We start from the raw sequence: 57,513 nt of genomic DNA, 5'->3' as shown, positions 1-57,513 counted from the left end.
GAAATAGAATCGCTTAGGGATTCTAAAGAAGAAATGGGCGCAGATTGGGTGAGTGCAGAATCATAATTCAAATATTCCAATGCTTCTTTAATACCAATGCTTTTTGCCCATTGGTATTGTGTGCCATAGCGCGCAATGAGTGTTTGCACTTCTTCTAAAAGCCCATTTTTTAACATTTCTTGCGTGCGCTCCTTGATTCTTTCTCTTAGTAAGGCGCGCTCAAGGGTAATTTCAAAGATTTCGCAGGATTCCAAAATGGGTTTTGGTGGATAGGCTGCGAAATATACGCTAGGGGTAAGATGTGTGGAGAAGTAAATTTCTAATGCACGCATAATGCGATAAGAATCTTGTGGTTTGATTTTGCTCGCATAAAGGGAATCAATCTGGGATAAAAACGCATATTGCGCTTTCAAATCCCCTAGATTGTGAATTAAGGATTCTATTTCTGATTTTTCAGATAGTGAGAGTTTAGGTGAGGGTGAAAGCCCCATAAGCAAAGATTTGAGATAGAATCCCGTGCCCCCAACGATTAAGAGATGTTTATGATTCTCTTCGCAAAACGCTTTTGCGCGGTAGTATTCTTGAATGAAATTATAAACATTTTGGGGTTCGTTTGGGCGCAAAATGTCTATACCAAAATGCGTAATGCCTTGACGCATTTCCAAACTAGGTTTTGCGCTTGCAATGTCAATTTCTTGATAAATGCTCAAAGAATCTAACGAGAGAATCACGCAATCATATATGGAAGCAATTTCTAAGGATAATGCACTCTTACCAGAGCCGCTACCGCCCAAAATCGCAAAAGTTTGCAAGACTTAAGCGAAGTTTTTAGAAGCTAAAATAGCCTCTAAAAAGGCGTTTTTGAGTGCGTGTTTCTCTAGGATTGCTACTCCTTGTGCCGTAGAACCTCCCGGACTCATCACGCTTTCTTTAAGCAGTGTGGGGTGGTTTTGTTCTAAGAGACTTGCAAAGCCGCTAAATAATGTGCGCACAATTTGCGTAGAATCTTCACGCGTTAAACCATAAGTTACGCCGCTATCAATAAGGGATTCGGCAACAAGAGCCAAAAATGCCGGCGCACAACCACCCAAAGCTGTGGCTAAAGGAAAATGCTTTTCCTCAAGCCATAGACTTTTACCAATGGAATCAAAGATTGCAAAGGCTTCTTCTTGGGCCTCTAAGTCGCCACAAAGAGTTGTGATAGACTGACCAATGCTTGCGCAGATATTAGGCATTGCACGGACATAGTGTTGGGATTCTATCGCATCTCTTAAGGCAGTAATCTTTGTGGCATTAAGGATAGAATAAACGCATTTCGCTTTGCCGTGGAAGTAAAATTCCTTGAGTGCGTAGGGTTTAATGCAGAGGAGAATCTCATCGTCTTCTTTGAATGAGATTGTAGAGTTTTCTAAAAACAAAGGGGTTAAGTTTAACTCATCGCAAAATGATTGGACTTTAGCAGGATTCCGACCGCAGACGCGTAATTGGTATTTACTTCTTAAGCCTTGTGCTAAGGCTTTTGCCATTTTACCATAGCCTAAAAGGATTAAAGATTTCATTGTGAGATTCTATTGTTTGCTGAAGTCAAAAAACTTTGAAATTGGTTCAGATAAGCCAAAATTTTCGTATTTGAAATTTTCTAAGACAACTTGTGCCATTGTAAGATTTTCAAAGTTAAAGAGCAAAGGGGCTAGGAAATTGACGCTAGATTCTTCAATGGGTTCTTTGACGCAAACGATATTAAGTGTAACGAGTTTGGAATTTTGTGGGTCTGTGTTGGTTTTGCCTTGCAAATCCAAAAGAACTTTAATAGAAGAAGGAATCTCAAATTCATAATCTGTGCGCATTGCGTAAGGATTAACCAATGTGAAAGAAATACCATCACTCTCGCCACTTTTTAATTGCATAAAGGTTTCATCGTCTTTTGCGATTCTTTCTAGTTTCATCTTTTGGATATGTTCAAAGCCTAAAATCGGGGATTTAACTACAAATTCCATTGCTTTTCCTTGCACTCTAGCATTAAAAATCATTCAAAAATAATTTCTATAAAAATAGAATTTTATCGTAAATAAAAGCGAAAAATCAATTTATTTTAAAGAAAATTTATAAAATCTACTACAAATCCGCTATAATTACGACTATTTTTATATTTTTTGGCTTTTGATTCAGAGATATTTTGCTAGATTTTGCAGACGCAAGCGTCAAGGATTATAAGGCTTAAAAACCTAAGATTTAGGGTGATAATACGAAATTTATCTTAAGGAATTTATCAATGTTAAGAATAATCCAATTCTCTCTTTCTATCCTCTGCGTATTCATATTTTTGGGTGCTTGTTCGTCTAAGACTAATAGCGGCTTGGCTTTGGACGAGGTTAATAAATCCGCAGACTATTGGTATCAAAATATGTTAAAGGAAATCCGCTTTGATGATTTAGAAAAGGCAGATAGTTATTTCGTTTCTTTACAAAGTGAGCATTTGCATTCACCACTTGTAGGCGAGGCAATGTTGATTTTGGGGCGAGCCCATATGCAAAAAGAGGAATATTTGCTAGCGGGATTCTATTTTGATGAGTTTGCTAAACGTTTTGGAAATGCAGAGAATATTGACTTTATGCAATACTTGAAATTGCAGGCGAATTACTTTGCTTTCGGCAAGCGATTCCGCGACCAGCAGTTATTGCTCCAATCCATTAACGAAGCCAAAGCCTTTGGCGAAAAATATCCCTATTCACGTTACCGTCCAATGGTAGATACAATGCTCTTAAAACTTGAATTGGCAAATTTGAGTTTGAATAAAGAAATCATCAAGCTTTATGAGCGCAGAGGCAAGGAAAATGCCGCCGAGATTTATCAACAAAAAATTGACGAAAATGCTTGGATTAAAGACGTTTATTATAAAGAGGCACATTCTCCTTGGTATCAAAGAATCTTTGAATGGTAGGAGGCAATATGCAATTAGAACGTTATGGAGAGTTTCCAAAAATCTTGCCCGTGATTGTGGAAGAGGAGATGTTTCTTTATCCCTTTATGATTGCTCCTTTGTTTGTCAGTGATGAGGAAAACCTCAAAGCCATTGAAGTGGCAATGGAATCTCAAGAGAAACTCATCTTTATCACCGCTTCTAAATCCAGTGAAATCGGAGAAAGCGATATAGGATTCTATGATGTGGGCGTGATTGGTATCATTATGCGCCGCGTAGCATTGCCCGAGGGACGCGTTAAGATTCTGTTTCAGGGTTTAAGTCGTGGGAGAATACTCAATATAGATTCCAAAATGCTACCACTCACAGGCAAAATAGAGCCTATCCTGTCTCTGCCTTTTGATTCTGCGCGTATAGAGGCGATTTTGTCTGTTCTAAAAGAGAGATTGCGCAATCTCTATAATATTTCGCAAAACTTTCCACAAGATTTATTGAAAAGCATTAATGAGACAATGGACCCCAATCGTGCGGCAGATTTGATTGCAAGTGCGATTCGTCTTAAAAAAGACCAAGCCTATAAGATATTCAAAGAAAATAATCCTGAAGAGCGCTTATTGAACCTGATTGAAATCGTAATGGAGGAAATTCGCGCCCAACAAATCCAAAAAGAGATTAAAACCAAAGTTAATTCTCAAATGGAGAAAATCAACAAGGAATATTTTTTAAAAGAACAATTAAAGCAGATTCAAAAAGAATTGGGCGGAGATGTCAGCAAAGATGCCGAAATAGAAGAATATCGCCAAAAATTAGAAAAACTAAAAAACAAGATGAGCAAGGACGCTTACAAGGAGATTTCTAAGCAAATTACGAAACTTTCCCGTATGCACCAAGATAGTGCTGATGCGAATTTGCTACAAAACTATATTGAACTTGTCTTAGAGATTCCTTTCGGTTTCTTTGCGCAAAAGTCGCTTAAGATTGATGAGGTAGAAAAGCAGCTCAATAAAGACCATTTCGCGCTAGAAAAACCAAAAGAGCGCATTGTGGAATATTTTGCGGTGCGCGAATTGCTTGCATTGCGCGGCAAGGGAGACAATAGCGAGAATAAAGGCACAATTCTGTGTTTTTATGGACCTCCGGGAGTGGGCAAAACAAGCCTTGCAAACTCTATCGCCACTGCGCTCAAGCGCAAATTAGTCAGAATCGCACTCGGTGGCTTGGAAGATGTGAATGAATTGCGCGGACACCGTAGGACTTATATCGGCGCAATGCCCGGTAGAATCGTGCAAGGCTTGATTGATGCAAAAGAAATGAATCCGGTTGTTGTGCTAGATGAAATTGATAAAATCCACAATTCTTTTCGCGGAGACCCTTCGTCTGTGCTTTTGGAAATCTTAGACCCAGAGCAGAATAAGGAATTTAGAGATTATTATACAAATTTTGATATAGATTTGTCGCAAGTCATTTTTATTGCAACTGCAAATGACATTAGCGCGATTCCAGCACCTTTGCGTGATAGAATGGAGTTTATCAATATCAATAGCTACACGCCAAGTCAAAAGGAACAAATTGCCAAAAAATATTTAATCCCACAAGAGCTTAAAAAGCACGGCTTGCAAAATAGCGAAATTAGCTTTTCGGCTAGTGCAATTAAAATGCTGATTGAAAAATACACCAGAGAAGCGGGAGTGCGGAATCTCCGCCGCAGAATTGCACAAATTTTGCGCAAAGTGGCAAAGAACATTTTGCAATCTCCCCAAGAAAAAATCCAAATTACCTCTAAAAATCTACACGAATTTTTGGACAAAATTGTTTTTGAGTTTGAAAATGCGGGCAAGAGCGCAGAGGTTGGGTTAGTCAATGGGCTTGCTTGGACGAGTGTAGGCGGCGATGTACTCAAGATTGAAGCACTCAAAATCAAAGGCAAAGGGGGGTTGCATTTGACCGGAAACTTGGGTGATGTGATGAAAGAAAGCGCGAAAATCGCCTATTCCTATGTCAAATCCCTGATTGATAGTGGAGTGCTCAAGATTGATAAGAAGCTAATTCCCCAAACGCAGAAAGAAAAAGAAGAGGGCGCGAAGCCAAATGCTAGCGAGATTTATAATCGTTTTGATGTGCATTTGCATGTGCCTGAAGGAGCGACACCAAAGGACGGACCAAGTGCTGGAATCGCAATTGCTAGCGCACTCGCTTCCTTGCTGACAAATAAAAAAGCGCGGGGCAATGTAGCAATGACAGGAGAGCTTACTCTAAGGGGTAAAGTTTTGCCCATTGGAGGCTTGCAAGAAAAGTTGATTGCGGCTTATAAATCGGGTATGAAAGAGGTATTGATTCCAAAGAAAAATTTTGAACGCGATATGGACGAAATTCCACAAGAGGTTAGAGAGGGTCTGCGGATTCACCCTGTGAGCGAGTTTAAAGAAGTTTTGCAGATAATTTTAGAAAAATGACAGAATCGCAAAAAACTCTTTCTCTTTGGGAGTCTGCTCCCGATATGAAGCGCGATGATTCTATGCCATTGGATTCTTTAGAGCAGATTTTAGAATCTCTCGCGATTCCCTTTTGTCAATATCCTAAAATCTGCGGAATTGATGAGGCAGGGAGGGGTTGTGTGGCGGGGTCGCTTTTTGTTTGTGGCGTGGTGCTACAATCCCCAAGCCAAAGCCTTTTAAATAGAATCAAGGATTCCAAAAAGCTTTCCCAAAGCGTCCGAGATTCTTTGAGTGGCGAAATAAAATCCTGTGCGCAATTCCACCTTGTCAAAAAAACTTCCCAACAGATTGACGCAAAAGGCTTGAGTGCGTGCATTAAGGAATCTCTGCTTGAGATTCTAGCCCATTTAAATGCGCCCTTTTATGTGTTTGATGGGAATTGTGCCTTTGGGATTCCGCATTTAAAGACACTTGTCAAAGGAGATTCCAAGCTCCATAGCATTAGTGCGGCGAGTATTTTAGCCAAAAGCGCAAAAGACGCAGAGATGAAATCTTTGCACGCAGAGTTTCCTCAATATGACTTTGCGCACAATAAAGGCTATTGCACCAAAGCACATTTAAATGCCATCGCCCAAAATGGATTTTGTGTAGCACACCGCAAGACTTATCATCTCAAGTCCCTTGCAACCCCAAATTTTTTTGAAAATTTTTATATTTAATCCATATTAAATGCTTCAAAAGATATAATCTTTCGCTTTTAATTTTGAAATGAAGGTGTTATTTTGAGTGGATGTGTGATGACAATTACTTCGGGTAAAGGTGGTGTGGGTAAATCCACTACAACTGCGAATCTTGCAGTTGGCTTGGCGAATGCAGGCAAAAAGGTCGTAGCAGTGGATTTTGATATTGGCTTGCGCAACTTAGATATGATTCTAGGCTTAGAGAATCGCATTGTCTATGATATTGTGAATGTAATGGAAGGGGAATGCAATCTCTCCCAAGCCCTCATTAATGACAAAAAAACAAAAAACCTTTATTTCTTGCCTGCAAGCCAAAGTAAAGATAAAAATATTTTGGACAAAGAAAAAGTCTCCGCATTGATTCATAAACTCAAAGAAGAATTTGACTTTATTTTGCTTGATTCTCCTGCAGGGATTGAGGGGGGGTTTGAACACGCGATTTTTCTTGCTGACCGCGCTTTGATTATCTCTACACCGGAGGTTTCAAGCGTGCGCGATGCGGATAGAGTCATAGGAATCATTGACGCGAAGAGCAAAAAGGCGCAAGAGGGAGAAGAAGTGCTAAAACATGTGATTATCAATCGCCTCAAACCCGAAATGGTAGAAAAGGGTGAAATGTTAAGTGTGGAAGATGTTTTAAACATTCTTGCACTGCCTTTGATTGGAATCGTGCCAGAAGATGAAAAGATTATCTCCTCTACTAATACAGGCGAACCCGTGATTTATGGCAATTCTCTCTCGGCTCTTGCTTATCAAAATATCGCAAAACGAATTTTAGGTGAAGAAGTGCCTTATTTGGAATTAAAGGCTAAAAAGGGATTCTTTGGAAGGCTGTTTTCATGAGTTTAATAGATAAATTCTTTGGTAGCGAAAAATCTGCCCAAAAGGCAAGAGACCGCTTAACATTAATTTTGGCACACGAACGCGCCATTAATGTGCCTTATATGGAGAGAATGAAACAAGAAATATTAGAGGTGATTAAGAAATACACCAAAGCCCAAAAGATTGATATTAAGACGGATTCTAATCAAAATTTCAATACGCTTGAAGTTGAGATTCTATTAGAAAAATAACTCTTCAATGGAGAAAGTTAAACCTATAACGATTGGCATTATAGCTTTATTGCTTGTATTGCTTAGTTTTAACTTTATCCCCCAAAAGAGCCCAAAAACTCCCAAGTCCCCTGAAACCACGCGAGAGCCTTTGCAAGTGGAATCGGATAGATTCCATAGGGAATCTAATGTAACGATTGCGCAGAATAATGTAGAATTGATTCAAAAAAATATTGATTTTCTAAAAGAAAATTTGGAGGCACTCAAGACAGATTCTACCATAGAATCCTTAAAGGAAGAACCCACAAATCTGATTCCACAGACCGAGTCAAATGCGACAATAGAATCGCAAGAAGCGTCTATTGCAAAACAAACCATACAATGCCAACGCACCAAGCCACAACTTGCTATCATCATAGACGATATTGGCACTTTTGCGCAATACCAAGCCCTAACCAAAATCAAATATAAAATCACCCCCTCACTTTTTCCTAAAAGCAAAACCAATCCACAAACGCCAAACATCGCAAAAATTGCTCCGTTTTTTATGGTGCATTTGCCCTTAGAAGCATTGCGTTTTTATCAAGCGGAACACGAATGGTTGTTTGTCGGAGACTCACAAGCCAAAATAGAACAAAGAATCCAAGCCATCAAGCAAGATTTCCCCACATTAACTTATCTTAATAATCACACAGGGAGCAAATTCACACAAAATTTAGATTCTATGAAGTTACTTTTAGAAACACTTGCCAAATATAAAATTAGTTTTTTGGATTCTAAAACTGCTCCAAATACCAAGACAAAAGCCTTTTATGCTACGCATTTTCAAGAAAAACTGAATCCTTGTCAAGGAGATTTTTTGGAACGTGATGTGTTTTTGGATAATGAATTGAATATTCCTAAGATTACGCAAAATCTAATCCAAGCCGTTAAAATCGCAAAAACCAAAGGCTATGCTATTGCGATTGGACACCCTCATAAAGAGACTTTGTTGGCTCTTAAAAATGCAGAGGATTATTTGGCAAAAAGTGGAGTAGAGCTTGTGTATATTAATGAAATTATCACACCATAAACATTTTTATAAAGTAAATTATGCTAAAATATTTTGGAAAGGAAATCTCAAATGACAGCTCCAAAAGAAACTCGCCAATTACAAGGAAGCATTTTAAGTATTGCGTGCGTGCAAGATTCAACATTCTGCATAGACAATGTTTTTTATATTTCTGAAATCAACCAAAACTTACATATTGCTGCAAGCGTTCGTGTGATTAAAGACATAGAATCTCCCCACCGCTACTCCCACGCCTTTGGAATCTCCCCACATTCTTATTTTTGTTTTCCAATAATGGGAGAAAAAAAAACATTTATTTTGGAGCTCAAAGGCTCTAATCTGAAGCATATTGCTACATTAGAAGACCACGATGGCGATATAGAATCTTGCGCATTTTCTCACGATGGAAGGTTTTTTGCCACAGGCGGACAAGATGGCAGAGTTTTTTTATACGAGGGGAGAAGCTTCTTATCTATTTCTTCATTATTAGCGCGTTCGGATTATATTTCTACGATTCGTTTTTCCAAAAGCGGAGACTTTATCGCAATTAGCGGATTTGATAAATTTACGATGATTTTTGATGTGTTGCGTCATCAGATTGCCTTTAATTTCGCGACTAATGATGTCGTAGAGGATTCTTGTTTCTTTGAAAACGATGAAAAGATTTTGCTTGTTTGTCGCAATAATGCGAGCGTGATTTTTAGTTTAAAAGAGGGCAAAATCATTTCTAATGAATATCCCTTTGCCTTTTGGCCCACAAGTATTGCGATTACAGAGGAAGAAAACTATGCACTTGTAGGCACACGCTCGGATACGCTTTATGTGCTCTCTTTAAAAGACAATAGCAAGGCTATGGAGATTAAAAATGAGCACGCGGGCATTGCTTCGCTTGCTTTTTCTTGTGGGCATTTATACATTGGGGCGATTGATGGGACATTGTTAATCGTTGATTACAATGAGGGCAAAGAAGAATTAGAATCTAGTCTTCAAAAGAAAGATTACAAAAGTGCGCGTGAAGCGATTAATAAGAATGTATTCTTAAGTATTCACCCCTTGACAAAAATGTTTGATGAGGCGTGGCCCGAGATTCTACACGAGGCAATTGCGTTGTTGAATCAAAACGAAATAGAACGTGCAGTCGAACTCACTGCCCCCTTTGTCGTCAATGAACGTAAAAAGAGTGAATTTGATTTCTATTTATCCCAAAAAGACGGAGTAAAAACCTTTTTAGAACTCATCAACAAAAAAGACTTTACCAAAGCCTATGAAATGCTTAAAACCACGAAGTTTTTGGTTAAAACACAAGCCTATGAGAAATTAGAAAATATTTGGAATAAGGCATTCTTTAACGCAAAAAAACTTCTAATGGAAAATGCCAGCACAAACCAACGTCTAGCGGAGCAAACCCTAGCCCCTTTTAACAATACGCCCAAAAAAGAACTCATTGTGCAACTCTTGCGCAATTGTGATGTGTTTGAAAAAGCCGATATGCTCATCAAAAAACAGAATTTCAAAGAATATTTTAGCCTCACCTTTCAGTTTTCTTTTTTGCGTGAAACAGATTTATATAAAAAAGTGCTTTTAGTGGGCGAGCGAATGCTTACAAATTTGATTGAATTGGAGAAAGATTTCAAATATAACGAGGCAAAGAAAATCGCAGAGATTCTACTTGTATTCCCTCCTTTAAAACGTGCGGCTAATGAACGCATTGTGCTTATGCAGCAAAAAGAAAATCTGCTTGCCGCCATTGAGGCAAAGGATATTAAAAAGGTTTATTCGCTAGTAGATGAAATTGAAAGCTTGCGTTCTATGCAGCAATTTAAGGAATTTACAAAAGATTTTTTAAGACGTTATGAAGAAGCGAAAACCTATGCACAAACAGGCGATGCAAAGCACGCAATGGTAATCTTTGGCGAATATATGGAAATCCATTATTGGGTAGATAAAATCGCCGCACTTCTAAAGACGGCTTATCTGGTTCAGATTCAACTCGCATTAAAAATCCCCGATGTGAATTGGACAATTACAATTAAACGTTATTTTGAACGTTATGGCAAAAGCATAGAGCTTGTGCGAATGTTGCAAGACCACCCTGCTAAAGAGATTTTAGAAGAATTTGAGGGAGATGGCGAGGGAGATGGTTATCGCCGTTATGGCTTTGTAGATTCTATCGTGATTCATCTCGTCCAAAAAGAATCCTAAAGAAGCATTTTGGAGGATTTTTTAAAGGATTCTGCGATTTTGCCTCTGCCTGCGATTCCGCCCGAATTATCGCATTTGGGTTTGAAACAGGTTTTTTATTGCGGCAAGTTAGAATTATTAAATAGGCGCAAAATCACAATCGTTGGCACGCGCAATCCCAATCCTTATGCCCAAAGTTTCACCCAAACGATTGCGCGCAAACTTGCTCAAAAGGGCGTAATTGTCGTTAGTGGGGGCGCACTTGGCACAGATATTATTGCGCACCAATATTCTTTGCCGCACACGATTATGGTTTCGCCTGCCTCATTGGATATTATTTATCCCAAAACCAATGCCAAGATGATTCAGAAAATCTATCGTGAAGCGTTGGTGTTAAGCCCGTTTGATTCTCCTTATCAGCCGCATACCTTTTCGTTTTTGGAACGCAACAAATTAGTTGTTAGTCTTGGGGAATGTGTGATTATTGCTCAAGCGGATTTACAAAGCGGGTCTATGCAGAGCGCAAATTATGCGTTAAGTTTAGGCAAGCAAGTCTTTGTGCCTCCGCACCATATAGGACAGAGTCAAGGCACACAGAGTCTAGCCCAAAGTGGCAAAGCCCAAGTGATTTGGGATATAGATGTGTTTGTAGAATCGCTAGGGTTACAAGAGGATTCCAAGCAGGATTCTAAATCTCAAGCGGTGAGGGCAAAAGATGAGGTGTTGGAGTTTTGTAAGGGAAATCCGCTTTTTGAAGAGGCGTTTTTGAAATTTGGCGCAATTTTGTTTGAATATGAATTAGAGGGGAAAATTAGCCGAAAAAATGGCAGAATTGAAGTATTATAAATATTGCTTGTAATAATTGGGCATTATTTGAAATCCCCAATAATTTTTGTGATTCTGTTAATTTAATCTAGTAGTTAAAAGCCTTAAATGAAACTATGCTTGCCACCAAGAGAATGCACCTAAAAGTACCAAATATCGCAAACCCTTGCCAAGAGAGATGAAAAAGATAGCCTTTTTGAAAGGATATTGATAGACTCCAAGTGCCAAAGCAAATAAATCTCCAACAAAAGGCAAGAAGCTAAAGAAAGCGAAGATAAATCCGTATTTTTGGATTCCATTTTTGTAACGGTAGATTTTGGTATGGGCATTTTTAAAATAGTGTTGCATTAGTCGGGTATCTCCGAAGTAGCCAATAGCATAAGTAGTGAGTGCGCCAAGCGTGTTGCCAAGTGTTGCAATGCACCATACGGCAATCTCCGAGTATCCTAACGCCACGAATCCTACGACAAAGACTTCAGAGCCCAAGGGATATAAGCTGCTTGCCAAAAAACAAATCAGTAAGAGCCCGACAAGTCCTAAAGATTCTAAAATCTCCATTGATTCCCTTAAGGGTTTTTCGCAAATTTATCCTAAAAATTCCGCAATGTTTTGGACGATACCCTTTACCAAGATGCGTTTGCTCTCCTCATATCCCCACGCATTGTGTGGCGTTAAAAGTAGTTGGTTGGCAAGAGCGGAATCCAAAAATGGGTGGTCTTTTGGCATTGGTTCTTGGGTAAAAACATCAAATCCCGCATAGATTTCACGGCTCTTTAGCTCTTTAGCTAAATCTGCTTCATTGACGATTCCGCCGCGTCCAACATTGATGAGAATCGCATTTTCTTGCAGCAGCTTTAGATTTTTTGCGTTGAGGAGATTTTGTGTTTGAGCGTTTAGAGGCGCGTGGATTGAGACGACATAACATTCTTTAAGCAAGGATTCTAAACTCTTGTGTGGATAGGAGGCATTAAGATTTTTTCCACTTGTGGAGTAATAACAAACTTCTGCTCCAAACGCGCTTGCAAGCTTTGCCACTTCTTTTCCAATTGTGCCTAAGCCAATGATTCCCCATTTTTTGCCACAAAGCAGTTCTAAAGGCTTGGAAAGATTGGTAAAAAGAGGATTTTTAGCATAATCTCCGCTTTTACAAAATTTATCATACAAGGGGAGTTTAGCACTCAAGGCTAGTGCCATCATTAGTGTATGTTGTGCCACGCTTTGTGTAGAATAGCCTGCGACATTTTTGACAGCGATTCCGCATTCTTTGGCAGTTTCTAAATCCACATTATTCATTCCCGTAGCAGTGATACAAATCAGTTTCAAATCCCCCTTAAGTGCTTTTAAAATTGGAGCGTCTAATACGACTTTGTTGCTTAGCACAATCGTAGCACCTCTCGTGCGCTCTAGTGTCTCCTCTGGTGTGGTGAGTGGATATTCTGTATAATTGCCATATTTTTCTAGGTGTTCTTTTAAGTTGTGTTTGCCTAAACTTAATCCATCTAAAAACACAATTTTTTCTTGCATTTGGAATCCTTTTCGTTATAATTTCGCATAATTTTACAACATAAAGAGGGAAAATGCGTAACTATTCTAAAATTGTTTCTATTCTTTTGGATTCGCTTCCTTATATCCGTTTTTTTCGTGGCTCTAAAATTGTGATTAAATATGGAGGAGCGGCGCAGATAAATCCAGATTTAAAGGAGCAATTTGCGATTGATATTGTGATGCTTTATATGCTAGGAATTAAGCCTATTATTGTGCATGGAGGCGGGAAGCGCATTACAGAATTGCTTGATGCCCTTAAGATTCAAAGTGAGTTTGTTGATGGGTTGCGCGTTACGAGTATTGATGCGTTAAAGATTGTTGAAATGGTGCTTAGCGGGGAGATTAACAAAGAAATTACAGCATTTTTGAATTTTCACGGAGTGAATGCTCTAGGCTTAAGTGGAAAAGATGCCTCTTTGTTTCAAGCAAAGCCAAAGGATAATGGAAAATACGGATACACAGGCGAAATCTTTGAGACACGTGGAGAAGTGATTGATAATCTGCTTGCGCAAAATTTAGTGCCGGTGATTGCACCCATTGCTTGTGGTGAGGAAGCAGGACACCCAGGGTTTAATATCAATGCGGATTCTGCTGCAAGTGCGATTGCAATTGCCACAGGAGCGAAGAGGGCAATTTTTTTAACCGACACAAAGGGCTTGTTGGATAAAAGCGGAGAGGTGATAGAATCCCTTAATATTGTGCAAACAGAGAATCTTTACCGCAATGGCACAATCAGCGGGGGAATGATTCCAAAGGTAGAGGCGTGTTTGGATTGTGTGAGAGGCGGGGTAGAAAAGGCACATATCATTGATGGAAGAATCCCGCATTCTCTGCTCTTGGAGCTCTTTACAAGTGCAGGGATTGGGACGGAATTTATGGCAGAATAATGTGTCTTTGTGAGGAGGCGGCTAACAAAATGATTCCAACGAAAGAATCTTGTTTCGTACGTTAATGAGTTGCCACGATTCCTTGCGGAATCTCGCAATGATGTAGTTGTAAATTTCAAATATGCTTGATTTGGATTGCCGCGAAAATTTTTAATATTCTTGTAATAAGTGGAAGAATTTGAAATTAATCTTTATAAAACACGGAATCCAAAATCTTAATTTTTTCTCGCAAAATATGTGCTTTAATGGCTTCACCTTTGGGGTGGGCTTTTTGGGATTCTAACCAAATCTTCGGAGAATAAGCATTTAATGCCCTAAATGCGTGTAATAAACGCTCTTGAAAGGCTGGGTTTGGCGTAGGAGAGGAATCCAAACCTTGTTGGCTAATGCGTCCCTGTTTGTCCGCAATCCATAAGGCAATTTGTAGATGTAACAAGGATTCCTCTTTTTTAAAGGAATCAAAAAATTCTATCACCTTAGAGGGACGCATTTCCTCCAATTTGTAAATTTTAATATGATTTTTGATAAGTTGTAGCATAGGTTTTTGGATAGATTTTGGAATCAGAATATCAAGGGCTGGCAAAAGATATTCTAATTTGTCGTGCCCGCTAGAATTACCAAAATGACGATAGCAATAAGGTTTTGCAATATCGTGATAAAGAGCGGCAAATTTCAAAATCAAGGCTTGTTTGTCAAAGTCAGGTTCGTTGGCAATGGGGGCTAAAGTCGTCTTTAATAGCGATTCTGTAACCTTTAATACCTCCATCGTATGGACAAAAACTGAAGCTTCTAAGTGGTGCAAGTTGCCCTCTTTGAGTGTTGTAAGTGCATAGAGGTGAGGAAAAATAATATCCAAGACGCCTAATTCAAAAAGCGTTTCAAAGAATAAAGAAGCGTTGGGGGCTTTGAGCACGGATTCTACTTCTTGATAAACGCGATTTGGTTCTAGGAATCTTAATTCTTCGCGCATTTCGTAAATCAGCACTTTTGTTTTGGGGTGGATTTTCCAACAGATTCCAAAACGTGCGCGAAATCTTGCGATTCTAAGCACGCGCAAAGGGTCTTCACAAAAAGCCTCTGAAGTGTGTCGTAGAATCTTGTTTTGTAAGTCTTTTATCCCACCAAAGGGGTCATAATATTCTCCGCTTGCTTCGTCTAATGCAATGGAATTAATCGTTAAATCCCGCCGCTTCAAATCTTCTTCCAATGAAACTTGGTGCGTTTGTGTAGAAAATCCATTATAGCCTGCACGAATTTTTTTCTCTCTACGCGCTAAAGCGATTTGCGAGCCGTCCTCGCGTAAAAAAACAGGGAAGCTTTTGCCCACGCGCAGTAAGTGATTGAAGTCTGCTTCGCTATAACCAACTGCGACATAATCTTTGTCTTTAAGGGGTTGGTTTAAGAGCTTATCGCGCACCGCACCCCCAACGAGATAGAGAGATTTAGTGCAAGCCGTCTTTTCCATTATTGCCTATAAAACATATTTTAGAATCAATGCAAAATATTTTAAATAGTGGTTGCACATAGATTTCCTTATCGCCTTTTTGCGCATTTATAATGCGTTTTGCATACTTTGACGCAAGATTGTCTTATCAATCGTGATTTTTTGGGATTCCATAAAGATTTCAAATGCCAAAATTGCTTGATTGATGAGCATTTGTTTGCCATCACTCTGTGGGATATTCAAGCTTTTTGCGAGTTTTAAAAAAGGTGTTTCTGTGCCATAAACTAAGTCAAAAGCAAGTTTGGCAGAGCTTAAAAGTGAGGTAAGCACCGCGCACTCCAAAGGGAGAGAATCGCTAGTAAGTCCTGCGGGTGTAGTGTTGATAATGATTTCATACTTTTCTTGCGGGGTGAAGCTTTCAAAGGCTGCAGTTTGGAATCCCGCTTGTGCGAAATTTTTCAAACGCTCTTTAGAGCGGTTAATAATTGTTGCAGATATGCCCTTTTCTTTTAAAATACACGCAACAGCTTTCGCAGAACCTCCCGCCCCAATAATTAAGGCGTTGTTTAAATGGAACGACTCTATACATTGATAGAATCCTAACGCGTCTGTGTTGTAACCTAAGATTTTCTCATCCTCAAAGACAAGAGTATTGACTGCACCGATTTCACGCGCAATGCCAAAAACTTCATCGCATAATTTTAGTGCAGTTTCTTTGTAGGGCACGGTGATATTAGCACCTTTTAAGTGTAGGTTTTTAAGGCTTAAAAAGGCTTGATGAGATTCTAATAAATAGCGACCATAAAAGCCGCAAATTTTTAAGGCTTTGAAAGCGGAATTATGTAAAACGGGAGAGAGGGAGTGGTGAATCGGATTGCCAATAACAGCAAACTGCATAAGATTCCTTTGCTTGAAGTTTGCTGCTTATTGACGCGGAACAAGTGAGCGGCGCACAACCCAACCATTTTTAATGGACGGAGTATTGGCGTCTAAGATTCTTACCCAAATATCTTGTGTCTCTACAATAATGACAGAATCATCGGGCGTTAATTTACCCACGACAGGTGTATCCGTAGAGGGGAGTTCGCGAATGTTAAGGCTAGCAACCCTAGAAGTATAGAGTGGAGTGTCTTGCGCTAGAGGAGGTGTCTCTTGTTTTGTTTCACTCATTTGAGGTTGTTGCTGTTGTGTTTGGTTGTTTTGGGATTCCAATTCCATTGGCGTTAAAGTTGTTTGCGATTCTCTTTGGCTTGGAATGAAATCCCTAGATTCTGAAATCTTAATTTCTTGTGGGAGCTCGTGGCTAAGACTTTTGAGAATCCAACCCAATACTTTGCCATCTTCAAAAGTCCCAATGAGTATCCATTCTCCTTTTTCTTCTAAGAGCACAGCTTTATGAGAGGGTGTTAATTTGCCAATAATAGTAGAGCTAGTATCTGGCTCTTGACGAATATTGAGGGAAGATACATTGGAAGTAATGTAGGTTTTAGGGGTTGCCGTTGGGGTGGGAGTAGCAAGTGGTTGCTGTGGTTGGTTGGTTTGTATTTGTGCTAGAGGAGTGATTTCTTGAGTAAATCTTTTCATAATCCAACCCAATGGCTTTTCACTTTCGGCATTAGCGATGAAAATCCACTCACCCTTTTCTTCTAAAAGTATCACTTGGATTGCTGGTGTAAGCTTACCAACAATTGCGGCATTGGTGCTTGGTTCTTGACGAATATTGAGGGAGGGAGTATTGGAAACAAGATAAATTTTTGGCATTTGAGTTTGTATTGGTTCGTCTTTTGGTTCTTGTGTGAGTGGGATTTCTGGTTCTTGTGGAATCATTGGTGTTGTATTGGACTCCAATGGCTCTATGGCATTCGTTACGACTTGATTGCTTTCATTAAGCATAGAATCTACTTCCGTTTTAGGTTCGACAGAGTGAAGCTCTCGTTTGCGTATAATTTCAAAAGCGGAATAATAAATAACAAAGCTAAGCAAAAGCACAAAGATTGGCAATGGATAAACTTTTAAAAACTTCTTTAAACTCGTAAGCATTAGAATAATTCTTTTCCCGTTGAAATAGCTTAAACTTAATCATAAATAAGGTTTAAACACAAGATTATAGCGTAAAATTTTTAAAATTAAATAAAATTTACGCTTCTATCTCCATAGACTAATTCACCCAATACATAACCATCAGATTCTTTGAGGATATAATCCACTTCACTGCTTCCTGCCACAAGCACCATACCGACACCCATATTAAAAGTTCGGTATTTGTCTTCTTCTTGGACATATTGGCAAAGCATTTCAAAGATTGGCAAGGAGCGAATATTTTTTGCAATGAGGTTGGCACTGACATTTTGCGGCAAGGCACGGGGCAAGTTTTCAATCAACCCTCCCCCTGTGATATGTGCAAGGGCTTTGATTTTGTGTTGGAGCTTTTTAAAGGTTTTGACATAGATTTTTGTTGGAGTTAGGAGCGTTTCAATCAAGGGTTTGCCCTCAAACATAGAATCTAGTGCGATTTTGTGTTGAGAAAGAATCTTGCGCACCAAAGAATAGCCATTAGAGTGAATCCCGCTACTTGGTAAGGCAATCAGTATGTCGCCTGCTTTGACTTGCGATTCTCTCTGCACCATTGCGCGCTCGCTAATCCCAACGGCAAAGCCTGCCAAATCAAAATCTTTGTCTTGATACATTCCGGGCATTTCGGCACTTTCTCCGCCAATAAGCGCGCATTCTGCTTCCAGACACCCTTGCGTGATTCCACTTATCACTTCTAGTGCGGAATCTTTGTCTAGTTTGCCTGTGGCATAATAATCCAAAAAAAACAAAGGTGTTGCGAAATTACAAATCAAATCATTCACGCACATTGCGACTAAGTCAATCCCCACGCTATTAAGGATTCCGCTTTCAATGGCTAGTTTTAGCTTCGTTCCCACGCCATCAGTTGCCGCCAATAAAACAGGCTCTTGATAACCACTTGGTAGCAAAAATGCTCCACTAAAAGAGCCAATTCCTCCTAATACATTAGGGCTAAAGGTTTGTTTCACAAGTCCTTTGAGGTTTTCAACGAGTGCATTTCCCTCAACAATATCTACGCCAGAATCCTTATAATTAAGTTTTTCCATATCAATTTCCCAAGATAAATTTAATCCAAATGATACAAAATTACAACTTAAAGCTTAGAATTACGCATTTTTCAAGGCAAGTTTTATGCGATTTCCACTATAATAAGAGTAAAATTTGAGCAAAAGGAGTTTAAAATGGCGCAAAATACTTTTAATAAGCCAGCGAATTTTATCAATCGTGAGTTGTCTTGGTTGCGCTTCAATACGCGCGTATTGAGTGAAGCACAAGATTCTAATAATCCACTTTTGGAACGTTTAAAGTTCATTGCTATTTATGGCACGAATTTAGATGAATTTTATATGGTGCGTGTGGCAGGCTTGAAACGACTTTATAGCGCACGCATTACAGAAAGTGGTCCTGATAGATTAACGCCTAAAGAGCAATTAGACGAGATTCGTAGTTATCTTAAGCTAGAAAAACAACGATTAGAGGCGTGTTATTTTGGAATCAAAGAGGAATTAAGCAAACTTGGGTTATGTATCAAAACTTACAGCGAAGCGGATAAGAATCAGAAAAAAGAATTGCAAGAATATTTTGTCAATCATCTTTATCCGATTGTCGTGCCAATTGCCGTAGATGCTACACACCCTTTTCCGCATTTGAATAATCTTAGTTATGTTTTGGCGTTGAAGCTTCAAAGCCTTGACAATCCAAGCGAGATTAAGTTCGGTATGACGCGTATTTCACGAATGCTTCCGGGATTTGTGCGCTTGGGTGATACTTATTTCCATACAGATTCTATTGTGGCAGAATTTACAAACGAGCTTTTCCCGGGATTCAAGGTATTGAGCTGGACTTCGTTTAGGGTTACAAGAAATGCGGATATGGAGATTGAAGAAGAAGAAGGCGATGACTTTATGGCATTGATGACAGAGGGGTTAAAATCTCGCCGCAAGGGTGAAATTATCCGCTTAGAAATCAAAAAAACAGAGGATTTAGAGCTTAAAAATTTCGTAGAGCAATATATCAAGGTAACTCCCGAAGACATTTATGAATGCGAAGCACCGATGAATTCTAATATTCTTTGGGAGATTGTGGGCAATAAAAACTTCGCTAAATTGACTTTCCCAAGCTATACTTCTAAAATGTTGCCACCGCTAGATTCCAATGCGAATATTTTTTCTGTTTTGGATTCTCAAGATATTCTTTCATTCCAGCCTTATGAGAGTTTTGACCCTGTGGTTAATTTTATCCAAAGTGCAGCAAAAGACCCCGATGTCTTTTCTATCCGAATGACGCTCTACCGCGTAGGGAAAAATTCCCCAATCGTTAAGGCATTGATTGAAGCGGCAGAGAATGGCAAACAAGTTACCGCATTAGTAGAGCTTAAAGCGCGTTTTGATGAAGAAAACAACTTGCATTGGGCGCGCGCATTAGAATCCGCAGGGGCGCATGTGATTTATGGAGTGCCCGGACTTAAAGTGCATGCAAAAATTGCCCTTGTGATTAAGAGTATCGGGCGTGAATTGCGCGAATATGTGCATTTAAGCACAGGGAACTATAACCCAAGCACGGCGAAGATTTATACCGATATTAGCTATATGACTTCTAAGCGAGAATTTACGCAAGATGCGACGAAGTTTTTCCATAATCTTTCAGGATTCTCTCACAAATCCAAGCTTAATTCTTTGCTTGCCGCGCCTTTGCAAATCAAACCAAAGATTTTAGAATTAATAGAAAACGAAACCAAAGCAGGCAAAGAGGGGCGAATCATTCTAAAAGCAAATTCTATCGTAGATACCGATGTGATTTTGGCACTCTATAAAGCGTCCGCTGCGGGTGTAAAAATAGACTTAATCGTGCGTGGGATTTGTTGCCTAAGACCCGGCGTTAAAGGCGTGAGTGAAAATATCCGTGTGATTTCTATCGTGGGCAAATACCTAGAACACGCGAGAATCTACTACTTCAAGCACGCCAAAGTGCAAATTTATTTTGCAAGTGCAGACTTAATGCCTAGAAACCTAGAGCGTCGTGTAGAGCTTATGACACCCGTTTTTGAGGATAATTTGGCGGATAAACTTTTTGGAATCATCAAGATTCAAAGTGAAGATAATGCAAAAGCGCACGAACTCCAAAGCGATGGGGAATACATTAAGCTTGCACCAAAAGAGGGTGAAAAGCCAACCAATAGCCAAAAAATGCTAGAGGACCATACGAATACGCTTTATGCTTCACTCAAACGCGAGGCAGAAGAAGTCAAGGCGAAAAAACTCGCAAGACGAATGCTTAAAGAGAGTTAAGATCCCCGCGATTCCATAGAATCTCGCAATTCCCTTAAATTGCGGGCTATTATGGATTGCCACGCAAGTTAAAACTTGCTTGCAATGACAAAAAGGCTAACCACCGTGTCATTGCGAGCGTAGCGAAGCAATCTATAATCTAGTATTGCTTTGAAGTTTTCTACTTCGTCTTAAGCAGAATCTTTGCGCTTAAGTTACTTTAAATATTCAGAAATATTTTTTTAGAATTTTTCCATTCCCCGATGTGTTGCCATTTCATCGTATCACAATAGCGACAAAAAGGCAATGGCTTTGCCATAAAATTCAGAATCTCTTGGTAGGCAAGATTGGGCTTGTGAATATCTATAAAGTCTAAAGATGTGATTTGCAAGTTTTGCGAGAAGTGCTTGTTAAAATGTTCAATATAAGCAGTAAAAGTGCAAGGGTAAAGCTTGCCCTCGTAAAGTTGTGCGCATTGGTTGAGTGTGCAACCAATGAAACTTTGAAAAGGGTTAGAATTGCCCTTAGGATTTAGAATCATTTTTGTCATCACTTTTTGTTCTTTATCAGAATCCATAAAAACTTTAGAACCACACCTTGTTCCTTGCAGATTCTTTGTATTTCGTCCCAATCTATCTTTATGAGATATTTTGTCGGGTGTATTTCTATGGTATTTTCTCTGCAAGATTCCCAAAACTCTTGATTTTGCTTTGGAAGCAAAATGCCATTGGTTACAAGCCAAATAGGCACATTCGGAAAATATTTGCGCGTGAGGGCAAAAAGTCCTTACAATTTGGGAATTTATTTTTGGAATCCTAGAGAAAAATAGATTATTTTTCGAGCAAAGCACGTAATAAATACCGCGCGTTTTCTAGTGCGATTCCGCGGTGAGAAATGGAGTTTTTCTCCTTGCTGCTTAACTCGGCTAGGGTTTTGTCAAATCCATTAGGAATGAAAATTGGGTCATAACCAAATCCATTTTCTCCACGACACTCTGCAATCACTTGTCCATACATAAATCCGTGTGCGCTGTAAGTGCCTGCATAGGAACTAATGCCAATGCACGCGCAATAATGTGCCTTAGAGATTTTGCCCTCTAGTGTCGCAATTTGGCTTGCGAGTAAGTGGAGATTCTCTTGCGCATTCCCTCTACTATAACGCGCACTATGGATTCCGGGTTTGCCTCCAAGTCTTGCGACACAGATTCCGCTATCATCGGATAGGACAATGTCCTTTTCTTGCAGGATTCCTTGTTTCTTAAGTGCATTAAAAACCACTTTAGATTTAATCTGTGCGTTTTCTTGGAAACTCGTGCCGTCCTCTATAATCTCAAAAGGCGTTATCAGTGCATCCCAAGAGAGAATCTCTACTCTAAAATCTTGTGAAAATGAAGCATAAATTTGTCGGATTTCTTTGATTTTATCTTGATTTGAAGTTGCTAAGATTAAGCGCATAATTTGCCTTTATGTATTTTTGGGTAAAATTACCCTTTTGTTTTGGAATTTTAGCATAAGGATATGAAATGGCAAAAGAATCTCTCCTCAAGCAAAGTCTGCCCCTAAGCCTCATTCTCGCTTCTAGATTTTTTGGTTTGTTTATTGTAATGCCGGTTTTATCGCTTTATGCGCTTTTTCTTGAGGGGGCAAGCCCGATTCTTATCGGAATCGCAATGGGAGGATATGCACTTACGCAAGTGTTATTTCAGATTCCCTTTGGATTTTTGAGTGATAAATTCGGGCGCAAAAGTATGATTGCAATCGGACTGATTGTATTTGCTCTAGGTTCGCTCGTCTGTGCCCTAAGTGCGGATATTTATGGGTTAATTTTGGGTAGGCTTATGCAAGGAGCAGGGGCTGTGGGGGGTGTCATTAGCGCAATGATAGCGGATTTGGTGCGGGAGGAGAATCGCACCAAAGCAATGGCACTAATGGGAGGGACGATTTCGCTAAGTTTTACCTTTGCCCTGATTCTAGGACCAATCTTAGCGGCAAATTTTGGTGTGCCAAGCCTCTTTTGGATTACCTGTATTTTGGCAGTTTTTGGGCTTGTGATTCTATGGGCTGCTGTGCCAAACGCCCCGAAAGTTACTTATAGTTTTTCGCACAAAAGTGGAGAGTATAGCGCGATTTTAAAGAACAAAAACTTGCAAATTATGAATCTAACAAATTTCTTGCAAAAAGGCTTTATGACTTTGGCATTTCTTATCATTCCCATTGCGCTTGTCAAGGGGTTTGAAATGCCTAAAGAGGACTTATGGCAAGTCTATATCCCTGCTTCTTTGTTGGGATTCTTTGCGATGGTGCCTGCTGCAATCTTGGCAGAGAAAAAGGGGAAATTCAAAAGCGTAATGATTGCTGGAATCTTGTTTTTTGTGTTTAGTTATTTGCTAATGCTAAGCGAAAGCCAAGCGGTGTTTATTGTCGGGGTTTTAGTGTTTTTTGTAGGTTTTTCTGTGCATGAACCCATTATGCAAAGTCTTGCGAGTCGTTATTGTAAGGCACACCAAAAGGGTAGCGCAATGGGGATTTTCACTTCCTTTGGCTATTTGGGTTCATTCTTTGGCGCATTGCTTGGAGGGCATTTTTATACCTTTTTTAGTATGCTTTCTATTACGATGTTTGTTGTGATTGCGTCTTTTTTATGGATTTTGCTACTTGGACTTTTGGCTAATCCAACCTTTCAAAAAAACCTTTATTTGCCATTAAAGGACGGAATCGCACAAGAGACTTTAGAAGTCTTAGGGGAATTACGCGGAGTGTTAGAATGGTATATTAATGAGAGCGAACAAGTGGTGGTAGTGAAATATGATAAGCATTTGCTAGAAGAAGTTGAAGTCTTAGAGTTTGTCAAAGAGCATTTGCAAGGATATTTCAAGGAGCGAGAATGAAAGAATTTAATTTTGTTTTCAATGAGGATTTTAAAGAAGATTCAGTGAGGGAGTTTATCATTTCTCCTCTTTTGAAGGAACTAGGATTTGCTCTTAAAAGTGGCAAAAATCCTACAAACTTAGAATTAGTATTATCCCAAACGCTTCATTCTCCTAGCGTCATAGGTTCAAACAAAAAGATAGAAGCAAAAGACATTATTGTGCCTGATTATATGTTGTATGTGGATTCCAAGCCTCATTGTGTGTTGGACGCAAAAAAGCCCAATGTTAAGATTAACTTTCAAAGCAAGGCAGAGCGACAGGCGTTTTATTATGCGATTAATTCGGAGATTAAATCTCCCTTTTATGCCCTTTGCAATGGTAAAAGTTTCATACTTTTTGAGACGAATGGGCAGAATCTCTTAAAGGAATTTTCTTGCGAAGAACTTTTCGCAAATAACTTTGACAATGAAAATTTTGCGCTTTTGAAGCAATATCTCACCACTCCCATAGAATCCTTAAAACAAACGCTTCAAGATTCTAAAATACCTAAAAAAAGCGAGGAATGGTATCTAAGCAGAGAATTCAAAGGCAATCGTAAATCCCAAAAAACAAGCAAAAGCGCGTTATTTTGGCTGCACTGCATATTTCACGCGTCAGAGTTGGGACATTGTTACGCAGAATATCAAAAACTTCACCGATAAGGGCGATGTGGTGCTAGATCCTTTTGGTGGCAGTGGCGTTACGGCGATTGAAGCGATGATGAATGGGAGAATCGGGATTCACACCGATTTAAATCCTCTAAGTATCTTTATGGCAAAAGCCCTAAGCGTGCAAGTGGATTTAAGCGCGTTGTATGATTTAAGCGAGGAGATTTTAAAAGAGTTTGAGAATCTTAAACCCAAAAATGACAAGGAAGCAAGGCAGATTCTAAAAAATGCTAAATATTATCCTAATGCGCTAGATAGTGAGTTTGGTGAAACTGCTACACTAAAAGAGCAGGATTCTACACTTTGGATTCCTCAAGATGAGGTTTTGCCAAAGGGAAGTGATGTAGATTGCGTGCTAGGACTCTTTAGCAAAATGCAACTTGCCGAACTTGCAATTTTGCGCAAGCTGATTTTTAAACACACTACACCAAGCGGGAGCAAAGAAAGTAGAATCATAAAGCGCAATATGCGCTATTCTTTGATGTTGGCGTTTTATAATACTTTGAGTATGTGTAATCTAACTTTCCACGAAACACCAAGAGGTGGTGGCGTAAGTGGTATTTATGCCTATTATCGCTATCGTATTGCGCCAAATCCCGCAAAGCATCAAATTGCTGATATTTTTAAAGGCAAAATTGAACGTGTCCGAAAAGGCAAACGAGAATTATTAGAATCTCCAAGTAATTTATTTTATCAAAGTTATTTTTATCCTTTAAAGAGAGTGATTAAGGACTTTAGCGGAAGCTTAATATCTCAAAGGGAAAATGTAGAAAAACAAGATTCACTTTTGCAAAAAACTAATGGAGAAAAAATCTTTCAAGCAGACGCGACAGACTTAAAAGAAATAGAATCCCAAAGTGTGGATTTTATCTATACTGACCCGCCTTATGGGGCGAAGATTCCCTATCTCGATTTAAGCACGATGTGGAATGTATGGCTTGATTTTGTATTTCAGCACCAAGACCCAAAATTGTGGCAAATTCTTGTAGATAGTGCGGAGAATATTGGTTTTGAATATGTTGGTAGTGTGCGGCAAGACAATGGGCAAGCAAGCTTTAAAAAAGTGCAGAATCCTAGCACTGTGCTAGCAGGACAGATTATTATCTATTTCAAGAAAGTTGATAACGCAAAAGTGCGTGCAAAACTTGAAGTGGGTATAGATATAATGGAGCTAATGTTCCAAGATATTGAGGAAATTATTGTTGAGAGTAATGGGGCAAACTTAGAAGAAATTTGGAATTCTCTAGTGATTAAAGCAATGAATAATGGTTATTTGCATGAGATAGCAGATAAATTTGCAAATTTTATCCCTGCAATTAATGAACGATTTGATTGTGATGAGAATCAAAAATATCATTTACGAGAGAATGCGAGCTTTAGTAATTATGGGATTCCGTTAGAAAAAAGAGTAGAATATCTCATAAGAACAATTTTGAGTAAGGCAAAGTCTCAAAATAAAAGCATAAAGTTTGATGATTTGGTTCTTAGCGTGATTCCGCTTTCAAAAAATGGAATCCAAGCAAGCAATAAACTTATAAAAGAAATTCTAAATGAGGTTGCCATAGAGGATGAATCCGCGGGAGAGTGGAGATTAAAAGGAGAAAGAGGAATGCAAGGAAATTTGTTTGATGACGACTAACAAGATAGAAATCAGCAAAAAAATCTTAAAAATCACAGGTTCTACGAATGCGCAATTTGACCTTATCAAAGAGGGGGATAAGGTGCTCTTGGGTTTAAGTGGAGGCAAGGATTCTATTTTGCTTGCGACACTTCTAGCAAGGCTTAAAAAATATGCGCCTTTTGACTTTGAGTTTAAAGCTATTACGATTGATTATGGGAGAGGGGGAGAGTATGAATATATCTTTGAATATTGTAAGAAGCTTGGAATCCCTTATGAATTATATCAAACAGATATTTATAAGATTTTAGAGGAAAACAAACGCGAGGGGAGCGTGGTTTGTAGCTTTTGTTCTCGTATGCGGAGGGGTGCGCTTTATACCAAAGCCCTAGAGGGAGGATTCAATAAGTTGGCTCTAGCGCACCACTTAGATGATGCGGCGGAGAGCTTTATGATGAATCTTACTTACAATGGAGCATTGCGCTCTATGCCTCCCATTTATAGAGCGGGGAATGGCTTGTATGTGATTCGTCCGCTGATTTTTGTGCGGGAGCGGCAAATTATTGACTTTATTGCCAAAAATAACATTTATATTGCCCCTGATTGTAATTGTCCAATTCTCTGGCAAGCTGATGACAAACGCCCTTATGCAAGAGAGCAAACCAAACAACTGCTCAAGGAAATGGAGGAGAGAAATAAAGACCTTTTTACTTCCTTGAAAGTAGCTTTGAGCAATGTGCATTTAAAGAGCCTCTTTGATATACGTTATTTGGATAGACAAGAATAGATTGCGCTTGCTTGGGGGGTTCTTGCAATAGTGCATTGGTAAATAAAAAGGAATCCAACATTATAGATTGCCACGCCGAAAATAAAGCTCGCAATGACGCAAAGGCTGAATTTGCTTTGTGCAGGATTATAGATTGCCACGAAAATTTTACAAATTTTCTCGCAATGACAAATCCCCGCCGTCATTGCGAGGCTTTAGCCGAAGCAATCCATAATGTAGAATCACATAGAGTCTTAATGCTAATCTTTTAAGATTCCATTGTAAGAGTTTCTGTATTTAAATTAGATTGCCACAGCGTATAAGAGCTTTGCAATGACAATGATAGCAGAATTATGAGTGTGCTAGATTATGGAACGAATGCTTACGCATTCTTGCAACGACAGAGTAACAGAATCGCAAGGGGAATCCTTGCGGGAGTTTTAGAGTTTGTCTGCATTTTGTGAGAGGTATTCTGCTACGCCTTTTGCGTCTGCTTTCATACCCTTATCGCCTTTGTGCCAACCTGCGGGGCAAACCTCTCCGTGTTGCTCAAAGAAAGTTAAAGCATCACACATTCTTAGCATTTCGTCCATATTGCGCCCTAGTGGCAAGTCGTTAATCACAGAGTGGCGCACAACTTGGTTTTTGTCAATTAGAAAAGAGCCACGAAGCGCGACTGCATCATTGATGAGCACTTCATAATCACGAGAGATTTGTTTGGTAATGTCTGAAACCATTGGGAATTGCACATTTCCGATTCCGCCTTGATTGATTGGAGTGTTTTTCCAAGCGAAATGCACGACATCAGAGTCAATAGATACGCCAATAACATTGAATCCTTTTTCATTAAACGCTTTTACTCTATGGTCCATTGCGATAATTTCAGAGGGGCAAACGAAAGTAAAGTCTTTGGGCCAAAAGAAAACAACTGCGCCCTTTTCGCCTAAGTTTTTTGAAAGTTCAAAATCCTCTACAATCGTATTGTTTGCTAAAACTGCTGGAGCTTTGAAGTCTGGAGCTTTTTTTGTTACTAACATTATTAAATCCTTATAAAAATAATTTATTGATAAAAACTATCAATTGACGAATACTAGCGAATCTTAGATAAATTCAAGATTAAATTAAGTTTATTTTTAGGGGGGGGGGGCATAATATGAGCTTTATTTTAATAGAAAAAGGATTGTAAATGAAATACAAGAAATTAATGTTGTGTTTAGGTGTATGCTCTTTGCTTATTGCGGATTGCACTTTTAAAGGGGGCAATGAAATTTTAGCCAAAAAGACACAAGAGGATTTCAAAAAAGAGTTGATTAAGGGTAAAACAACCAAAGCACAAGTGATACAAATGTATGGTAAGCCAACAGGGACGCATATAGAGGAAGATGGCACGGAGACATTGGTGTATGAGTATGCAGAAGCAGATTACGATGCGACAAATCATATTCCCTTGATTGGAGGTTTGATTTCCAAAGATGAAGCAAGAAGCCACAATTTACAGATTTATTTCACCAAAAAAGATGTGGTGAAATCCTATACACTTTTTAGAAGTTCGTTGCAAAATCAGGGCGTTAAATTACAATAAATTCCCTGCAAATTGGGATTCATCCATTTTTTGTTTAGTGAAAATAGGACAAAGTGGCAGAATCCCAAAGTCTCAATCTAACACATTAAGCACAAAATAACAAATCTCATATTCTCGCATTTAAATTTGATGATTCACAAGGATAATTTCTCTACATTTAGGGATTCATTACCGCAATTTAAATTTTAAGTTTGTTTGTGATAGAATTTCAAAAATTTCAAATACAAGGTGAATTTATGCAAAAAGAGTTTCTTTTTACTTCCGAATCTGTAACCGAGGGACACCCGGACAAAATGGCAGACCAAATCAGCGATGCGATTTTGGACTACATTATAGAACGTGATACAAAAGCAAGAGTAGCGTGCGAGACTTTGCTTTCTAATGGTTATTGCGTGATTGCAGGTGAGTTAAAAACAACGGCTTATGCACCAATGCAAGACATTGCAAGACGCGTCGTGCGTGAGATTGGCTATATTGATGCAAGATATGGGTTTGATTATCATAGTGCCGGTGTGCTTAATGGCGTAGGCGAGCAAAGTCCCGACATTAATCAAGGAGTGGATAGAGAAGACGGCGAGATTGGGGCGGGTGACCAAGGATTGATGTTTGGTTATGCGTGTAGAGAAACAGATGTCTTAATGCCTCTGCCGATTTATTTGTCGCATAGAATCACAGAGGGTTTGGCGCGTGCGAGAAAAGACGGCACTTTGCCTTTCTTGCGTCCCGATGGTAAATCACAAGTAACAATTAAGTATGCCAATGGTGTGCCGGTGGGGATTGATACAATCGTGGTTTCTACGCAACATAGCCCAGAAACTTCACAAAACACTCTAAGAAGTGCGGTAATTGAAGAAGTGGTGAAGAAAGTTTTGCCACAAGAGTTTGCAAATGATAACATTCGTTACTTTGTGAATCCCACAGGCAAATTTGTCATTGGAGGACCTCAAGGGGATGCGGGTTTGACAGGGCGCAAAATCATTGTGGATACTTATGGTGGAAGCTGTCCGCACGGGGGAGGAGCGTTTAGCGGTAAAGACCCAAGCAAAGTAGATAGAAGTGGAGCATACGCAATGCGCTATGTGGCAAAGAATCTCGTAGCAAGCGGAGTTTGTGATAAAGCCACGATTCAAATTGCTTATGCTATCGGGGTGGTTGAGCCTGTTTCTATCCTTGTCAATACGCACGGCACAGGCAAATTTGAGGATTCCAAGATTGAAGAATGCGTCAAACAGGTTTTCCGCTTAACTCCACGTGGAATTATAGAATCCCTAGATTTGCTACGCCCAATCTATCAAAAAACCGCAAGTTATGGACATTTTGGACGCGAATTGCCAGAATTTACTTGGGAGAGGACAGACAAAGTCGAGGCAATCAAGGATTATTTTAATCTCAAATAGTTTTTAAAAGTTTGTGAGTAGGAAAACTTGATTGGTTTTGCGCGTGAGTGTGTAATGATTTACAACTCTTCTTGCAAAACAAATGTTAAGGGGTTATACACGGTGAAATTTGCGATTTCTGAAGTTGGAATAAAGATTGCCAAGCAATGGAAAGGAATAAAGCTTTAGTTTTTTGCTTAAGCGAAAGAGATAATCCTCTTCCTTGCGCGTGCTTTGAGAAATGTCAATCCTGCGGATTCTCCTTAAATCATCTCCTTTGCAAAGCCCGCCATCTATGGTGCTAAAGGCAAAATCGTATCCACAAGCGGATAAAAGATTCAAGGCATTTGCATTAAAATCTCCTCTAGGAAAGCAGAATCCAAAATGCTTTTTGTAGGGAAATATCTCCAAAATCTTATCTCTTGAACGCGTCAATTCTTGTTTCAACCTCTCTGTGTCCTCGCTATTGCAAGAAAAATGTGTTGCGCTGTGGCTATCAAACTCCATAAGCCCACTTGCGTGCATTTCTAAAATTTCAGAAAGATTTAAGAAATATTCTAAATCGCTAGAGTAGTTGAAGTCTTTATGGAGTTTTGGCTCTAAATCATAAGTCCCTCGCTTAGAATCGCGAATTGTATCGGTAATCAAAAAACACACCGCAGGGATTCTTAACTCTTTTAAGATAGGGAATCCAAAGCGATATAAATCAAAATATCCATCATCAAAAGTCAAGAGCACTTTTTTCTTTCCGATGTTTTTATTTTGCAAAATCGCTTCTATAAACTCGCCATAGGTGATAAAGGTAAATCCCATATCTAAAATTCGTAAAATCGCCTTTTGGAGCATTGTTGGACTAATCGTTAAACTATCGCTTTGTGTGTGAATGTGATGCAGTGTGCAGAGACAAATTGGAAACATTAATTGCGCTCCTTATATGGAATCTTGGAGGCTTTGAGTAGCTTGGTTGAGAAGGTTTTCAAGCGCGCCTTTAAGCTGTGTGTGGTCGTGGTGGGTGCAAACATAATCTAAAGCCTCTCTTGCATATCTTAGAGATTCTTCTTTGTGTGCGATGAGATGTAAGATTTGGCGACTTAAATCTTCTGCGTCCAAATATGAAGCACAAAGTCCCCTCTGTTTGTGGGTAATCAAATGATTCATCGGAGGCTTGTCATACACTACGATAGGCACTTGCGAACACATTGCCTCCAATAATACCGTGCCAAGCCCTTCGGTGTGGCTTGCGAAGACATAAACATCAAAGGCTTTAATGATATTGAGGGCATCTTCACGCCAACCTGTGAAAATAATGCGTTCCCCTGCTTTGAAGTCTTGTTGGATTTGATTTTTGATTCCTTCATTGATTCCACCGCCGAAGACAATCACCGCATTGGGATATTTTTCATACACAAGCTTGGCGGCTTGAGCGAAATCATACACGCCTTTTTTGGGATACAAAGAAGTGAAAGTGCCAACCACCAAAGAATCCTCTGTGATTCCAAATTCCTCTCTAAAGTTGCTTTTTGTTTGTTTGAAGATTGTAGTATCAATGGTGCTTGGGAGATAAAATAGTTTAGATTTTGGGACGCCAATTTGCTCTAAATATTCCCCTACCGCTTCAGAAATGTATAGAATCTTATCAAATAAGTGTGTATGTAATGCTTTAGAGAAAAAGCCTTTGATAGGGTAGAGATTGTGCCTTTCACGCATAAAAATTGTGTGGATTCCATTGAGTCTGCATAAAATGCGCGTGGCTGCCCCTATCCAACTATCAGTAGAATCGTGGGTAATGACGCAATGGATATGGTGTTTTTTGACGATAGAAAAAAGCTTAGGAATACTTTGATGATAAGTTTTCTTAGACATTTCGCACGCAATCACTTCAAAGCCGAGATTCTCTGCTCTTTGTGCGATTTGTGTGTTTGGATTGGCAAACAAAAAGACTTTATGCCCAAGTTCGCGCATAAGATTCATTTCGTTTAAGACTTTATTTTGCCCCCCCCCCCAATTTTTTAGAGTCTCTGTGTGCAGAATATTCATTTGTTTGTTCTTTTTTCTTTGATATGCTTTACTGCTACAAATCCAAGCCACATCATAAAGCATACAGCAGAAATGCTCACCCAAGTCTCTACCAAGCCTACGGGCTGCGTGAGGTCAAAGCAACTCTCTAACATATTTCTCCTTTTTGTCCTGAATTAATCATTTACTTTTTAAAGATAAAACCTCTGCACAACGTGCGCACGGCTCATTTTCACTTGTTGCAATAAATTGCCAACAACGTGGGCATTTCTGTCCTTTGGCTTGGCAAATGGCATAGGTTTCACCCTCAAAAGTAAAGGCTCTCAAGACATTGGAATCTTGCGTCTCACCCCGCACAGCACTTACCATAAGCCATAGGTTAAGCTCTTTAAATCCTGCCATTTTGGCTGGAATCACCAAATCTACCTCTAAAGTGGATTTGATTTTGGATTCTTTTTTGAGGCTATCTATCTGCTCTAAGAAGCAAGAACGCAAAGCAAGGAGATTTTCAAAGTCTATACTAGGTGTTTCAAAGCTAGGGAGCGGCTGATAAACAACTTCAAGCACAGCAGTTTGTAGGTTTGTAATCTCCTTTGTGATTCCACAACTCTCAAGCAGTGCTTTGCTTTTTGTATGGTTTAGGGCTTCATTAATGGTGTAAGTAAGAATCGGGGCGAGAAGTCCAAATAATCTTCCACAAATCAAAGCCATTACACTTTGGGCTGCTTTGCGTTCGCTAGAATTTAGGGCATTGCAGTAAAGATTGTCTTTACATAAATCCAAATAGATTCCGCTAAGTTCTGCATTTAAAAAATAATTTAGCTCTTGCAAGCCTTTTGAAAATTCGTATTCCTTAAAGAGTGAATTCACAAGGTCAAAGCAAGACTTTGCGCGTCCTAGTATCCATAAGTCAATCGGGTTAAAATTCTTTAATTCTAAGCTCTCTAATGATTCTACATTGGCGAGCAAGAAACGAATCGTATTGCGGATTTTGCGGTAGTTTTCGCTGACTTGTTTGAGGATATTGTTTGAGATTCTTTGGTCGTTTTGATAATCACTCTGTGCTACCCAAAGTCGCAAGATTTCCGCGCCAAATTCTTTTAAAATATCTTTGGGAGCAATGACATTGCCTTTGGATTTGCTCATTTTTTCGCCATTTTCGTCCATTGTGAAACCGTGTGTCAAAATGCTTTGATAGGGTGCGCATTGGTGGATAGCACAACTCACAAGCAATGAGCTATGAAACCAACCTCTGTGCTGGTCGCTACCCTCTAAATACATACTCGCAGGATAATCCCCGCTCGCATATTTGCTACTTTGAAGCACGGCTTTCCAAGTGCTTCCACTATCAAACCACACATCTAGGATATGATGCACTTTTTCTAAATGCCCTGCTTTGTCTTTGTGCTGCGGTGGGAGTAACTCCTCTACACTTTTGCTCCACCAAGCATCGCAGCCCTCTTTCTCAAAAATTTCTGCGATGAAGTCTAAGATTTCTGAATCTAATAAAACTTCACCATTGCGTTTGTCTTTGAAAAATGCAATAGGCACGCCCCAATCCCTTTGTCTTGAAATGCACCAATCGGGGCGATTTTCAATCATAGAGTAGATTCTACGCATTCCGTGTTCTGGGTAGAATCGTGTTTGGTAGATTTGCTCTAATGCCACTTCGCGTAAGGTTTTGCCCTCTTGAGTATAAGGCTCGTCCATCAAAATAAACCATTGGGCAGTCGCACGAAAGATTACAGGTTGGTGCGAACGCCAACAATGCGGGTAAGAATGCTTGATTTTGCTATGATACAATAGGTGTTCTCCTAAGAGTTCCAAGATTCTTGTGTGCGTATCAAAGATAAATTTCCCCACAAATTCATCGGGATTAAAGAATAATCGTTCGCGTTTTAATGTTTCATCAAAGCAACCTTTGTCATCTACGGGCATTATCATCGGTAGATTGTATTTAAGCCCGATGAAGTAGTCCTCTTCCCCGTGTCCGGGTGCAGTATGCACGCAGCCACTTCCCTCACCACTTGCGACATGCTCTCCTAAAACAAGCTTGGAATCTCTCCCATTGAGGGGATTCGTTGCGGATTTGTTTTCTAAGATTTGGGCTTGAAAGGTTTTGAGGATTTTATCCTCTACCACACCCAATTGTGCCAATTTTTCTACTTGCGAAGCAAGCACTACCTTGCCATCTTGAGTTAGCGCATAGAGTTCTTCAGGATTGAGTGCGATTCCGCTATTGGCAGGTAGTGTCCAAGGGGTTGTTGTCCAAATCACGCAAGCGGCTTTGTCTAAACCTAGTTCTTTTGCGCCAAGTGCTTGGAGTGCGTCTTCTTGCAAGGGAAAAGCGACAAAGATAGAATCGCTTTCTTTCTCTTCATATTCTACTTCTGCTTCGGCAAGGGCAGTTTGACAAGCCCAACTCCAATAAACGGGCTTACTTCTTTCTTTAAGCAGTCCCTTTTTAGCAACCTCACAAAGTGCTCTGTAAATGTCTGCTTCAAAGGTGAAATCCATTGTTTTATAAGGATTCTCAAAGTCGCCAAAAACCCCAAGTTCCAAAAATTCGTCTTTTTGAATGGTGACAAACTCTTGTGCGTGCCCCCTACAAAGTTCGCGGATTTTGATTTTGGGCAGAGAGTCCTTTTTTTCTTTGCCGAGCTTTTTTTCTACTTGTTGCTCAATGGGCAATCCGTGGCAATCCCACCCCGGCGTGTAAAATACCTTTTCTCCTTGAAAATAATGCTGCTTGACAATCATATCTTTGAGTGTTTTGTTGAGTGCGTGTCCAATATGAATGTGTCCATTCGCATAAGGTGGTCCATCGTGCAGATTGAAAGTCTTGCGGACATTTTGGCGGTTTTGTTGCATTGTTTGATAAATGCCACTCTTTTTCCAAGCAAGATAAGTTTTGGGTTCATTTTGCGGGAGATTTCCACGCATAGGAAAGCTAGTTGTAGGCAATGCGAGCGTATCTTTGTAATCCATAATCAATTCCCTTTTTGAAGACAAATAAAGCTTGGATTCTACCTTGATTTCTTTTAAAAGTGCCTAATTTTTAAGTCTTTTTAACGAATTTTTGATTACACTTGAATCTATGAAAAAACACCCTTTCTCTTTGTATTGCTATTTTGTATTGGAATCCTTGAGGCTTCAAGTGGTGTAAAACCGCAAAGGATAGTCGTTAAGGAATCAAATGACACAAAGCATTAATCAAAATCATTTATTTGCACGCAAAATAATTTTAGCTTTTTTAGGCTTCTTGCTTATTTTCTTTAGTCTAGCTGCTTTGCTCTTTTCACCCTTTGGCAATGCTTATATTAGGAATTTTTTATTATCCAAGCTAGAATCTCAAACGCATTTTCAATGGGAGGCGCGGCATTTTAAACTTACCCCCTCGCATCTTTCTTTGGAAGCCGTGGCGCAAAATGGGCAGTTAGAATTGTTTTTAGAGAGTGAATATTCTTTGTTTTTGCGTAATTTTAAAGGCTCTTTTTTGCTAAACTCCAAAGGTTTTAGCACAAAATTAGCAGACAAAACCTTGAAGTTTAGCGATAATTCTTGGATTGAGGGAGAGTTTGGCGGGGAGTTCGCGCATTATACTTTGCAAGCACAAAGCAATCTTTTGGATTCAGAAAGTGATTTGAATGCTATTGGTTCGTATTTGGAGCTGCAAGGTTTGAGTTTGCATACCAAAAACGCAAGCTTGAGTGCGCTTTTTGCCTTATTTGATGAAGCTCCCTATGGTGAGGGGATTTTAAATTTTGATTTGAAATTAGAGAGAAGCGGTGATTCCTCTTATGGCATTTCTGATTATAATGGAATCTTAAATGCAAGCTTAGAGGGAGGAGATTTAGACGCAGAGGAGTTTTTATCGCATTTTAACCTTACGATTCCGCCCACGCACTTTATGGGTGAATTGCAAGGAGAGATTCATCATAATACATTCAAGCATTATCTTAAAATGTATTCTAGCGTTGGTGATTTTGAGCTTAAGGGCGCAAGCAATCTTGCAACTTTGGCAACGAATACGGAGTTTCATCTTAATTTTCAAAATCTCTCGCCCCTCTCGCCTTTTTTTGGGATTCCGCTTAATGGTGCTTTAAGTACAAAAGGAATCGCCAAGGGGGATACAAAAAATATGCTCATCAATGGCACAATGACATTGGAGCATTCACCTTTGGATTTTCGTTTAAGTCTGCAAAATTTGCAAGCCAATACTCTTAAAATCACGAGTCAGAATTTGGAAGCAAGTGCGCTTTTTACTCTTTTGAACCAACCTGCGTTTTTAATGGGGGTTTTAAATCTTGATTTGGATTTGCGTGATTTTGCGCGCGGAATCTCGGGAGTTGTTGTAATGCAAAGTCAAAATTTGCTGATTAATAGCCCATTAATAGAAATGCACACGCATATCGGATTCCCAGCCCAAACCTTTCAAATGGAATCCAAGATAGAGCTAGCACAAGGGAAGGGAATCTTAAACTATGCCTTAAACTCCAATCTTGCAAGCCTCCAAAGTCAAGAGGGCAAAATTTCTTTACAGCCTTTTGCATTTGAGATTCCACAAGAAGTTACTCTAAAAAAGATTCAAAACTTTTCTTATCGGAATAAAAGCTTGTTTAAAGGCACTCTGAAAGCACAAGGAGTTGTAATGAATGATTCTTTAAATTTTAAAGGTGCGATAGAAGAGGATTCTAATAAGCAAGGCAATGCGTTTAGTTTATCATTGGATAAAGCTGCTTGGAATCTTTCCCTTAATCAATTAAATAGCACACAGATTTATACAATCTTTCCTGAAATTCCACATTATTTTGAGGGGATAGCGAATCTGAATATCAAAGAAGACTTCACAGAGAGAATGCGTTATGTCCATTTTGATACTGCTCATTTGCGATTCCGCAATACCGCACTTTTGCGCACTTTGAATCAAGCGACACAACGAAATCTTGCCCCCTATTCTTTTAGTGGTTTTCTCTATCACCAGATTTTACCCGATGCGCAGTTGCATAGTACGATTTTGCTTCAATCTAAAGATTCTAATTTACCCAAATCGCAAGAGATACAAATCCAATCTTCAAAAATTGTTACAAATCTTAACACTTCTGCTTTACAAGGAAATTTGCTTTTAAAACGCAATGAAAACATTAAAAACCATAGACTATATGGAAGCATTCATCAGCCTAAAATCCAATAATTATTGGAGAAATTTTATAATTTAATTTTTATTTAAGTAAATTTAAATAATAGGTTTATTTTTGTTCTGCTTTAATTCCGAATCAAATTTTTAATTTATAAGGTGTTTAATAGCAATGGAAGATTTAAAACAGACCTATCCAGATGCACTTCCTTATCATCAAGGAGGCAAAATTGAAGTGGTTGCACGCAAGCAATTAAACAACGAGCACGATTTATCTATCGCTTACTCTCCCGGTGTTGCTGTCCCTTGCAAAGAGATTGCACGCGACCCGCACACGGCTTATGAATATACTGCTAAAGGCAATCTTATCGCGGTAATTTCTAATGGCACAGCGGTTTTGGGGCTCGGTGATATTGGTGCGCTTGCAGGGAAGCCTGTAATGGAGGGGAAATCCGCATTATTTAGGAAGTTTGCCGATATTAGCGCATTTGATATTGAAGTTGATGAAACGAATCCGGACAAGTTGATTGAGATTGTACGTGCCATTGCACCAACTTTTGGCGGAATCAACCTAGAAGATATTAAAGCACCCGAATGTTTTTATATAGAATCGCGTCTCAAAGAGATTCTTGATATTCCAATTATGCACGATGACCAGCACGGAACAGCAATTATTTCAACCGCAGGAATCATTAATGGATTGAAAATCACAAACAGAAAGGCGGAAGATTTAAAAATTGTCGTTTTTGGAGCGGGGGGAGCGGCAATTGCGTGTGCGAAAATGGCACAGAATCTAGGAGCAAAAGAAGTCATTATGTTTGATAGCAAGGGGGCAATTACAACTTCAAGACAAGACTTAAATGGATTCAAGAAAGAATTTGCAGTTTCGCGTGAGATTCGTTCTTATAAAGAGGCACTAGATGGCGCAGATGTCATACTCGGGCTTTCTCGTGGTGATATTTTGACCGCCAAAGACATTGAGGGAATGAATCCGAATCCTATGATTTTTGCGATGAGTAATCCAATTCCAGAAATTGACCCAAAGATTGTGCATGAGGTGCGCCCCGATGCGATTATTGCGACAGGTAGAAGCGACTATCCTAACCAAATCAATAATGTTTTGGGATTCCCTTATATTTTCAAGGGAGCTTTAAAGGCGCGCGCAAAATGTATCAACGAGGAAATGAAATTCGCTTGTGCGCAAGCTCTTGCAGCGGTGGCAAGAGAGCCAATTCCTGAAGACTTGCGAGTGAAATTAGAGCAGATTCACGGAAGAAAGTTTGAGTTTGGCAAAGAATACATTATCCCAAGCCCCTTTGATACACGCCTAAAAGAATTTATTTCTAATGCCGTAGCTCAAGCTGCGATTGATAGCGGTGTCGCACGCGTTGAGAGTTTAGAATCCTAATACTAGGATTGTTGGATTAAGCAAACTGCCAAAGGAAATTTATATGGAAGAGTTTTCTTATAAGCTCGTAATGTTTGGCTTTAGCGCGCTTTGCGAGGATTTAGAGGAAGTTAAAAGACGACTTTCGCTCTATCCTGCCGAACGATACGAACTTGAAAACGGCGAAGAGTGTTTTCTAATAGACCTCGTTACGCGGGATTCTTATCCTATTGTGCTTGAGGAAGGAAAATTTGTGATAAAGGGAATGGAATCGCAATAAATCTATTACCTCAAGGCTTCAGATAGTTTTCTTTGATGAGCAGATTTACAACTTCTCTAAAGAGTGGCACAGCAGTGCGTGCGGCGAAATAGGCTTCGGCTTCATTGGGCTCAAAGACGCTAATACCAATCGTGTATTCATTGCCTTTTTCATCATTTGCAAAGCCAAAAAACGAGCTATTGTATTTGCTCACATATTTTCCACCTTGTGCGATATGCGCCGTGCCTGTTTTGCCACCAATCGTAATCCCTTGCACTTGTGCCGTTTTCCCTGTACCCTCATTGACGACTTTGACTAAAGCGTTTTTAACTTCTTTGGCAGTTTTGTCGCTAAGGATTCTAATGGGTGTTTGGTGTTTGAGTTTATAACGGATAGATTTGGAATCTTGGATATATTCCACCAAGTAAGGCTCATAAGAGATTCCGTGATTGATGATGATATTATAGGCTTTAAGCATTTGCATAAAGGTTGTGCGCAATCCATAGCCATAAGATGCTGTCGCGCGATAGACATCGCTTTGGAATCGTTTTGCGTCTGGAATCACTCCCACGCGCTCGTAAGGCAAGTCAATCCCGCTTAAATTGCCAAACCCAAAAGCTTGCAAGGCGGCATTGTATTCTAGCGGACTTAAACGTTGTGCAATCTTTGCCATACCAATATTGCTAGAATAGAGTAACACTTCTTCGGCGGTAGCGGATTTTAATCTGTGTGTGTCGGTAATATAGAAATTATGCAGTTTAAAGCGTCCATTTTCTAAATCAATGGTTTCTTTAGGATAAATGAGATTCTTATCAAGCAAAATAGCATAAATAATGGGCTTGATAATGCTTCCGGGCTCATAGGAGTATTCAATCGCATTGGTGTTAAGTTTGGAATAATCATTTTTGGTGATTAAATTGGGATTGAAACGCGCATTGCTTGCAAGGCTTAAGATTCTGCCGCTTTTGCTTTCCATAATGCCAATGAGAATTTCTTTTGCACCAAGTTGGGCAGCATTTTCATCGGCAAGTCGTTCTATCTTTTTTTGCAATTTTAATGGAATAGAGCTGATAATATCATAGCCATCTATCCTTTCTTTGAAAGTGGAACGTTTGTTCAAGATAACATTGAAGCCAATATCGCGTTGCCCAATCATCAGCAAATCACTCATAGGCTCTAACTCATTATCAAAGCTTTTTTCTATTCCTTTTACGCCTTGCACGTGTGTAATGTTGGTATCATTTTGTTTATTAACATAGCCAAGAATTGGCTCCATTGTGTCTTGGTAAAGATAGTCTCTGGATTCTCCACTTTCCACGACTGATAAGCCATATTTGAAAATATGTCCATTCTCATCTTCATAACTTTGAAAAACATCTAATTGGTTGAGCTTTAGATTGAGTTGTTTTAGATAGCTTGCAGTTTTAGAATCAATATCGTATGAAAGTGTAACATTGCCCTTTTGTGTTAATTTAGAACGAATTTGACTTTTGGGAATCTTGCTATAAATACTAAAAAGATTGATAAAAAGTTCTTTTTTTTGCGGATTGATATTGTAAGTATTTACCACAGCTTTATAGACTTTTTTGCTTGAGGCAAGTAAGAATCCATCACTACTATAAATATTTCCTCTAATTGCGTTTTCAACGCGTTTGGCTTGGAAGTTTGGGAGTTTGCGTTCTGTAAAATTATGGTAAAAGATTGTGCCCAAAAAGATGCCAAATCCTATTCCCATTGCAAGAAATAGGAGGAGGATTTTGCCTGTTTTTTTGGATTGAGTGTCATTCATTACAAATGCAGAAGCATTAAATTTGCGTTTTTATCAATTCTTTATAGGCACTGATTGCTTTGTTGCGCACCTCTAGCATTAGTTTCATACTATTTTCAGCTTTTCCAATAGCAATTGCAGCTTGATGAATATCTTTGATTTGTCCTGTTGCCATATCCGCCATTACTTGGTCATTGGTTTTTTGGTAGGCATTCACTTCATCTACAGCTTCTTTTAGCATACTGCCAAAACTTTTAGAGGGCGGATTCAAATCGTGATTTGGCGAAAGACTCGGAATATCTTGGAGTTGAGAGTTTAACTTCTCTATATCTACTCCATATTTGTTAATTTCCATTTATAATCCTTTTTATGCTTGGAACATTGTAATTGCTGTGCTTGCCATATTTTTGGCACTTTGAAACACCGCAACATTTGCCTGATAGGCTTTGGTTGCTTCAATTAAATCTGCCATTTCTACTACTGCATTAATGTTTGGATACGCGACATAACCTTCAGAATTTGCATCCGGGTGGTTTGGTTCGTATTTCATTTTTGGTTGCGTGTCATCACGAACGATTTTATCTACATAAACACTCATTAGCGTAGGTTTTGGCTTCCTTTGCTCATCAAATGTGTCCATTTCGTCTAATGGATCTTCATATTTTAGCAAATTATTGCTGTTTTCATACTTTTGATTTAAAACTTTGTCAAAATCAAATGCTTTGAGCACAAGTTCTCTTCGTCTATAAGGTCCGCCCTCATCGGTTCGTGTGGTATTTGCGTTAGCAATGTTACTAGAAATTAAATTTACCCTTTGACGTTGAGCCGATAGCCCATAACCACTAATGTCAAAACTAGATAAAAACATTCAAAACTCCTTAAAGATTGCGTGCAGATTCTACTGCATAAGTAAAGATTGCGCCTTGTTTGCGCAATGCACCAACAATCGCTTGATACATAATATCGTTTTTGCCCATTTCGCTTGTTTCAATGTCCAAATCTACACTATTGCCATCATTGCGAGATAAGTGCCCATCACGATAAAACATTGTGGGACGTTTCAAGTCCATTTCTTCCATAGGTAGCAAATGATTTTTGTTTGTGATTGCCACATCAAGCTCTAGTTTGCGATTGCGATTGAAGATTTCGTCCGCTTTGGCTGCCATCATTTGTTCAAAGTTTATATCTTTTGGGCGATACATTGGAGTAGAAACATTGGCGATATTGCTCGCAATCATATCTCTTCGTAAAGCTCTATGGTCAAGGGCTTCTTGCGCAAGTAAGCGTGCGGGGCTATAAGCAAAAATGCTCATATCAAACTCCTAAATTTGAACTTTACAAAGAGTAAGCAAGTTTTATTCCATAATGCAAATAATCTGCAAAAATTATTTATTCTTTTAAGCTTTTCATATCAATCACATAGCGGAATTTCGCTTTACCGCTCGTGAGATTCTCATACGCTTCGTTGATTTGCTCAATAGAAATAATCTCCGTTTCAGGATAGATTTTGTGTTGCAGCGAGAAATCGAGCATTTCTTGCGTCTCTTTCATACCGCCAATCATCGAGCCATAGACCTTCTTGCCCGCGCCCCAAACGAGCCGCATAAGGTCAATTTTGAGATTCGTCTCTGCTGGTGGCAAGCCGACAATTGCCATTTCGCCGCCGAACTTCAGCAAATCCATATACGCATTCACATCATATGTTGTCGGAATCGTGCTGATGATGAAATCGAAACGTTCCTTGACGCCTTTTGTGTCGGTATAGAGTGCCTTTGCTCCGAGCTCGAGCGCCTCTTTTTCTTTGTTGCGATTCCGCGCAAACACGCTGACTTCCGCGCCCATTTTGAGTGCGTATTTGAGTGCCATCACGCCAAGCCCGCCAAAGCCCGCCACGGCGACTTTATCGCCCGCCTTGACATTGCTAAATTTAATCGGCGAATAGGTTGTGATTCCCGCGCAAAGCAGCGGCGCGACTTTCTCGAGCGGCGCGCCCTCGGGGACTTTTACGGCGAATTTTTCGCTCACGACAATGTTGTTCGAATAGCCGCCATAGGTTGGTTCGTTGTCGTGGAAATGGTCGTGGCAGTCGTAGGTGAAGACGGTTTTGCCGTTTTCGCAAAACTGCTCTTGGCTGCGCTTGCATGCCTCGCATTCACCGCAGCTATTGACCATACAGCCCACGCCGGCATAGTCGCCCACCTTGAATTTGCTCACCTTTGCGCCCACAGCCGCCACGCGCCCGGCGATTTCGTGCCCGGGCACCATTGGGAAGATTCCCTTGTGCCATTCTTCGCGTGCGCTGTGAATGTCGCTGTGGCAGATTCCGGCAAAGAGAATCTCAATGAGAATGTCATTTTCGCCAAGCGCGTGGCGTGAGAACGAGAAAGGTTTAAAGGTATCGCTTTTGTGTGCGACTGCATAGCCTTTGGCAGTGATTCTTTGCCCATTTTGTGCTTGTGTCAAATTATCTTTTAATAACATTTTTTCTCCTTAATTGAATTATTCTAAAGTTTGGCAAAACCCTAAAACTTAAATGCAAAATTATAAAGCATAAGACTTGCTCTCTGTCAAGAGAATTTATAATTTCGCAATACAGGATTCTATGCGTTTGAAGCCCTCATCTATCTCTTCTTTTGTAATTGTGAGGCTTGGTAAGAATCGTGCAGTATTTTTTCCGCTTTTTAACACCAAGACACCCTCTTCAAAGGCGACATTTAAGAATTTTGTCAAGGTGTCTAAATCTCTCACTCTAAGCCCGCGCATAAGCCCTAAACCTACTTCTTCTGTGAAAATTTCTGAATGGGATTTTTGCAGACTTTGGAGTTTTTGGGTAAAGTATGCAATCGTCTCCTCTAACTTCCCGCTTTGTTTTTGTGCCGATAGAATCTCTAGTACTTCTAGTGCCGCCCGCGTGGCTAGGAAGTTTCCACCAAAGGTGCTTCCGTGGTCGCTTGGAGCAAAAATATCTTTGAGATTCGTCATCACCGCACCAATAGGCACACCACCGGCTAGCCCTTTTGCCGTAGTAATTACATCGGGCGTGATTCCATATACTTGTGAGGCAAACAGCTCGCCACTGCGATAAACACCTGTTTGCACTTCATCAATCATTAGCAAAATATTCTTTTCTTTCAGAATTTTGGCGAGTTTTTGCACTTCTTGCTTATCAAAAGGCGTGATTCCACCCTCGCCTTGCACAAGCTCCAAGAGCACCGCGCAAGTTACACTGCTAATTTTGTTTGGCACATCGTCTAAATCCTTTGCATAAACGAATCCATCGGGAAATGGTCCGAAGTATTGGTGCATTTTGCTTTGCGCAGTTGCCTTGAGGGTGCTAATCGTGCGCCCGTGAAAAGAGGAATCTAATGTGATGACTTGATAACGTTTGAGTTCGCCATTTTCTTCACCAAATTTTCTCGCAATCTTGAGCGCGCCCTCGTTTGCCTCTGCGCCAGAATTTGCAAAAAATACGCGCATATCATATCCGCTAAGTTCTACGAGTTTCTTTGCAAGCAGGGCTTGTGGCTCAATCAAATAAAGATTGGAAGTGTGGATTAGGTTTTTTGCTTGTTCATAGATTGCTTGGGCTAGACGCTCATTGCCGTGTCCCACACTACATACGGCGATTCCAGAGCCAAAATCAATGTATTCTTTATCGTTCGCATCATAGAGTCTCGCGCCTTTTCCTCTGACAAAATGTGTCCAATTGCGCGCATAAGTATGCAATACGAAATCCAAATCCATTTGTTTTAGGGTTTCTTGTTTCATTGTTTGCCTTGATTTGAGAAGTTTTAAGAATTTTAAAACAAGAAAAGTAAAAATAATCTTATAAAAATTTGTTATAATTTGCAACATTTATAGAATCTTATCATTATCCAAACGCGTTATAATTTTGATTCATTTTAAAGTCGCTTGCACGATACAAGGAATATTCAATGGAAAAATTTAAAGAAATAGATTTTGTTTTTTCTACTTTAAGTGAATTGCTAGATGAGGTCGCCCCAAGAATTAAACCTATTTTTGTTGCATTAAAGGATAATCCAAGCTTTTTGTTTAAAGAAGAATCTGATTTGCTACAAGAGCTTGGCTCGCAAGAAATCTCTAATCTCATCAAGGCTTTCACGCTTTATCACTTGCTTTTAAATATCATTGACGAACGTTATCATCTAAGCTTGCGACAGAGTGAGGGGCAAATTATCAGTGCGATTAAGGAACTAAAGGCGCAACAATACGATGCAGAGGATATTCAAGCAGTCTTGAAAAAGATTCAGTTTTATCCCGTTTTCACCGCACACCCCACAGAATCCTTGCGTAGAACATTCCTAGAGAGTTACCACGATATGTATGATGATTTGGATTCGTGGTTTAAGTTTGGACAAACAAGCGCGAAAGAGCATTTGAAATATCGCTTAAATCTGCTTTGGCATAGCCATATCGTGCGCAATGAAAAAATTGAAGTGCTTTTTGAGCTAGATAATTTGCTGTATTTTATGGAAAGCTCTATTTTGCGAAGTGGGGCGCATATTCTACAAGAAATACAAGACGCATTGGAGTTTCTAGGCACGAGGGATTGCGCGCTTAAAAAGTCTCCTATCTTGCTTGGAAGTTGGATTGGTGGCGATAGAGACGGCAATCCTTATGTAACCAATCGTGTAATGATTGAAGTGATGAAGCATCAGCACCAGACCATCATTCGCCAATACCTCAAATCCATTGATAGGCTAATCCGAGAGCTTTCTATCGCACAAGAATATGCCAATCCAAGCGAAGCATTGCTAGAAAGTTTGGAGAGGGACAAGGACTACCTAGACACGATAGCAAAGAAACTTTTTTTGCAAGAACCTTTCCGCGCCAAGCTAACTTGTATGCGTCAAAAACTTCAAAACCGAATCCTAATGCTCAATCTATCCCAAAGTGCCCTTGAGGGTAACAAACTCTACACCTATGAAAATTCCAAAGAATTTATCCAAGATATTGAGATGATGATAGAATCGCTAGATAAACGAAGCGGCACTTATTTAAGAGAGTTAAAAAACCTCGCCTTGCTTGCGGGATTCCATTTAATGCGGCTTGACTTTCGCCAACATCGTGAGGTGTTTTGGCAAGCTCTTGCAGAGATTTTTGCTACTTTGGGTTACATTGAGGGGGATTTGTTGCTTTTACCAGAGAGCGAGCAAACAAGGATTTTAAATGCTGCTTTAAGTGCGCCTTTGGTGGATTTGAATGCGCTTTATGGAAAATTCAGTGAATCCACGCAAGAGACTTTGCTTAGTTTTGTGCATTTCAAATGGGCAAAAGACAGAATCAGCGATAATATCATTGATTCTTGTATTATTTCTATGTGTCAAAGTGCGAATGATTTGCTTTGTGTATTGTGGTTTGCGAAACAAAGTGGATTGTGGTGCAAAGGCAAAAAAACGCGTATTTCTATCTCGCCACTCTTTGAAACTATTGAGGATTTGGAGGCTGCACCTAAAATCTTGCACGCACTTTGTGCCAATCCGCATTATGCCGAATATCTACAATCCCGCAAGAATCGTCAAGAAATTATGATTGGCTATTCGGATTCTAGTAAAGATGGCGGAATCTTTGCCAGTAATTATTCTTTGCGCAAGGCGATAGGGAATCTCATAATGCTTGAAGAAGAATTGAAAGTGAAGTTTAGATTGTTTCACGGACGCGGAGGAAGCGTCAGTCGTGGAGGAGGTGCGCTAGAAGATGCCTTGTTATCTTCTTTGCCTAGTAGCGTTGCGGGGTTTTTAAAAACCACAGAACAAGGCGAAATGATTAGTTACAAATATCTCAACCCCAAAAAGGCAGAATCTAGTCTCTCAAGTGCGCTAGCAACTTTGCTTAAAAAATCAGTCTATGATAAATTTGGGACGGACTTTAACGCAAACGATTCTAGCTTTGAAAGTATCTTGCAGACGATTAGCACAGAATCCTATAAAGCCTATCGTAAGCTTGTGTATGACACGCAAGGGTTCATTGAGTATTTTAAATCTGCTACCCCGATTTACTTTATCTCACAATTAAACATTGGCTCGCGTCCCTCCAAGCGCAAAGACACGCAAAATGTAGAGGATTTGCGCGCGATTCCTTGGGTGTTTGCTTGGACACAGAATCGCGCAATTATTCCCGCGTGGTATGGTTTGGGAAGTGGTTTAGAGGCGGCATATAAAGAATGTGGAGACAAAGAAATTTTAAAGAAATGCTATCAAGAGAATTTGTTTTTTAAAACCACGATTGATAACATCTCCCAAGCCTTTTTAAAGGTGGATTTGGAGATTGCGAAGCATTACAATGATTTTGTAGAAGAGGAGAGCCTGCGTCAGAGAATTTGGCAAATGATAGAGAGCGAATATCATCTCACATTGCATTGGCTGCTCTATGTCCGAGAGGAAGAATCCCTGCTCGCAAGTGAAAAGCTAGTCCAAGAGTCTATTTTGCTTCGCAAGCCTTTCTTGACAAGCCTTAGCTTTTTCCAACTCTATTTAATGAAAGCCTACAAAAATGCGCAGTATGCCGAGCAAAAAGAGAGAATCGCAAAACAAATCGTTACTACGATTGTTGGAATCGCACAGGGTGTGAGGAATACAGGGTAAATCGTTAGGGTTGTGATTCGCAATCTTAAGGGTGTTTGAAAGAATATCGCAAAAATCTTGTTATAATTTCTCTCAAATTCAATAGAAGGTATTGACTTGTTTCACCTTTCCTCTCGCCGCTACACAGGAGCAAAAACGAAACTTTTAGAATCCATTGATGAAAGCATTTTAAAGACTTTTAATTATAAAGATAAACGCAATCTTAGCTTTTTTGATGTGTTTTGCGGCACAGGGGTGGTGAGTGAATATTTTGCTAAAAAGCCACAATTTAGCCATTGTATCCTCAATGACTTTTTGTATTCCAATTTTGTGATTTATCAAGGATTCTTTGCGCAAGATTTCTTTGATTTTAAAAAACTAGAATCCTTAAAGCAAGAGTTTGCAAACTTGCAAGCCAAAAATATCAAAGAAAATTATTACTCCAAAGCTTTTGGGGATAAGTTTTTTAGCCAAAACGATAGCAAAATCATAGGTTATTTGCGTGATACATTGGATAGGTTTTTAGAGTTAAAAGTTATCAACAAACAAGAATTTTACATACTTTTAGCAAGCTTGTTATATAGTGCAGATAGAATCGCAAATACGGTAGGGCATTATGATGCGTATCGCAAAAATATTCCCTTGCAAGATAGGTTTGTGTATGAGTTGATAGAGCCTATTAAACTTACAACAACCCTAGAAATTTATAAAGAGGATTCTAACCTCTTAGCAAAGCAGCTTTTAGAGCAAAAAAGACATATAGACATAGCCTTTATTGACCCACCTTATAATTCAAGACAATATTCACGATTCTACCATTTACTTGAGAATTTAAGCCAAAATAAGAAACCAAAGCTTTATGGAGTTGCCCTAAAGCCAAAGCCAGAGAATCTAAGTAAATATTGCAATGTTGGAGCAAAAGAGGTTTTTAAGGATTTGATAACTTCCTTAGCAAAGATATGCAAAGTATTGGTGGTGAGTTATAATAATACTTATAGCGCAAACTCCAGAAGCAATGCAAGGCTAAAACAAGATGAAATAAAAGAAATTTTAGAATCTATTGGCAAAGTGCAAATGTTTGAATATAATTTTAAGCCTTTTAGTAGTGGGAAAAGCAATCTATCAAATCACAAAGAGAGAGTTTTTGTATGTCAAGTATTAACCAAGTAAGGTTCAACCAAGAGGAAAAATTTATCTCAAGTCCGCTAAATTATGTTGGTGGCAAATATAAACTCTTATCACAATTACTTCCACTTTTTCCTAAAGATATAAGTGTTGCTTTGGATTTATTTTGTGGAGGAGCAAATGTAGGTATAAATCTTGAAGCTCAAAATATTATTCTTAACGATTCTTTAACGGAGTTAATGCAGTTTTATCAAGCCCTGCAAAATGAAAATCTACAAACGATTTTTGATACAATTTGGCATATCGTTGATACTTTTAATCTCTCAAATACTGCAAAATATGGTTATGGATTCTATAAATGCGATAGTGCTAAAGGTTTATCAAGCTATAATAAAGAACATTTTTTAGCACTAAGAAATCATTATAATCAAACGAAAAACCCTTTTGATTTATTTGTTTTAATCGTTTTTGCTTTCAATAATCAAATTAGATTCAATTCCAAAAGAGAGTTTAATTTGCCTTGCGGAAAACGAGATTTTAATAAAAATATGCAGGAAAAATTAAGGCAATTTATCCTTAATCTACAAAATAAAAAGATTAAAATTTCAAATAAAGACTTTAGGAAATTTCCTTTAGATATTTTAGATTCTAAAAGTTTTGTTTATATTGACCCCCCTTATTTTTTAGCCACTGCTCCTTATAATGAAAACAATGCTTGGGGATTGCAAGACGAATTAGATTTATTAGAGTTTTTAAGGCTTTTAGATTCTAAAAATATTCGTTTTGCTTTTTCGAATGTTCTTTTTCATAAAAATAAAGAGCATTCTATCTTAAAGGATTGGTTGCAAAAAAACCCTAGATTTAAGGTGTATTTTTTAGATTTTTCTTACAAAAATTGCAATTATCAAACAAAAAGGGCAGATTCTAAGGAATTGTTGGTTACAAATTATTAAAGGACAACTATGCAATATGATTATTTCGGTAATACAAGCTTAAGGGTTAAAGGTTTGCTTTACAACTTTGAAAGCCAATTACTTTTATTTGAGGAGCTTTTTAAAAGTGCAGATGAAACAGATAGTTGGGTTAATGATTCCGAATTGCAACTGCGGTATTTAGAGCTTTTAGAACAACACAATCTTTTAGAATCCAAGAACAAAACCGCACATCTAGGCACAAAAGATGCGAGGGTAAAATCTGCTCCACTAGAAGATTACAATCTTATCAAGCGCAAAGAGAAGCAAATCACAGCACAAGGCTACGAATTGCTATATCTTATCAAAAATCAAAGTTATAGAATAGATAATGAATTTTTACAAATTGATTTAATTTCTTTATTTTTTCTCAAAGCAACATTGAATTTTTCAAAAAGCCATTCTTTATTGCAAAAGTATTTAGAAATTTTTAGGGCATTTGGCGGAAGTCTAACGCTTGATATTTTTATGTTGTTACCGCTTGTAAATAATTTTAGAGATACACAAGTTTTTATTCAATGCATCAAGGATAAAACCATTATTGCAAGTGTTTTAAATTATACACCCTATTCACAACTTTATGAGTTTTTAGTCGATTTGCAATCTAGTAACTTAAATACTGACTATTTTAAAACCGCAAAAGGAGAAAAAACTGCTTTAAGCATTATCAAAACATTGCAAGAAGTCTTTTTATCCTTTAGAGATTCTAACAATTTTCAAGATTTAGAAAAATTATTTAATGCAAATGAATATGCAGATTTTAAAAAGCTTTATTTGCCTTATCTTACGAGACAGGGCAAAAAAGAGGATAAAATCAAAGATTTAGCAAAGTTTTGTGAGGGAAGTTTAGAGGAATTTGGAGAAAGATTTTTTAGATTTATTTTTGAAGCAAGAATATGGGCAAATTTATATGATTATTTGGACTTGAATCGCAGATATTTGAATCTCACAGGTATTTTTGAGTTTGATAAGGATAAAGTAAGCGTCAATGCGATTTTTGCAACTATCCTAAAGCATTCAAAATATAATGAAATTTTAGAAAAAATAGCCATAACTCCCATTTCACAGAATCTTTTAAGCGAATATTTTAATGATGAAGAATTTAAAAAATCTTTTAAGATATTAGGAATCTCACAGCCACAAGAGATAAAAACTTATAGGCAAAATTTGGACAAACAAAGGCTTAATGTTTTATTGCAAACACAATTTAAAAAAGAGCATATTATTGAGATTGTAAAACTTTTTAGCGATAGAAGCAATGATTCTAAAATTTTAGAAAAAGTAACCACAGAAGCTAAAATTCCTACAATTTTTGAATATATTATTGCTATTGCTTGGTGTTATATTGACAATAATAACATTGAAAGAATCTTGGAAGCTGGGTTAAGTTTGGATTCTAATCTTTTACCAAAATCCCACGCAGCAGGAGGAAATGCAGACTTTGTTTATATTTATGATAATCATCATTTGATGATAGAAGCAACACTTACTGAAAAAACCAATCAACGCAGAGCCGAAATGGAAAGCGTTTCAAGACACTTGGGAAATCTTTTGTTGAACTTGGATTTTGCAACACAAGAAAAAACTTATGGGATTTTCATTGCGCCTTATTTGGATAAAAATGTGTTAAATGATTTTAGAAGTCGCCTCAACTGCTATTTTGAAAATGAAAATACACATATCAAAGGAATGAAAATTTTACCTTTAAGCACAGCAGATTTAGTTAAGATTTTGGAATCCAAATTAAGCTATAATGACCTTATGCCCAAATTTCAACAGCTCCTTACCAATAATGAAATATGGGGTAGCAAGTGGTATCAAACACATATTCGGGCAATGATAGATTCTTTGTGATAATTCCTGATATTCCATATACTTTAAAAGATATGTGAAATTTATTAAATTTGATGAGAGATTAGACATCAGAAATTTAGATATTTTTGAGTTTATTAATTGCTTGAAAATATTTTATAAACAAAAACTATCCATTAATGATTCTATTAAATAGAATCTCCCAAAAGCTAAATTTTGGGAGAGTTTGTCTATTGCTACATTCCGAGCATACCATTAAAGTCATTCTCAATTTTGAGAATATCAAGTGCGCCTGCGATTGCCCCGCGATGATGGACGGCGTGGTTAAGAAACGCAAGAATCAAAAAACCACGTGGCTTTTTAAATTCTATGCCCGGAAAGCTTAATGTGGCAATGCTGTCAAAATCCTCAATGGATTGGATTAGTTCAATGACTTTGCTATCCACTTGAGCTTGCAATTTTGCAAATGCGCCTAAGTCATTGAAAATTACACTTTGAAGCTTGCCTTCGGGTGTGAGCACCCCAAAAAACGCGTCTAGCCCATCGAGCTTTTTTGTGGCAAATGAGCTGAAATTTTGGAACACAATAGCGATTGTGCTGCAAAGACTATGTTCTGCCGTTTGCATAATGCTGCCCCAATAGAGCCCGCAATCTTTGTATAATGCGTCTTTGGGTGCGCCTTGCAAAACCGCAAACATGTTTTTGTTTGCAAATTGATTGTATTGTGCCTGAAGCAATAGAGCTGTTTTCATAGATTTTCCTTGTGTTGAGGTTTTTAAATTTGTATTAGAATTTTGGCATACAATATTCTAAAAATCAAGTAGGCATTTTTTTATCATATAGTATTCTTTTTGAAACTATTGTATTATTAAAGGCTTTTGTGCTATTATAATTTGATAAAATGATGAATCTTAAAAGGCAAACAATGCGCGAAAAACCCAATTATCATTCCCCTTGTCCCGTAGAAACCACGCTCAACCTGATTGGCAACAAATGGAAAATCTTGATTATTCGTGATTTATTGCACGGCAAGCAGCGATTTGGAGAGCTTAGGAAGTCCATTAGCGCAAGCAAGAATCAGAGCATTTCGCAAAAGGTTTTGACACAGAATCTCCGCGAATTGGAGGAGGCAAATCTTGTTTATCGCAAAGTCTATGCCGAAGTCCCACCTAAAGTAGAATATAGTCTCACGGAGCTTGGACAGAGTCTAAAAGAGGTGATAGAAAGCCTTGAAAGATGGGGAAAATATTATAAAAATATGTCCTAAATTTCTAAGAATCCCAAGCATTTAATATATTCCTAAAAAATTTTAATAATTTGTCCAAGAAAATGAGCTTTTGTTCGTATCGAACTCAATCAATGTTTTTTTGTCTTGTTCGCTTAGGACAAAATCAAAAACATTGATATTCTGCTGCAAGCGATTCTTCTTAGACGTTTTTGGAATCACGCCGATTCCTTGTTCAATCAGAAAGCGCAAGATGATTTGCGCGGGCGTTTTGTTGTATTTTGCTCCAAGATATTTAAGTGTTTGGTTGTCCAAAATCGAACCTTTGCCCGCGATAAAAGGACTCCATGATTGTAGAAGCGTGTTATGTTTTTTCATCGCCTCTCGCAAGGGTTTTTGTTGCATCAGCAAATGCGTTTCGCATTGATTCACCGCTGGAATCACCTCGCATGATTGCACAAAGTCATTATATGCCCTTGCGCCAAAGTTTGAGATTCCAATGCTTTTTAAGATTCCTTGCTTATAAAAGCTTTCCATTGCCTTATACATCGCCTTAGAATGTGGATAGGGCGAATGAATGAGCAATAAATCAATCGTGTCCATTCCTAGAGTTTTAAGCGATTTTTCAATCGATTTTTTTGTCGCATCTTCGCTTGGCGAATCCAAAAGCTTTGTCTCGACAAAAAACTCTTCGCGTTTGAGCCCGCTTGCACGAATCGCCGCTCCTAGCTCGGCTTCGTTGCCATACATCTGCGCGCTGTCAAAGAGCCGATAGCCAATCTCGATGGCTTCGCTCATTGCCTTTTGCCCGCTTGCACCCGTGAGCGCATACGTCCCAAGCCCCAAAATGGGCATTTGAATGCCATTATTAAGTGTTAGAAATTCCATTTTAACTCCTTGTTTTTCGCTAGCAAGCAGACTTTGGCTCGAAAGCCCTCCAAGCGCAAATAGGCTTGCAACTTTTGCAGATGTTTTGAGAAAATCTCGGCGGTTTTGCATTGTGTTTCCTTTAGTTTGAATGTGGCATTTTGGTGATTGAAATTACAAAATCTTTCTTTTGGTTGCGCAGGGCTTGAATAAATGCTTCTTGGTTGCCCTCAATCGCGCCAAGCTTAATTAAGCCCGGGTAGGGAGGCTGTTTGGCATAGAAGATTCCAACATTGCCCCACGGAGCAAAATAGAAAAAATCTCCGCTTTGCGGGTCATAGTCGCCGCTTTCTTGCGCGCTTAGTTTTTGGGGTAGCGAGGCGATTTTTTCTTTGCCCACATAATCGCTAAAACGCAGCTCCAAAGGCAAGAGATTCCATAAGTCTCGCGCCGCAGCATTCTCTGCCAAAACAAAGATAAAATCGTGATTGTCAAATCGCATTTGCAGTCGCATATTCTCCCCCTCTTTCGCCCAAAGGTTGCAAACAAGCCCCAAAAACAGCAACAAAACAAGGCATTTTGGCTGCCGCATATCGCACTCCTTAAAAACTGAATACGCAATTATAAAGCCTAACAGCTACTCTTTGTCAAGCAATATTTGAGATTCCATTTATTTTTGCGAGAGAATAAGCCCAAGCAGAATCAATACGCCACCGATGATAATCAAGCTATCAAGCCTTTCGCCCAGCGTGAAAACTGCGGTTAGTACGCCAAAAAGCGGAATCGTATAGATATAGGCACTTGCTTGATAGACGCCTAAGATTTTCATCATCACATTCCAGCTTAGATAGCATAGGGCTGACGCAACAAGCCCTAAAAACAAAAGATTGAGCAAATTTTGAATCTCTACAAAGCGGTGCAGTGAGAAGCTTCCCCTCTCTATATTGCCAAAAATAGCAAAGGGCAAGGTAAAGCAAATCCCATAGAAAAATACTTTGCGTGTAATGAGTAGGGGGCTTTGTCCCTTGAAAATGACAAAGACTTTGTCTAGGATAATTGTGTAAAATGACCAAACAATACCGGCTAAAAGACAAAATAAATCACCTATTGGGGATAAGGTGATAGAAAAATCGCCACGAAAAACAACGCAAACAATCCCGATACTTGCTAAAAGGAATCCGAGCAAAAAGTATCGGCTCAAACGCTTATGAAGCACAAAGAATCCTAAGATTCCTGTAAAAATTGGATTGATAGAGACGAGCACAGAGGCATTAGAAGCACTTGTCCAATAAAGTGCGACATTTTCTAATAAAAAATACAAGCAACCTCCCGTGAGCCCTGCAAAAAGAAGCAGAATCTCGGCTTTGATTCCGCGAAACTCTAGGGCTTGGGGTCGCAAGAGTAGGAGAAAGACAAACGCTAATGTGAAGCGAAACAATAGAATCTCGCTCGCCAAAAAGTCCTCCAAAAGCACTTTGGTAGAACTAAAGGTCGCCCCCCAAACTATCATCGTTCCAAGTGCGAGGAGATGACCTAAAAATAGTGTGGGGCGGCTAAAAAACTGCATAGCATAATCCTCTATGTAGAGTAAGAAATCAAATTATAGCTAAAATCCCTTTATCTTAGAACTTATCCCTATGCACCTCGATGAGCCATTTTACCATTTTTGGGTCTTGATGACTAAGAAAGAGGCTTTGCTTATCATCAAGCCCCGCGATGCTTTGCATATCAGAATCGCTAAGAGAAAAATCAAAAACATCAAAGTTTTCTATCATTCTCTCTTTGCGCACGGTCTTTGGAATCGCGATAATCCCTCGTTGAATCTGCCAACGCAAAATGACTTGCGCAATGCTTTTACCATATTTTTTGCCAATCTCCGCAAGTGTCGGGTTGCTAAACATATTGTTTTTGCCCTCGCCAAAAGGCGCCCAACTTTCCATTGCCACGCCATATTCTTGCAGCACCTCCTGCGCCTCAAACTGCGCATAGAACGGGCTGCATTCAATCTGATTCACGGCGGGCTTAATCTCGTTATTTAGGCAAAAATCCACGAGCCTATCGGGGTAGAAATTGCTCACGCCAAGCGCCTTGATACGCCCCTCTTTATAGAGCCTGCTCATCGCGCGCCACGCGCCATAGACATCGTTAAACGGCTGGTGCAAGAGCAGCAAATCCAAATAATCGACTTGCAGCTTTTTGAGGCTCGTTTCAATCGATTTTAGGGCTTTGGATTCCTCGTAATTGTTAATCCAAACTTTGGTCGTGATGAACAGCTCCTCGCGCTTAACGCCCCCGCCAATCGCGGTTTTGACCGCCGCCCCGACTTCGGCTTCGTTGAAATACGCCTGCGCTGTGTCGATGCTGCGGTATCCCACGCTGATGGCTTCTTCGACACATTTTTGTGTGTCTTTTGGCTCAATCTGAAACACTCCATAGCCGAGAATTGGCATTTTGACGCCGTTGTTGAGGGTGATGAACTCCATGTTTGCTCCTTTTGTGTTTGTGTGTTGTGTTGTTGAATCTGCACCGCTAGTGCCCGCCGCCGCGCCCTTTGCGCCCGAATCTTTGGCGGCATTTTTGCTTTGGTTCGAATCGCAACCTTGCAATCCCAAAGCCCCCGATAAGCCTATCATACCGCTTGCAACGCCCAAGATTGCGGTGCTTTGCAATAGCTTGCGTCTTTGTTTGTCCATTGTGCTCCTTTGATTCAAGATGTGATATTATAAGGCATAACACCTAGTGTTTGTCAAGGTGGAAGTAGAAATTTTGTTGTTACGATCAAATAATTATAAAACTATTTTAAATCTTATTCATCAAAAAACAATTTTCTCAATTTGGCTCTATTATTATTTTTTAAAAATTCTATAATTAGTTGCTTTTTATTTTTATTTTTATCTTGTTCTAAAAATTCTTTATATGCTTTGAATAGATTATTTTCAGGTAATATTTCAGCATTAATTACATTTGTATAATGATTAAAAAATTCTTCGCAGAATTTTTTATTTTCATTAAATTCTTTAACAATTTCGTCTATATTAAAATCATTGTAACGTTCAATTGTTGGGGACAAAAATGAATTTATTATATTACCGTTATTTATAATCCATTCTCGTAATGTTAATTTTTTGTTCATTATATTTTGTTTCATTTGTTTGTAATATTCTTGTAACTTATTGTCTCCACCTATTATTTGGTCAATATCTGAAGCAATACTTGCCATTTTGAAAATTGCACTATTAGAATATTTTCTGTAAAATGTCGCTCAATATATCGTTTTCGAATCGTTTCTTCTATTTTTAGCTTTTCTCCTGTAATCTTTGTGTATTGCTTAAAGATATTATCATAAAAACTGAAATCCATCCAAGAACCATTGTTTATTTGAAAGCCTTTAATCTTATTTATATATTCTTCTACTTTTTGAATAAAATCAGCATCGTCCATATTTGAAAATAAATATTCATTTGGAAGCACCAATAAAAGTTTTCCGATCGAAGTAAGTAAAACTTTCTGCAAAAATTGCTTAATTATTTTTTTATGTTCTTCTTCTAAATACCTATTATTCTTATAATATTCTAAGCATGGAGTACCATTTTTTGCTCTTTCGTCAAATTCAATCAATAAAATATCCTCATAGAAGATTTCCATTGCTTGTTTGAAAAGCTCCTCTTCATATTTGTCCCTTAATTCATCAAAGCTACAATGTTCATAAAAATACTGCATATTCTCAATGGCGCGCAACAATGATCGCAAATTATTATTAAAATGCTTTTTGAAAATACCTAAAATAAGTTCTTCCAAAAAATTTTTATCTTTATCTTTAAGAAAATCTATATTTTCTATAATATGCTTTGCAACCTCTAATGCTCTTTCTATCTTAAACTCATAATCTATACATCTATCTTTATAAAGAACATAATCTGAATAATCGTTATCCTCATCATTAGCTATTTTCTTTGTGTTATCTTTATCAGTCGTTGATTGTTTGTTATTTTGCAAATTTTCATCATCAGTTTCTAAATTCAAAATCATAACAACCTTACAATCTCTCAAATCTTTCAATTGAGAGATTAAGCCCATAAAATATTTCATTTTAGTTCATCAGATTTACGTTCTATATCATCAAAACATACAATAACATTATTAAAATCTTTTTTCTGCAAGATAGAAAACAGCAATTCGGTTTCAATCGTAATCTGTCCATTGCTTATAAGACTTATTGTTTTTGAAATAACCTTGCTTGCTTTCTTGGCTATTTCATTATGATTCCTGAATAATTGTAACACAATCTCTTCCAATACTTGACTATAATGTTCCTTGCCAAAAAGCGAGATGTAAACAATTCGTTGTTTTGTTGAATTTTCTATGTCTTGTTGGATTTGTTTCCATAGATATGTTTTGCCTATTCCCCATTTGCCTCGAATCGCAATACATAACCCTTTGTTAGATTTAAGCAAGGCATCTTTTATACTATCTTTTATTTTATTTAAACTCATTGAAATTTTCTCCTACATCAAGATTGATATTAATTGACATGAGTTTCTCCTTGTTTTCTATGATTCTAATCTCTTCATCTGTGAGATTATAGAGTTGATACACTAAAGAATCAATTTCAGATTCTAAGGTGCTTGTGTTGGGTATCTTGTCATGTTGAGGCAAAGCCGAAACATCTCTTTTGGATTGTGTATGACGAGATTCTTCACCTGCTAACGCAGGTTCAGAATGATAAAGAGATTCAGAATGACAAGGGGAAAGTTCAGAATGACAATTTGCAAGGGTAGAATCCTCAACCCGAAAATGCGTATATTGAATCTCCATATCAAGGGCGGGCAAGAGATTGTTCAGCTCTTCATAGAATTTCTTCGTGCTTGCGTCATTGCCCTCTCTGTGCTCACAATTCTTAAAAGCCTTTAGAATCGCCTTGTCTTTGGCAAAGGTCGCATAAACTTTAGCGTCTATGATATAAAAATCCTCTGTGTTGGTTAAGACAATATGTGTTAAATTGTTGTTTTTATTTGTGATGGTCTC

Annotated in this window: 55 protein-coding genes and 1 pseudogene (1 of these 56 only partly in view); 25 read left to right on the top strand and 31 right to left on the bottom strand. The window is 38.7% G+C overall.

The annotated features are described in order from the left end of the window. The 3 genes in view from miaA to fliW are tightly spaced (at most 9 nt apart) and all read right to left on the bottom strand, a layout consistent with a single transcriptional unit that may run on beyond the window. Positions 1–812, bottom strand: partial view of a tRNA (adenosine(37)-N6)-dimethylallyltransferase MiaA gene (miaA, locus tag HDT10_RS08270; protein ID WP_290882195.1) — the 5' portion only. Its footprint begins 127 nt before the window's first position; only the first 812 of its 939 coding nucleotides appear in the window; the start codon lies at positions 810–812; the stop codon falls past the left edge of the window. 3 nt (positions 813–815) lie between these two features. Then, entirely contained in the window at positions 816–1,559 is a 744-nt protein-coding gene (proC, locus tag HDT10_RS08265) for a pyrroline-5-carboxylate reductase (protein ID WP_290882192.1), read from the bottom strand. Positions 1,560–1,568: 9 nt separating this feature from the next. Continuing rightward, complete coding sequence (fliW, locus tag HDT10_RS08260) at positions 1,569–1,997, bottom strand: flagellar assembly protein FliW (RefSeq protein WP_290882190.1); 429 nt, start codon at positions 1,995–1,997, stop codon at positions 1,569–1,571. A gap of 275 nt (positions 1,998–2,272) precedes the next feature. Between fliW and HDT10_RS08255 the strand changes: the two genes are divergently transcribed. The 8 genes from HDT10_RS08255 to HDT10_RS08220 all read left to right on the top strand — a co-directional run bounded on the left by HDT10_RS08255 (position 2,273) and on the right by HDT10_RS08220 (position 11,225). Further along, on the top strand, positions 2,273–2,941 hold the full coding sequence (locus HDT10_RS08255; RefSeq protein ID WP_290882188.1) for an outer membrane protein assembly factor BamD: 669 nt from the start codon (positions 2,273–2,275) through the stop codon (positions 2,939–2,941). An 8-nt stretch (positions 2,942–2,949) separates the two neighbouring features. Beyond that, positions 2,950–5,373, top strand: a complete 2,424-nt coding sequence (gene lon / locus HDT10_RS08250) for an endopeptidase La (protein WP_290882186.1) — start codon at positions 2,950–2,952, stop codon at positions 5,371–5,373. Then, a complete protein-coding gene (locus tag HDT10_RS08245; RefSeq protein WP_290882183.1) occupies positions 5,370–6,074 on the top strand; it encodes a ribonuclease HII in 705 nt (234 codons plus the stop codon). Before lon ends, HDT10_RS08245 begins: the two co-directional genes overlap by 4 nt. 78 nt (positions 6,075–6,152) lie before the next feature. After that, positions 6,153–6,938, top strand: a complete 786-nt coding sequence (minD, locus tag HDT10_RS08240) for a septum site-determining protein MinD (RefSeq protein ID WP_290882209.1) — start codon at positions 6,153–6,155, stop codon at positions 6,936–6,938. After that, positions 6,935–7,168 carry a cell division topological specificity factor MinE gene (gene minE / locus HDT10_RS08235; RefSeq protein ID WP_290882180.1) on the top strand — a complete coding sequence of 78 codons (234 nt, stop codon included), beginning with the start codon at positions 6,935–6,937 and terminating at the stop codon, positions 7,166–7,168. The genes minD and minE overlap by 4 nt, the downstream gene beginning before the upstream one ends. Before the next feature lie 7 nt (positions 7,169–7,175). Next, positions 7,176–8,219 (top strand): divergent polysaccharide deacetylase family protein, encoded by a 1,044-nt coding sequence (locus tag HDT10_RS08230; protein WP_290882177.1) that lies wholly within the window; start codon positions 7,176–7,178, stop codon positions 8,217–8,219. Between the two features lie 51 nt (positions 8,220–8,270). Then, positions 8,271–10,400: a hypothetical protein gene (locus tag HDT10_RS08225; protein ID WP_290882174.1), complete on the top strand. Its 2,130-nt coding sequence runs from the start codon at positions 8,271–8,273 to the stop codon at positions 10,398–10,400. Between the two features lie 9 nt (positions 10,401–10,409). Next, positions 10,410–11,225 (top strand): DNA-processing protein DprA, encoded by an 816-nt coding sequence (locus HDT10_RS08220; RefSeq protein WP_290882171.1) that lies wholly within the window; start codon positions 10,410–10,412, stop codon positions 11,223–11,225. 93 nt (positions 11,226–11,318) lie between these two features. On the opposite strand, the gene HDT10_RS08215 is transcribed toward HDT10_RS08220, so the two are convergent. Both HDT10_RS08215 and HDT10_RS08210 read right to left on the bottom strand, forming a co-directional pair. After that, a complete protein-coding gene (locus tag HDT10_RS08215; protein WP_290882169.1) occupies positions 11,319–11,762 on the bottom strand; it encodes a YqaA family protein in 444 nt (147 codons plus the stop codon). 27 nt (positions 11,763–11,789) lie between these two features. Continuing rightward, a complete protein-coding gene (locus HDT10_RS08210; RefSeq protein WP_290882166.1) occupies positions 11,790–12,728 on the bottom strand; it encodes a D-2-hydroxyacid dehydrogenase in 939 nt (312 codons plus the stop codon). Between the two features lie 53 nt (positions 12,729–12,781). On the opposite strand from HDT10_RS08210, the gene argB reads away from it, so the two are divergent. Then, positions 12,782–13,636 (top strand): acetylglutamate kinase, encoded by an 855-nt coding sequence (gene argB, locus HDT10_RS08205; RefSeq protein WP_290882164.1) that lies wholly within the window; start codon positions 12,782–12,784, stop codon positions 13,634–13,636. Positions 13,637–13,820: 184 nt separating this feature from the next. On the opposite strand, the gene HDT10_RS08200 is transcribed toward argB, so the two are convergent. The 4 genes from HDT10_RS08200 to purM form a co-directional block, all read right to left on the bottom strand. Next, on the bottom strand, positions 13,821–15,101 hold the full coding sequence (locus HDT10_RS08200) for a polynucleotide adenylyltransferase (RefSeq protein ID WP_290882161.1): 1,281 nt from the start codon (positions 15,099–15,101) through the stop codon (positions 13,821–13,823). An 87-nt stretch (positions 15,102–15,188) separates the two neighbouring features. After that, positions 15,189–15,977, bottom strand: a complete 789-nt coding sequence (locus HDT10_RS08195) for a shikimate dehydrogenase (RefSeq protein WP_290882158.1) — start codon at positions 15,975–15,977, stop codon at positions 15,189–15,191. Positions 15,978–16,004: 27 nt separating this feature from the next. After that, positions 16,005–17,120 carry an SH3 domain-containing protein gene (locus tag HDT10_RS08190; RefSeq protein WP_290882155.1) on the bottom strand — a complete coding sequence of 372 codons (1,116 nt, stop codon included), beginning with the start codon at positions 17,118–17,120 and terminating at the stop codon, positions 16,005–16,007. 86 nt (positions 17,121–17,206) lie between these two features. Beyond that, positions 17,207–18,199 carry a phosphoribosylformylglycinamidine cyclo-ligase gene (purM, locus tag HDT10_RS08185; RefSeq protein ID WP_290882152.1) on the bottom strand — a complete coding sequence of 331 codons (993 nt, stop codon included), beginning with the start codon at positions 18,197–18,199 and terminating at the stop codon, positions 17,207–17,209. A 135-nt stretch (positions 18,200–18,334) separates the two neighbouring features. Here purM and HDT10_RS08180 point away from each other — a divergent pair, with 135 nt between their 5' ends. Beyond that, complete coding sequence (locus HDT10_RS08180; RefSeq protein WP_290882149.1) at positions 18,335–20,440, top strand: RNA degradosome polyphosphate kinase; 2,106 nt, start codon at positions 18,335–18,337, stop codon at positions 20,438–20,440. A 199-nt stretch (positions 20,441–20,639) separates the two neighbouring features. On the opposite strand, the gene HDT10_RS08175 is transcribed toward HDT10_RS08180, so the two are convergent. Both HDT10_RS08175 and HDT10_RS08170 read right to left on the bottom strand, forming a co-directional pair. Continuing rightward, positions 20,640–21,161, bottom strand: a complete 522-nt coding sequence (locus HDT10_RS08175; RefSeq protein WP_290882146.1) for a hypothetical protein — start codon at positions 21,159–21,161, stop codon at positions 20,640–20,642. A gap of 88 nt (positions 21,162–21,249) precedes the next feature. Next, the gene (locus HDT10_RS08170; protein ID WP_290882142.1) at positions 21,250–21,873 is read right to left on the bottom strand and encodes a non-canonical purine NTP pyrophosphatase; all 624 of its coding nucleotides are present in this window, start codon (positions 21,871–21,873) and stop codon (positions 21,250–21,252) included. Positions 21,874–21,941: 68 nt separating this feature from the next. Here HDT10_RS08170 and HDT10_RS08165 point away from each other — a divergent pair, with 68 nt between their 5' ends. The 5 genes from HDT10_RS08165 to HDT10_RS08145 are packed head-to-tail and all read left to right on the top strand — an operon-like array spanning position 21,942 to position 26,651. Next, positions 21,942–23,306 carry an MFS transporter gene (locus HDT10_RS08165; protein WP_290882138.1) on the top strand — a complete coding sequence of 455 codons (1,365 nt, stop codon included), beginning with the start codon at positions 21,942–21,944 and terminating at the stop codon, positions 23,304–23,306. Further along, positions 23,303–23,989, top strand: a complete 687-nt coding sequence (locus HDT10_RS08160) for a type I restriction enzyme HsdR N-terminal domain-containing protein (protein ID WP_290882135.1) — start codon at positions 23,303–23,305, stop codon at positions 23,987–23,989. The genes HDT10_RS08165 and HDT10_RS08160 overlap by 4 nt, the downstream gene beginning before the upstream one ends. Then, entirely contained in the window at positions 23,880–25,634 is a 1,755-nt protein-coding gene (locus HDT10_RS08155) for a DNA methyltransferase (protein ID WP_367159073.1), read from the top strand. The genes HDT10_RS08160 and HDT10_RS08155 overlap by 110 nt, the downstream gene beginning before the upstream one ends. Further along, entirely contained in the window at positions 25,624–26,400 is a 777-nt protein-coding gene (locus tag HDT10_RS08150; protein ID WP_290882132.1) for an ATP-binding protein, read from the top strand. The genes HDT10_RS08155 and HDT10_RS08150 overlap by 11 nt, the downstream gene beginning before the upstream one ends. A gap of 11 nt (positions 26,401–26,411) precedes the next feature. After that, positions 26,412–26,651, top strand: a complete 240-nt coding sequence (locus HDT10_RS08145; RefSeq protein WP_290882130.1) for a hypothetical protein — start codon at positions 26,412–26,414, stop codon at positions 26,649–26,651. A gap of 168 nt (positions 26,652–26,819) precedes the next feature. On the opposite strand, the gene HDT10_RS08140 is transcribed toward HDT10_RS08145, so the two are convergent. After that, on the bottom strand, positions 26,820–27,416 hold the full coding sequence (locus tag HDT10_RS08140) for a peroxiredoxin (protein ID WP_290882127.1): 597 nt from the start codon (positions 27,414–27,416) through the stop codon (positions 26,820–26,822). 149 nt (positions 27,417–27,565) lie between these two features. Here HDT10_RS08140 and HDT10_RS08135 point away from each other — a divergent pair, with 149 nt between their 5' ends. Beyond that, entirely contained in the window at positions 27,566–27,961 is a 396-nt protein-coding gene (locus HDT10_RS08135) for a hypothetical protein (RefSeq protein ID WP_290882124.1), read from the top strand. 236 nt (positions 27,962–28,197) lie between these two features. Next, positions 28,198–29,358 (top strand): methionine adenosyltransferase, encoded by a 1,161-nt coding sequence (gene metK / locus HDT10_RS08130; protein WP_290882122.1) that lies wholly within the window; start codon positions 28,198–28,200, stop codon positions 29,356–29,358. A 93-nt stretch (positions 29,359–29,451) separates the two neighbouring features. Here the strand turns inward: metK and HDT10_RS08125 are convergent, their stop codons facing one another. The 4 genes from HDT10_RS08125 to ileS are packed head-to-tail and all read right to left on the bottom strand — an operon-like array spanning position 29,452 to position 34,341. Next, positions 29,452–30,255, bottom strand: coding sequence for a polysaccharide deacetylase family protein (locus HDT10_RS08125; RefSeq protein ID WP_290882117.1), 804 nt, complete (start codon positions 30,253–30,255; stop codon positions 29,452–29,454). A 12-nt stretch (positions 30,256–30,267) separates the two neighbouring features. Next, complete coding sequence (locus HDT10_RS08120; RefSeq protein WP_290882114.1) at positions 30,268–31,374, bottom strand: glycosyltransferase family 4 protein; 1,107 nt, start codon at positions 31,372–31,374, stop codon at positions 30,268–30,270. Next, positions 31,371–31,508 (bottom strand): hypothetical protein, encoded by a 138-nt coding sequence (locus HDT10_RS08115; protein WP_290882112.1) that lies wholly within the window; start codon positions 31,506–31,508, stop codon positions 31,371–31,373. Before HDT10_RS08115 ends, HDT10_RS08120 begins: the two co-directional genes overlap by 4 nt. A gap of 25 nt (positions 31,509–31,533) precedes the next feature. After that, positions 31,534–34,341, bottom strand: a complete 2,808-nt coding sequence (ileS, locus tag HDT10_RS08110) for an isoleucine--tRNA ligase (protein ID WP_290882109.1) — start codon at positions 34,339–34,341, stop codon at positions 31,534–31,536. A gap of 208 nt (positions 34,342–34,549) precedes the next feature. On the opposite strand from ileS, the gene HDT10_RS08105 reads away from it, so the two are divergent. The 3 genes from HDT10_RS08105 to HDT10_RS08095 all read left to right on the top strand — a co-directional run bounded on the left by HDT10_RS08105 (position 34,550) and on the right by HDT10_RS08095 (position 38,157). Then, complete coding sequence (locus HDT10_RS08105; protein WP_290882107.1) at positions 34,550–36,547, top strand: hypothetical protein; 1,998 nt, start codon at positions 34,550–34,552, stop codon at positions 36,545–36,547. 115 nt (positions 36,548–36,662) lie between these two features. Beyond that, positions 36,663–37,898, top strand: a complete 1,236-nt coding sequence (locus HDT10_RS08100) for a malic enzyme-like NAD(P)-binding protein (RefSeq protein ID WP_290882105.1) — start codon at positions 36,663–36,665, stop codon at positions 37,896–37,898. 43 nt (positions 37,899–37,941) lie between these two features. Beyond that, positions 37,942–38,157 (top strand): hypothetical protein, encoded by a 216-nt coding sequence (locus HDT10_RS08095; RefSeq protein ID WP_290882102.1) that lies wholly within the window; start codon positions 37,942–37,944, stop codon positions 38,155–38,157. A gap of 10 nt (positions 38,158–38,167) precedes the next feature. Here HDT10_RS08095 and HDT10_RS08090 read toward each other — a convergent pair whose 3' ends face one another. The 6 genes from HDT10_RS08090 to HDT10_RS08065 form a co-directional block, all read right to left on the bottom strand. Beyond that, positions 38,168–39,925, bottom strand: a complete 1,758-nt coding sequence (locus HDT10_RS08090) for a penicillin-binding protein 2 (protein WP_290882100.1) — start codon at positions 39,923–39,925, stop codon at positions 38,168–38,170. A gap of 16 nt (positions 39,926–39,941) precedes the next feature. After that, complete coding sequence (gene fliE, locus HDT10_RS08085; RefSeq protein ID WP_290882097.1) at positions 39,942–40,259, bottom strand: flagellar hook-basal body complex protein FliE; 318 nt, start codon at positions 40,257–40,259, stop codon at positions 39,942–39,944. Between the two features lie 12 nt (positions 40,260–40,271). Next, complete coding sequence (gene flgC, locus HDT10_RS08080) at positions 40,272–40,772, bottom strand: flagellar basal body rod protein FlgC (RefSeq protein ID WP_290882091.1); 501 nt, start codon at positions 40,770–40,772, stop codon at positions 40,272–40,274. Between the two features lie 10 nt (positions 40,773–40,782). Then, positions 40,783–41,217, bottom strand: coding sequence for a flagellar basal body rod protein FlgB (gene flgB / locus HDT10_RS08075; protein WP_290882089.1), 435 nt, complete (start codon positions 41,215–41,217; stop codon positions 40,783–40,785). Between the two features lie 76 nt (positions 41,218–41,293). Next, complete coding sequence (locus HDT10_RS08070) at positions 41,294–42,385, bottom strand: NAD(P)-dependent alcohol dehydrogenase (protein ID WP_290882087.1); 1,092 nt, start codon at positions 42,383–42,385, stop codon at positions 41,294–41,296. A 96-nt stretch (positions 42,386–42,481) separates the two neighbouring features. Continuing rightward, complete coding sequence (locus HDT10_RS08065; RefSeq protein ID WP_290882085.1) at positions 42,482–43,672, bottom strand: aspartate aminotransferase family protein; 1,191 nt, start codon at positions 43,670–43,672, stop codon at positions 42,482–42,484. A gap of 167 nt (positions 43,673–43,839) precedes the next feature. Here HDT10_RS08065 and HDT10_RS08060 point away from each other — a divergent pair, with 167 nt between their 5' ends. The 4 genes from HDT10_RS08060 (at position 43,840) to HDT10_RS08045 (ending at position 50,438) form a co-directional block, all read left to right on the top strand. Continuing rightward, entirely contained in the window at positions 43,840–46,509 is a 2,670-nt protein-coding gene (locus tag HDT10_RS08060) for a phosphoenolpyruvate carboxylase (RefSeq protein ID WP_290882083.1), read from the top strand. A gap of 90 nt (positions 46,510–46,599) precedes the next feature. Then, the gene (locus HDT10_RS08055) at positions 46,600–47,658 is read left to right on the top strand and encodes a DNA adenine methylase (RefSeq protein ID WP_290882203.1); all 1,059 of its coding nucleotides are present in this window, start codon (positions 46,600–46,602) and stop codon (positions 47,656–47,658) included. Further along, on the top strand, positions 47,637–48,566 hold the full coding sequence (locus HDT10_RS08050) for a Dam family site-specific DNA-(adenine-N6)-methyltransferase (protein WP_290882080.1): 930 nt from the start codon (positions 47,637–47,639) through the stop codon (positions 48,564–48,566). Before HDT10_RS08055 ends, HDT10_RS08050 begins: the two co-directional genes overlap by 22 nt. Before the next feature lie 9 nt (positions 48,567–48,575). Continuing rightward, positions 48,576–50,438 (top strand): AlwI family type II restriction endonuclease, encoded by a 1,863-nt coding sequence (locus tag HDT10_RS08045; protein ID WP_290882077.1) that lies wholly within the window; start codon positions 48,576–48,578, stop codon positions 50,436–50,438. Between the two features lie 194 nt (positions 50,439–50,632). Here HDT10_RS08045 and HDT10_RS08040 read toward each other — a convergent pair whose 3' ends face one another. Further along, positions 50,633–51,148, bottom strand: a complete 516-nt coding sequence (locus HDT10_RS08040; RefSeq protein WP_290882074.1) for a DinB family protein — start codon at positions 51,146–51,148, stop codon at positions 50,633–50,635. A 173-nt stretch (positions 51,149–51,321) separates the two neighbouring features. Here HDT10_RS08040 and HDT10_RS08035 point away from each other — a divergent pair, with 173 nt between their 5' ends. Beyond that, positions 51,322–51,663, top strand: a complete 342-nt coding sequence (locus HDT10_RS08035) for a helix-turn-helix domain-containing protein (RefSeq protein WP_290882072.1) — start codon at positions 51,322–51,324, stop codon at positions 51,661–51,663. Positions 51,664–51,705: 42 nt separating this feature from the next. On the opposite strand, the gene HDT10_RS08030 is transcribed toward HDT10_RS08035, so the two are convergent. From HDT10_RS08030 to HDT10_RS07995, 8 genes and pseudogenes are all read right to left on the bottom strand, one after another. Further along, a complete protein-coding gene (locus HDT10_RS08030) occupies positions 51,706–52,620 on the bottom strand; it encodes an aldo/keto reductase (protein ID WP_290882069.1) in 915 nt (304 codons plus the stop codon). 10 nt (positions 52,621–52,630) lie between these two features. Next, positions 52,631–53,080: a cyclophilin-like fold protein gene (locus HDT10_RS08025; RefSeq protein WP_290882064.1), complete on the bottom strand. Its 450-nt coding sequence runs from the start codon at positions 53,078–53,080 to the stop codon at positions 52,631–52,633. A 78-nt stretch (positions 53,081–53,158) separates the two neighbouring features. Beyond that, positions 53,159–54,055, bottom strand: a complete 897-nt coding sequence (locus HDT10_RS08020; RefSeq protein ID WP_290882061.1) for a DMT family transporter — start codon at positions 54,053–54,055, stop codon at positions 53,159–53,161. A 55-nt stretch (positions 54,056–54,110) separates the two neighbouring features. Beyond that, the gene (locus HDT10_RS08015; RefSeq protein WP_290882201.1) at positions 54,111–54,971 is read right to left on the bottom strand and encodes an aldo/keto reductase; all 861 of its coding nucleotides are present in this window, start codon (positions 54,969–54,971) and stop codon (positions 54,111–54,113) included. A gap of 323 nt (positions 54,972–55,294) precedes the next feature. Further along, positions 55,295–55,708, bottom strand: coding sequence for a hypothetical protein (locus HDT10_RS08010; RefSeq protein WP_290882059.1), 414 nt, complete (start codon positions 55,706–55,708; stop codon positions 55,295–55,297). After that, on the bottom strand, positions 55,675–56,577 hold the full coding sequence (locus tag HDT10_RS08005) for a hypothetical protein (RefSeq protein ID WP_290882056.1): 903 nt from the start codon (positions 56,575–56,577) through the stop codon (positions 55,675–55,677). The genes HDT10_RS08010 and HDT10_RS08005 overlap by 34 nt, the downstream gene beginning before the upstream one ends. Further along, positions 56,574–56,981, bottom strand: a complete 408-nt coding sequence (locus tag HDT10_RS08000) for a P-loop NTPase fold protein (protein WP_290882054.1) — start codon at positions 56,979–56,981, stop codon at positions 56,574–56,576. Before HDT10_RS08000 ends, HDT10_RS08005 begins: the two co-directional genes overlap by 4 nt. After that, a pseudogene (locus HDT10_RS07995) lies at positions 56,968–57,513 on the bottom strand (hypothetical protein); the annotation flags it as partial. The pseudogene HDT10_RS07995 and the gene HDT10_RS08000, both read right to left, overlap by 14 nt.

The organism is Helicobacter sp., from assembly GCF_014799995.1.
Lineage (GTDB): Bacteria > Campylobacterota > Campylobacteria > Campylobacterales > Helicobacteraceae > Helicobacter_D.
The sequence above is the reverse complement of the archived record's forward strand: the minus strand, read 5'-3'. Positions and strand labels throughout refer to the sequence as shown.

Excerpts from the sequence above, each read along its gene's own strand:
- HDT10_RS08160 (WP_290882135.1), top strand. The coding sequence starts at position 23,303 with ATGAAAGAATTTAATTTTGTTTTCAATGAGGATTTTAAAGAAGATTCA.
- ileS (WP_290882109.1), bottom strand. The coding sequence starts at position 34,341 with ATGGATTACAAAGATACGCTCGCATTGCCTACAACTAGCTTTCCTATG.
- flgC (WP_290882091.1), bottom strand. The coding sequence starts at position 40,772 with ATGTTTTTATCTAGTTTTGACATTAGTGGTTATGGGCTATCGGCTCAA.
- HDT10_RS08180 (WP_290882149.1), top strand. The coding sequence starts at position 18,335 with ATGGCGCAAAATACTTTTAATAAGCCAGCGAATTTTATCAATCGTGAG.
- HDT10_RS08105 (WP_290882107.1), top strand. The coding sequence starts at position 34,550 with ATGACACAAAGCATTAATCAAAATCATTTATTTGCACGCAAAATAATT.
- HDT10_RS08150 (WP_290882132.1), top strand. The coding sequence starts at position 25,624 with ATGACGACTAACAAGATAGAAATCAGCAAAAAAATCTTAAAAATCACA.
- HDT10_RS08095 (WP_290882102.1), top strand. The coding sequence starts at position 37,942 with ATGGAAGAGTTTTCTTATAAGCTCGTAATGTTTGGCTTTAGCGCGCTT.
- HDT10_RS08255 (WP_290882188.1), top strand. The coding sequence starts at position 2,273 with ATGTTAAGAATAATCCAATTCTCTCTTTCTATCCTCTGCGTATTCATA.
- HDT10_RS08190 (WP_290882155.1), bottom strand. The coding sequence starts at position 17,120 with ATGCTTACGAGTTTAAAGAAGTTTTTAAAAGTTTATCCATTGCCAATC.
- HDT10_RS08115 (WP_290882112.1), bottom strand. The coding sequence starts at position 31,508 with ATGTTAGAGAGTTGCTTTGACCTCACGCAGCCCGTAGGCTTGGTAGAG.
- HDT10_RS08100 (WP_290882105.1), top strand. The coding sequence starts at position 36,663 with ATGGAAGATTTAAAACAGACCTATCCAGATGCACTTCCTTATCATCAA.
- HDT10_RS08000 (WP_290882054.1), bottom strand. The coding sequence starts at position 56,981 with ATGAGTTTAAATAAAATAAAAGATAGTATAAAAGATGCCTTGCTTAAA.
- HDT10_RS08050 (WP_290882080.1), top strand. The coding sequence starts at position 47,637 with ATGTCAAGTATTAACCAAGTAAGGTTCAACCAAGAGGAAAAATTTATC.
- purM (WP_290882152.1), bottom strand. The coding sequence starts at position 18,199 with ATGGAAAAACTTAATTATAAGGATTCTGGCGTAGATATTGTTGAGGGA.
- HDT10_RS08070 (WP_290882087.1), bottom strand. The coding sequence starts at position 42,385 with ATGTTATTAAAAGATAATTTGACACAAGCACAAAATGGGCAAAGAATC.
- HDT10_RS08120 (WP_290882114.1), bottom strand. The coding sequence starts at position 31,374 with ATGAATATTCTGCACACAGAGACTCTAAAAAATTGGGGGGGGGGGCAA.
- HDT10_RS08225 (WP_290882174.1), top strand. The coding sequence starts at position 8,271 with ATGACAGCTCCAAAAGAAACTCGCCAATTACAAGGAAGCATTTTAAGT.
- HDT10_RS08125 (WP_290882117.1), bottom strand. The coding sequence starts at position 30,255 with ATGTTTCCAATTTGTCTCTGCACACTGCATCACATTCACACACAAAGC.
- flgB (WP_290882089.1), bottom strand. The coding sequence starts at position 41,217 with ATGAGCATTTTTGCTTATAGCCCCGCACGCTTACTTGCGCAAGAAGCC.
- HDT10_RS08215 (WP_290882169.1), bottom strand. The coding sequence starts at position 11,762 with ATGGAGATTTTAGAATCTTTAGGACTTGTCGGGCTCTTACTGATTTGT.
- HDT10_RS08045 (WP_290882077.1), top strand. The coding sequence starts at position 48,576 with ATGCAATATGATTATTTCGGTAATACAAGCTTAAGGGTTAAAGGTTTG.
- HDT10_RS08010 (WP_290882059.1), bottom strand. The coding sequence starts at position 55,708 with ATGGCAAGTATTGCTTCAGATATTGACCAAATAATAGGTGGAGACAAT.
- HDT10_RS08195 (WP_290882158.1), bottom strand. The coding sequence starts at position 15,977 with ATGCAGTTTGCTGTTATTGGCAATCCGATTCACCACTCCCTCTCTCCC.
- HDT10_RS08065 (WP_290882085.1), bottom strand. The coding sequence starts at position 43,672 with ATGAAACAAGAAACCCTAAAACAAATGGATTTGGATTTCGTATTGCAT.
- fliE (WP_290882097.1), bottom strand. The coding sequence starts at position 40,259 with ATGGAAATTAACAAATATGGAGTAGATATAGAGAAGTTAAACTCTCAA.
- HDT10_RS08015 (WP_290882201.1), bottom strand. The coding sequence starts at position 54,971 with ATGGAGTTCATCACCCTCAACAACGGCGTCAAAATGCCAATTCTCGGC.
- HDT10_RS08245 (WP_290882183.1), top strand. The coding sequence starts at position 5,370 with ATGACAGAATCGCAAAAAACTCTTTCTCTTTGGGAGTCTGCTCCCGAT.
- HDT10_RS08210 (WP_290882166.1), bottom strand. The coding sequence starts at position 12,728 with ATGCAAGAAAAAATTGTGTTTTTAGATGGATTAAGTTTAGGCAAACAC.
- HDT10_RS08030 (WP_290882069.1), bottom strand. The coding sequence starts at position 52,620 with ATGCAAAACCGCCGAGATTTTCTCAAAACATCTGCAAAAGTTGCAAGC.
- metK (WP_290882122.1), top strand. The coding sequence starts at position 28,198 with ATGCAAAAAGAGTTTCTTTTTACTTCCGAATCTGTAACCGAGGGACAC.
- proC (WP_290882192.1), bottom strand. The coding sequence starts at position 1,559 with ATGAAATCTTTAATCCTTTTAGGCTATGGTAAAATGGCAAAAGCCTTA.
- argB (WP_290882164.1), top strand. The coding sequence starts at position 12,782 with ATGCGTAACTATTCTAAAATTGTTTCTATTCTTTTGGATTCGCTTCCT.
- minE (WP_290882180.1), top strand. The coding sequence starts at position 6,935 with ATGAGTTTAATAGATAAATTCTTTGGTAGCGAAAAATCTGCCCAAAAG.
- HDT10_RS08165 (WP_290882138.1), top strand. The coding sequence starts at position 21,942 with ATGGCAAAAGAATCTCTCCTCAAGCAAAGTCTGCCCCTAAGCCTCATT.
- HDT10_RS08005 (WP_290882056.1), bottom strand. The coding sequence starts at position 56,577 with ATGAAATATTTTATGGGCTTAATCTCTCAATTGAAAGATTTGAGAGAT.
- HDT10_RS08140 (WP_290882127.1), bottom strand. The coding sequence starts at position 27,416 with ATGTTAGTAACAAAAAAAGCTCCAGACTTCAAAGCTCCAGCAGTTTTA.
- HDT10_RS08040 (WP_290882074.1), bottom strand. The coding sequence starts at position 51,148 with ATGAAAACAGCTCTATTGCTTCAGGCACAATACAATCAATTTGCAAAC.
- minD (WP_290882209.1), top strand. The coding sequence starts at position 6,153 with ATGACAATTACTTCGGGTAAAGGTGGTGTGGGTAAATCCACTACAACT.
- HDT10_RS08035 (WP_290882072.1), top strand. The coding sequence starts at position 51,322 with ATGCGCGAAAAACCCAATTATCATTCCCCTTGTCCCGTAGAAACCACG.
- HDT10_RS08025 (WP_290882064.1), bottom strand. The coding sequence starts at position 53,080 with ATGCGGCAGCCAAAATGCCTTGTTTTGTTGCTGTTTTTGGGGCTTGTT.
- HDT10_RS08170 (WP_290882142.1), bottom strand. The coding sequence starts at position 21,873 with ATGCGCTTAATCTTAGCAACTTCAAATCAAGATAAAATCAAAGAAATC.
- HDT10_RS08135 (WP_290882124.1), top strand. The coding sequence starts at position 27,566 with ATGAAATACAAGAAATTAATGTTGTGTTTAGGTGTATGCTCTTTGCTT.
- HDT10_RS08230 (WP_290882177.1), top strand. The coding sequence starts at position 7,176 with ATGGAGAAAGTTAAACCTATAACGATTGGCATTATAGCTTTATTGCTT.
- HDT10_RS08020 (WP_290882061.1), bottom strand. The coding sequence starts at position 54,055 with ATGCAGTTTTTTAGCCGCCCCACACTATTTTTAGGTCATCTCCTCGCA.
- HDT10_RS08060 (WP_290882083.1), top strand. The coding sequence starts at position 43,840 with ATGGAAAAATTTAAAGAAATAGATTTTGTTTTTTCTACTTTAAGTGAA.
- HDT10_RS08090 (WP_290882100.1), bottom strand. The coding sequence starts at position 39,925 with ATGAATGACACTCAATCCAAAAAAACAGGCAAAATCCTCCTCCTATTT.
- lon (WP_290882186.1), top strand. The coding sequence starts at position 2,950 with ATGCAATTAGAACGTTATGGAGAGTTTCCAAAAATCTTGCCCGTGATT.
- fliW (WP_290882190.1), bottom strand. The coding sequence starts at position 1,997 with ATGGAATTTGTAGTTAAATCCCCGATTTTAGGCTTTGAACATATCCAA.
- HDT10_RS08200 (WP_290882161.1), bottom strand. The coding sequence starts at position 15,101 with ATGGAAAAGACGGCTTGCACTAAATCTCTCTATCTCGTTGGGGGTGCG.